The sequence below is a fragment of the Anaerotruncus sp. DFI.9.16 genome (assembly GCF_024461615.1).
Lineage (GTDB): Bacteria > Bacillota > Clostridia > Oscillospirales > Ruminococcaceae > Anaerotruncus > Anaerotruncus massiliensis.
Genome location: NZ_JANFZX010000015.1, coordinates 1 through 56,781, shown reverse-complemented (window position 1 = coordinate 56,781; position 56,781 = coordinate 1). Strand labels below are relative to the sequence as shown.

Genomic DNA, 56,781 nt, shown 5'->3' with positions numbered 1-56,781 from the left:
GCCGCAGGAGATGACCGAGGTCACCAGCTTGTCGCCCACCCGGATGGGGTGGCCCTGCGAGTCGTGTTTGATGTTTTTGCCCAGCGCGACCACCTCGCCGGTGCCCTCGTGCCCGAGGACGAGCGGGATGTAGCCGAAGGGGTCGCCCTTCCACTCGTGCACGTCGGTGCCGCACACGCCGCAGCCCTCGACCTTGACGAGGATCTCGTCGTCGCCCGGCTGGGGGATGGGGAACTCCTTGACCTCGAAATGCTTGGCCGCGGTCAGCATCGCGACGCGCGCCATGCCCGACGAGGGCGCGCCCGTCCCCATCTGGGAGAGGACCGAACGTACGATGGTTTCAATCTGGTTCGCATTGATGTCCATTACTATGTAACCTCCCGATCTGGAATTGGGCCGTCAGACGATCCGGAACGAGTCCACCATGGCGCAGCGCCTGCGCCGGCAGAAGCTCTTGGCCGAGGTCAGCCCTTCCCCGGTCGGACCCGCGATGGTAAAGGTGCAATGCCCCTCTCCGCCCACGCCGATGCCCGCGTAGGAGGGCGCGTTCTTGACGAAGATGGTCGTCTCGATCGCCCGCGCAAATTTCGTGAGGTGGTCGATGTTTTTGGAGTGCATGTGGGCGGTGTGCCGGAGCCCGTGCTCCGCCCTGACCGCCAGGTCGATCGCCGTGTCGATGTCCGGCACCCGCACGATCGGCAGAATCGGCATCATGAGCTCGATCTGCACGAACGGGTCGTCGAACTGCGCCTCACAGATGACGCAGCGGATCTCATCCCCGACCTCGATCCCGATCTCGTGGAGGATCTTTTTGGCGTCGCGGCCGACCCAGTTCTTGTTGATCGCCTTTTTGCCCTTCTTGTCCTCGACCAGCACCACCCCTTCAAGCTGCCGCATCTGCTCGCGGCTGATGAGATAGGCGCCGTTCTGGGACATGTAGTAGATCAGCTCGTCGGTGATGCTCTCAAAGGCGAATACCTCCTTCTCCGCGATGCAGGGGAGGTTGTTGTCAAAGGTGCAGCCGTCGATGATGTCCCTGCCCGCCTTCTGGATGTCGGCCGTGTCGTCGACGATGACGGGCGGATTGCCCGCGCCCGCGCCGATCGCCTTCTTGCCCGACGAGAGCACCGCGCGCACGACGCCCGGGCCGCCGGTGCAGCAGATCATGCGCACCTTGGGGGATTTCATCATGATGTCGGAGGTCTCCATCGTGGGCTTTCTCACCGCAACGGCGAGGTTCTCCGGCGCGCCCACCGAGCGCGCCGCCCGGTTGACGAGGTCCACCGCGTAAAGCGAGGTCATCAGCGCCCCGGGGTGGGGGTTGAAGACCACCGTGTTGCTGCCCGCGATCATGCCGATCGAGTTGCAGAGCACCGTCTCGCTCGGGTTGGTGGAGGGGGTCATCGCGCCGATCACGCCGAAGGGCGCGAGCTCGAGCAGCGTGAGCCCCTTGTCCCCCGTGATCGCCTCGGTCACGAGGTCCTCGGTGCCGGGGGTCTTCTGGGCCACATAGCGGTGCTTGAGGATCTTGTGCTCCACGCGGCCCATGCCCGTCTCCGACACGCCCAATTTGGCGAGCGTCTCGGCCTCCTCGAGAATCAGCCGGCGGATGGCGGAGATGATCTCCTCCTTCTCCTCCACCGACACGTCATAGAGCTTTTTCTGCGCCTTCCAGGCGGCGTCGATCGCATCGTTCATATCTTCGAACACGCCGAGATAGGTCTTCCCATCGATCACCATCCCGGAGGAAGCCTCGGAAACCGTCATGCCCGCGATCACCTGGCGGACGATTCCCTCGATCTCCTTTTCGCTGATGTTCATCTGCTGTATTCCTCCCTTATGCCTGCGCTGAAAACCTTCAGCGCGTAGTTCGCAAGGTTCGTATCCTGTTCCGCCGTGCCCCCGCTGACGCCGAAGCCACCGACCAGTCGGTTCCCCTCCACCAGCGGCACGCCGCCGCCGAAGATGACGATCCGCCCGCCGTTCGTGTGCTGGAGGCCGTAGAGGGAGCCGCCCGGCTTGCAGAGCCCGGCGAGCTTCTCGGTGGACATGCGCATCGCCGCGCTCGTGAACGCCTTGTCCCTGGCGATCTCAACGCTCGCGAGCAGCGCTCCGTCGTCCCGGAGCAGCGCCGTGGGGCTGCCCCCCTCGTCGCACACCGCGGCGGTCACCCGCAGGTTTTCCCGCCGCGCCTCGGCGAGCACCCGCCGGCAGAGCTCCAGCGCCCTCTCGAGGAACCCGCCGCCGAAGTCCGCCGGCGGGGCCGCCGGTCCGGGCCCCTGCGCGTCGGCCATGCGGGCCATCGCGTAGAGCAGGTCGGAAAGGCGGTTGAGGTAGCGCATCGCGTCGGGCGTGACGCCGCCCGTCTGCTTGGCGGAGGCCATCTCCCGCTCCGCCCGGCGCGCGATTGCCCGGGAAACCCCGAGCGCCGCGGCGCCCGCGCTCTCCCGGGAGCCGACCGGCGCGCCCGCGCCCGCCGACTCCATCATCAGGTCGATGGATTCCTCCATTCCCCTGACGCGGGCGGCGTCGGCAAATTTTTCGCCGCCCGAGAGCTCGGCGGAGAGGGCCGCCACGTCCCGCCGCAGCGTCCCCGCGACCTCGGCAAGCCCCGCCGGGAGCTTCCCGGCCGCCTCCCCGAGCGACGCGTCCAGTTCCTCCAGCGCCCCGAGCAGGGAAAACACGGGGGAATTTTTGGGGATCATCCGGCGGTTTCCCGTACTGGAGAACCCGGTGTCCCCGGTCCTTGTGTAGATCCTCATCGGTGATCCCCCTCTCCGGAGGCTATGTAACGCCCCGCGATTTTTTATTTGCCGAGAGAGGCCAGCACCTTCTGGGTGATCTCACGGATCATCGCCTCGTTGGAGGCGGGGTTCGCGGTTGGGGCCGATTTGGCCGCGCAGGAGGCCTTCTGCTCCGGGGTCAGGCAGCGGCATTTGTCGGTGCCGCGGTTGGCGCAGCGGGAGCAGCCGGGGTGCCGTCCGGGCAGCTTCATCTGCTTGCGGATTTCAATCAGCCGCTCGATCTGCTCGCAGGTCAGCTCCTGAGCGCCGCCGAGCTGCTTTGCGTAGAGGCTCACCTTCGCCCAATATTCGAGCGTCTCCATGCGGAAGTACGCCTGGGTCAGGTCGACGCCCACCGACAGCGCGCCGTGGTTTTCCAGCAGCACCGCGTCGTGGTCCTTGAGCGCGTCGGAGATCGCCTCGGGGATCTCCATCGTGGAGGGGGTGCCGTACTTGGTCAGCGGCACCTCGCCGAGGAAGATGATGACCTCGGGCATGATCATGCTGTCGAGCGGCATGCCGCAGACGGCGTGCGCGGTCGCGACAGGCGGATGCGCGTGGACCACGGCGGTCACGTCGGGGCGCTCCTGATAGACGCGCAGGTGCATCTTGAACTCGGAGGAGGGCTTATACTTCGCGTTGGGCTCGAGCATGTTGCCCTGCCCGTCCACCTTGAGGATCATGTCGGGGGTCATGTAGCCCTTGGACACGCCGGTGGGGGTGCAGTAGAACTCGTTTTCGCTGATCTTGACGGAGAAGTTGCCGTCGTTGGCGGCGACAAATCCGTTCTGATAGATGCGGCGGCCGATGTCACAGAGCTGTTTTTTGATTTCGTATGCCGATGCCATAAATTTCGTCTCCTTTTTTACACTGTTTTGCAGAAGGTGGTTGCATTTCCTGTTCATTCCTGTTATCATCTTATCAAGATTAATCAAAACAAGCTATATTTGGCGGCGATATTGATCATTTCACCTCTATAACTTGATCTGCAATCCATTTTGATCACCTATGATCGACAGAAGGAGGAAATCCGATGCTCGCCTACGAACGCAAGCAGCAAATCCTCGACTATATGCGCGAACGGGGGCGGGTGGTCACCGTCGAGCAGCTGTGCGCCGCCGTCTTCGCCAGCGGCGCCACCGTCCGCCGCGACCTGCGCGAGCTGGAGGAGAGCAAGCTCATCCGGCGCACCCGCGGCGGGGCGATCCTCGTCGAGGGGAGCACGAGCGAGGACCCCCTCGCCTTCCGCGAAAACCAGAACGCGATGAAAAAGCAGATCATCGCCGACATGGCTTCCCGCCACATCTCCGACGGGATGACCCTCTTCCTCGATTCGTCGAGCACCGTCTTCGCGCTGGCGCGGACCCTCGACCGCTTCACCAACATCAAGGTGATCACCAACGGACTCAAGACCTCCCTGCTTCTCTCGGAGTTCAAAAACGTCAAGGTCTTCTGCACCGGCGGCACCCTGCGGGAGAATTCCAAGTCCCTCGTCGGCGAGACCGCCTGCGGCTACATCGACCGCTTCAACGCCGACATCGCCTTCATGTCCTGCCGGGGCTTCAGCATCGAGCGGGGGGTGTCGGAGGCGAGCGAGGAGGAGGCCGCCGTCAAGCGGCGCTACCTCGCCAACTGCAAAAAGGCGATTCTCCTCTGCGACCTCTCGAAGATGAACGTCGACTTTCTCTGCAAGCTCGCCGCCCTCTCCGACTACTACGAGGTGATCACCGAGCGCAAGGAGACCAACGACCTCTGCAACCAGTACACCCAGCTCCACCGGCCGAACTGACCATATCCATAAAAAAGGGCCCTCCCCGCCGGGGAGGGCCCTTTTTTATGCGTTATTCCTCGGTGACGACGCCCTTGCGCAGGATGATGTTGGCGTAGAGCGCCAGCTCGGAGGAGGTGACGACCGCGTAGGCCTCCTTCGCGCGCTCATAGAAGGCGAACCGCTCGATCATTTCGATCCTGTTGTTCACCGGCTCGTAGCGGTTGATGATCTCCCGGTACTCGTCCCAGATGACCGGCTTGCAGGGGTCGCCGGGGACGACCTCCATCAGCCCCACCTGGTACTCGCTGTAGGAATCGAGCGGCATGAGCCGCAAAACCGCGTCGAGGAGCTTCGGCACGCCGTTGCCGTCGCAGCGCACGAGGCGTTTGGCCATCGCGGCGTGCGGGAAATTGCCGTCGCCGATCACGATCGTGTCGCCGTGGCCCATCTCCATCAGGATTTTGAGCAGCTCGGGCGGCAGGACGCTGGGGATGCCCTTTAACATCGCAATTCCTCCTTCATCTTGCCGAACATTTTCGGCAGGATGAAGCCGCTGCGGCGGGGTTCCCCGCTCGCTGCGCTCGCTCAACGCGCGGTAGGAACCTGACGGTTCCCCCACACACGCCCCCTCCCTTTCGGTCAGGCGGGGAATTGCCGAATATGATGGCTTGTCATCTGTCAAGAGGGGGCGGCAGTCCGCCGCCCCCTCTTATCTGTTTTCTCAGCGGTAGAGCGGCCCGTACTGCTCACAGGCGCGGTAGTCCGCCGACTCGAGGTCCCGGGTGCCGTAGGAGGCCCAGGTGTGCGGGCGGTAGACCGCGTCGTCCTCCACGTTGTGGAGCGAGACGGGGATGCGCAGCATCGACGCCAGCGTGATGAGGTCCGCGCCGATGTGCCCGTAGACGAAGGCGCCGTGGTTCGCGCCCCAGTTGGCCATGACGCTGTAGACGTCCTTGAAAGCGCCCTTTCCGGTCAGGCGGGGGGCGAACCAGGTCGTCGGCCAGGTGCGGTCGGTGCGCAGGTCGATCTTTTCGTGCATGTCGTCGGGCAGCAGGGCGGTCCAGCCCTCGGCGAGCTGAAGCACGGGGCCGAGCCCGTCGACGAGGTTGAAGCGCACGAGGGTGACGGGCATCTCCGCGTGGGTCTTAAAGTGGGAGGAGAACCCGCCGCCGCGGAAGTACTCATAGTTGGCGCGGCACCAGTCGGTCGCACGGAGCATCGCTTCGATATCGGAATCGGTGACGTCGAACCACTGCTTCATGCAGCCGTTTCCGTTCTCGTCCTTCGAGACGCCGGTGGCGTCGAGCGCCGCCGCACCCGAGTTGATGAGGTGCAGGAAGCCGTTGGCGGCGACGCCCTCCGGGCGGCGTCCGCACACCCGCTCGACCGCCTCGGGGCTCCAGTAGGTGCGCACGTCGGCGAAGACGGGGGCGCGGTTGGTCAGCAGCGCCTCAAAGAGCATGGCGACGCCGTTGCAGGTGTCGTTCTCGGTGGCGAGCACGGTCGGGCACTTCTTGCCGTTCCAGTCGAAGGTGCTGTTGTTGATCGCCTCCATGAAGTCGCCGTTCGGGAGCCAGTCGGTCCACTGGCGCTGCCCCTGGAAGCCGCCCGCGATCGCGTTGCGGCCGAGCGACTCCTCGTGCCAGCCCATCTCGGCGAGCTTGGGATTGCCGTACAGGATGTCGTGGCAGACGAGCGTCTGCTTGACGATGAACTCCCAGTCCTTGTCGGCCGGGACGACCTTGGATTTCGTGATGACCTCCGGCAGGTTCTTGCCGGCGTTGCAGTCGAAGCCCTCCTTACAATTGGCCTTGACCCATTTGAGCGCCTTCTCATACTCGTCATGGTCGTAGATCTCCAGCGTGATGCGGCGGACGATCTCGGTCATGTCGACCCACTCGGCGCGGATGCCCAGATATTTCTGGAAGAAGTCGGCATTGCAGTTGGAGCCGGCGATGCCCATCGCGACGCCGCCGAGGTTGACGTACGCCTTGTCCCGCATGAGCCCCACCGCGACGGCGCAGCGCGCGAACCGCAGCAGCTTCTCCGATACGTCCGCCGGGATCGAGGTGTCGTCGGCGTCCTGCACGTCGTGGCCGTAGATCGAAAAGACGGGCAGATTCCGCTGCGCGTGGGCGGACATGGCCGCCGCGAGGTAGACCGCGCCGGGGCGCTCGGTGCCGTTGAAGCCCCAGACCGCCTTGATGGTCAGCGGGTCGAGGTCCATCGTCTCGCTGCCGTAGCACCAGCAGGGGGTGACCGACAGGGTCGCCACGACGTTTTCGGTGGAGAACTGCTCGGCCACCTTGGCCGCCTCCGCGCCGCCGCCGATCGTCGTGCAGCCGATGACGCACTGGACCGGGGTGCCGTCGGGATATGTAAGGTTCTTCGAGATCAGCTCCGCCGCCGCGTAAGCCATGCCCATCGTCTGGTTTTCGAGGCTCTCGCGGACGCCGCCCCACCTGCCGTCGATGACCGGCCGGATGCCAATTTTCGGATAACTCATGAAATGACCTCCTTCAGTTTGACTGTTGAACAAAATCCGGACGCACCGTCCGGATATTTTTATTGCCTGTGTCCAATTTTACACAATCGCCCCGCAAAAGTTAATTCGTTATTTTCCGGAAATTGGTCGTAATCCTATGAAAAAAGAGAGGGACGGCCCGCGCCGTCCCTTTCCCGGTCTCATCCCCCGGGCAGGATATACTGTTTAAAGCGCGCGTAGGCCGCCTCCCACGCAGGAACGTCCTCCGGCAGGTATTCGACCGGCTCGAAGGAGTTGGAGATGATCCTCCGCGCCTCCCACACGTCGCCGATGTCCCCCTGCGCCATTAGCTGCACCGCGATGTTGCCCAGCGCGGTCGCCTCGATTGGCCCGGCCACCACCCGGCAGCCGGTGGAGGAGGCCGCCATGCGGCAGAGGAGATTGTCCTTGGTGCCGCCGCCGACCATGTGGATGCTGTGGTAGTCCTTGCCCGTGCAGTCGCGGATCTGGTCGAAGGCGCAGCGGTACTTGAGCGCGAGGCTCTCGTAGATGCAGCGCATGATCTCGCCGACCGTCTGCGGCTCCCCCTGCCCCGTGCGCCTGCAGAAGGCGCGAATGCGGCGGGGGATGTTGCCCGGCGCGACGAATTCGGGCGCGTCGGGGTCGATGAAGTAGCGGAAGGGCTCGGAGGCCAGCGCGTGCTTTTCGAGATCGTTGTAGCTGTACTGCTCCCCCTCGCGGCGGTACTGGCGGCGGGTCTCCTGGATCATCCAGAGGCCGATGATGTTTTTGAGGAACCGCACCGTGTACCCGTAGCCGCCCTCGTTGGTGATGTTGTAACGCAGGCTCTTCTCCCCGATGACCGGTTCCCGAAGCTCGGTGCCGAAGAGGGACCAGGTGCCGCAGGAGATATAGATAAAATCCTCCTCCGTCGCGGGCGCGGCCACGACCGCGCAGGCGGTGTCGTGGCCCGTCACCGAGACCACCTTCACCGGTCCGACGCCCAGCTCCTCGCGGATGTCGTCCGACAGGACGCCCAGCGGGGTGCCCGGCTTCACGATATCGGGGAAGAGGTCCTCGGGGATCCCCAGCCGCCGCATGATCCCTTTGTTCCACTCGTGGGTGCGCGGGTCCATGAGCTGGGTGGTGGAGGCGATCGAATATTCCGACGCCTGCCCGCCCGTCAGCAGGTAGCCGAAGAGGTCGGGCATGAGCAGCGCGCGGCTTGCGCGCTCGAGCAGCTCGGGGCGCTTCTGCGCGAGGGAATAGAGCTGGAAGATCGTGTTGAGCTCCATGAACTGGTTGCCGGTCGCCCGGTAGAGCTCATCGCGGCCGATGATCCCGCAGACCTCCTCGATCATCCCGGCGGTGCGGGCGTCGCGGTAGTGGACGGGGTTCTGCATCAGGTCGCCGTGCCGGTCGAGCAGGCCGAAATCCACCCCCCAGGTGTCAATGCCGATGCTCTCGAAATCGCCCAGCGCCTTCGCCTTGGTGATGCCCTGCTTGATCTCGTGAAAGAGCGCGAGCACGTCCCAGTAGAAGGTTCCGCGCACCGTGACGGGGTTGTTGTCAAAGCGGTGAACCTCGGTGAGCGCGATGCGCTCCCCATCGAATTCCCCGAGCATGGCGCGGCCGCTCGACGCGCCGAAATCAAATGCCAGCAGTCTCTTTTTCATCTCATGACACCCTTTTCCTCTTGATTTATTCCACGCTCGTGAACGGGAACATCAGCTTCTGGTTCTCCTTTTTGTAGAGGTCCTCCTTCTTGATGATCACGCTGTCGGTGTTGACCACCTCGGGCACCGTCCTGCCCTGGAGGATCGAAACCGTGTTGGAGACGCTCAGGTACCCCATGTTGAAGGGGTTCTGGATGACGAACGCCTGGATCGTCCCCTGCTCCATGAACTGGATCTGCTTTTCCGAGCTGTCGCAGGCGATCAGCCCGACCTCCCCCTCCAGCCCGAGGTCCCGGATCGCGTTGGCCACGCCGAGCGCCGACGACTCGTTGAGCCCCACCATGCAGCGGATCTCCGGATGCGCGATGAGCATCTCCTTGGTGCGCTGCCGGGAGACGATCTCCGAGCCGTCGCAGTAGTCGAGCGCGGCCACCCGGTCCGCCCCGCCCGCGACGTTTTCGATGAGCCCGTCGCGGCGTTCCACCGCGGTGCGCGCCCCCTCGACATGGCCCATCACGCCGATCTTCTGCTCGGACGGGACCGCCTCGTCCACCAGCTCGGCGAGTTTGCGGCCCATCGCGACGTTGTCGGTGCCGACGAAGCACCGCCGCCCGTCGTAGTTGACGTCGCTGTCGACCGTCACGAGCAGGATGCCCGCGTCGGTCACCTCCTTGCAGACGGGGACCATCCGCTCATAGTCGCTCGCCGCCAGAATGATCGCGTCGGGGTGCTTGGCGATCGCCTCCCGCACCAGTTCGATCTGGCGATCGACGTCCTTTTCCATCGGCGGGGCGGTCACCTCGCAGTTGACGCCGTATTCCGCAGCGGCCGACTGCACCCCCTGCTCGACCACCCGCCAGAAGTCGGGCGGGTTGGCCAGCGCCTTGAAGATCACCTGAATGTTGTAGCGCGCGGCCGGCTCCTCCTCGGGGAGCAGCAGGCGGCCCTCGTGGACAAAGAAGAAGAGCAGCGCCCCAAAGCAGAAGAACAGCGCTGCCAGCAGCAGGAAATAGCGCCGTTTAAACATCATCTTCATCACCGCCTTCGATCACCGGCAGCCAGATTTCCACACGGGTGCCCTCGCCGGGCGCGGAGAAATAGTGCAGCCCGTATTCCTCCCCGAAGCAGAGGCGGATGCGGTTGTTGACGTTGATCACGCCGATCCCCCGGTCGGTGTCGGGGCGCGGGACGAAGAGCTGCTCCAGCTGCTCGGCCGTCATGCCCACGCCGCTGTCCGCGATCGTGATGGTCAGCCGATCCCCCGCAGTGCGCGCCGAGATGGCGATCTCGCCTCCCGCCTGGCTCATCTTGATGCCATGGTAGACGGCGTTTTCAACGATCGGCTGGAGGATGAGCTTGGGGGTCATCAGCCCGAGCAGCTCGGGCTGCACGTCGACCCGCCAGGAGAGCTTATCCTCGTAGCGCATCTTCTGGATGGTGAGGTAGCTTTTGATGTTCTCCACCTCGTTGAGCAGCGTGACGAGGTTTTCCCCCTTGCTGATGCTCGTGCGGAAGAGCCGCGCGAGCGCGGAGGTGACCTCCACGACCTCATCGTTCTTGCCGCCCGCCGACATCCAGATGATCGTGTCGAGGGTGTTGTAGAGGAAGTGCGGGTTGATCTGCGCCTGTAGGGCGCGGATTTCGCTTCTGCGCTTCTCCTCCTCGTCCCGCACCGTCTTTTCCATCAGGTCCTTGATGCGGGAGATCATGACGTTGAAGGTCTTGCTGAGGTGGCCGATCTCGTTGTTGAGCTCGATCTCCGAGCGCACGTCGAAGTTGCCCACCTCGACCTCGTGCATCGTGTTCTCGAGCATCTTGATCGGGTTGGTGATCGTCGTGGAGATGAGCACCGCGAAGGTCATCGCGAAGAGGATCGAGATCCCCGCGAGGCGGAAATAGAAGTCGATGATGCTGCTCTTGTCCTTGATCAGCTCATCCACGTTCACCACCCCCACCGCGCTCCAGCCGGTCAGCTCGGAGTAGTTGCGGGTGTAGATGCGGTTGTTCACATCGTCCCGCAGGTAGGTGTCCCGCATCTTGAGGATCTCCTCGACGAGCTCGCTCTTGATGCCCGAGTAAAGGAGCTGCTGCTGGGGATGGTAGATGATGTTCTTGTGCCGGTCAATCAGGTAGATGTAGCCGTTCTTGCCCAGCTGGGCGTTTTCGCAGATCGCCTCGATTGACCGGTAGTTGAGGTCGATCACCATGACGCCCGTGACCTCCCCCGTCTCGGGGTCGAGCACCGACTTGGAGATCGAGATGACCCACTTGTACTCCCCCGACACGAGGTTCTGCACGTGGGAGGGGGAGACGACGATCTCGTCCTTGTAGGACATCGGCTTCAGGTACCAGTCGGTGACGTTGAACTCGGAGTTCTCGTTGACCTCCTTTTCGACGTCGCTGAGCACGACGTCCTTATACTTGGAGATCACCGCGATGTTGGTGATGTCGCTGCGGGTGTTCGCCACAATGTTCATGTGCGCGGCCGCGTTCGCGCGCAGCCGTTCCAGCTCCTTCTCCTCGATGTAGGAGAGGCGCTTGTCGTGGTGCCGGTTATAGAAGGCCATCACGTCCCGCACGTCCTTGTTCTCGACGACCACCTTCGCCATACTCTTCATGTTGTCTATGTACGAGTCGATGCTCGCGTTGATCTCCCCGAGCAGGCGCACGGTGTAGTTGATCGAGATGCTCTCGATGTCGTTCATCGTGTAGTAGTAGGAGACGAGCGACACGAGCAGCACGATGATCGAGATGAGCAGCATGAAGGGCAGGATCATCGTGCCGCGCACGCTGTACGGATTGAGCGCCTTCCTCAGTTTTTTCCAAACCTTCCGCACGTCTTCCCTCCCCCGGCTCAGGCCTGAGGCGCGGTGTCGCCGCGCCGGCTGAACTCCCGGTATTCCTTGGGCGTCATGCCCGTCACCCGCTTGAAGGTCACGCTGAAATAGTGCGGGTCGGAGAAGCCCACGTCCTCCGCGGCCTCATAGGTGCGCCGGTCGGTGAAGGCCAGGATCTGCTGGGCCTTCTCCATGCGCACCCGGGTCAGGTATTCCACAAAGGTCGCGCCGGTGCGCGACTTGAAGATCGCGCTGAAATAGCTCGTGCTGATCGCAAGGTGCTCGGTGATCATGTTGAGGGAGAGCCTCGGGTCGCCGTAGTGCTCGCGGATGTATTTTTCCGCCTTGCTCACCTGGGCGGCGGCGGTGTCGCTCTTGGTGAGGGCGAGAATTTTGAACGCCTTGTCGCACACCTCGTCGATCATCCGTTCCAGCCGCCCGAGCGTCGGGGCGGAATAGAAGTTGAACTGCTCCCACGTCTTTTCGAGCGACTCCACCTCGGCGCCGCCGATCAGCTCGTCGGTGAGCCCGATGAGGGTCATCATCAGCTTCTGGCTGTAGAGCACGCACCGCTCGAAGGGGACGTGGCCGGAGCGGAGCTGCCCGACCAGGTCGTGCACAGCGGCGCGGGCGCCCTCCCGGTCGAGGGTCTTGACGGCGGCCTCCAGCCGCCGCTCGCAGCTGAAATAGTCGATGTCCCGCGTCTCCCGGATGTCGACGTCCGCCACGCAGGTGACGCTCGACTCCCCGTAAAAGAACCGGTAGCCCAGCGCGGTCATCGCCTGCCCGTGGGAGAGGTGCAGCTCGTCGAGGTAGGCGACCGGGTCCCCGATGCCGCCCGAGACGGGCACCTGCAGCGCGGCGCCCGCCGTCTTGGAGATCGTCCGGCAGAGCCCGATGGCGGCCGCGTAGAGGCCGTCGCGCTCCCCGGAGCTGATGATCAGCTTGGTCAGGCCGTCGTTGCCCTGGAAGGCAAGCGTTCCGTGGCTGTTTTCCGACAGCTCCTGCGCGATGTTCGCCAGCCCGTAGCGCATCAGCTCGAGGTTGCCGCCGTCGTCCTCCGTCGCGGGCGCGCGCAGGTCCACGTCGAGCACCGCCGCGATGTGATAGCGCCCCGCGAAGTCCAGCTTGTGTGCGCGGCAGCTCTCCTCGATCCGCTTCGCGTCGAGGCGGCGGGTCATGAGCTGATTTAAGAAGTAGCTGGCGACGATCTGCATCGAGTCGTCGATGTTGCGCAGCCGGCGCTCGTCGAGCTCCCCCCTGAGCCGGTCGGTCAGCTCGTTGATGCTCGCCGGGGTGACCGGCTTGAGGACATAGTCGTAGACCTGCATCTTGATCGCCCGGTGGGCGTACTGGAAGTCGTCGTAGCCGGTGAGGATCACCACCACGGTGTTGGGCAGGTGCTCGTTGATATAGCGGGTGAGCTCGAGTCCGTCGACAAAGGGCATGCAGATGTCGGTGATCAGCACGTCGGGCACAAAGCCCCCCTCGAGCTTTTCAATCGCCTCCCGCCCGTCGCGGCAGCCGACCGGCGGGTCGAAGCCGTGCTCGGTCCAGCGGATCGTCCGGAGCATCGCGCCCAAAACCTCAAGTTCATCCTCCGCAAGCATGATTTTGTACATGTTGACGCCTGTGCCTTTCTGGAAATGTCGATTTCTGTTCATTTTCATGTTATCGGAAAACACACGGCCTTACAAGAGAATTTCCCCTGAAAAGTAAAAATTTGAACAATTTATGGAAAATTCTCTATGGGATTCCCCCGGAGAAGCCTCTATAATGAAAATCAGCGGGCAACATATGTCAAATTATATAATTTATTTATTCATTATTATTATTTTTTGTAGTATGTTGACAAATACAACCAATAGGGGTGATTCTGCTGTGAGTGAACATACCAGCCCGGAAAGCCCGGTCATCCTCCAGATGGTCGGAATCGACAAGCGTTTCCAGGGCGTCCACGCGCTGAAACAATGCCACCTCGAACTGCGGCGCGGGGAGATCCACGCGCTCGTCGGAGAAAACGGCGCCGGTAAGTCGACGCTGATGAAGGTGCTCACCGGCATCTACAAGGCGGACGAGGGCAAGATCATCTACAACGGCAAAGAGGTCCAGTTCAAAAACCCGAAGGAGGCCCAGGAGGCGGGCATCTCGATCGTCCACCAGGAGCTCAACCTGATGAACCACCTCACCGCCGCCCAGAACATCTTCATCGGGCGGGAGTGCAAGGGCTTCTTCCTCCACGACGACCAGATCAACGCCGCCACCCAGAAGCTCTTCGACCACCTCAAGCTGACGATCAGGCCCACCGACAAGGTCGGCTCCCTCACCGTCGGCAAGCAGCAGATGGTCGAGATCACCAAGGCGATCTCCTTCGATTCGTCGGTGCTCATCCTGGATGAGCCGTCGGCGGCCCTCACCGAGGCGGAGATCACCGAGCTCTTCAAGACGATGAACGACCTGCGGAACCGCGGGGTCACGATGGTCTACATCTCCCACCGCATGGACGAGATCATGGAGATCACCGACCGCATCACCGTCATGCGCGACGGCGAGTATATCACCACCCTCAACACGAAGGACACCAACCTCGATGAGATCATCAACGCGATGGTCGGGCGCACCATCTACGAGGAGCCCAAGACGGTGAGCAACGTCCCCCCCGACGCGCCGGTCGTGCTCGAGGTGGAAAACCTCGTCTCCAAGGACGTCAAGGGCGTCTCCTTTCAGCTACATAAGGGCGAGATCCTCGGCTTTGCCGGTCTGATGGGCGCCGGGCGCACCGAGACGGCGCGCCTCATCTTCGGGGCCGACCCCCGCGACGGGGGCGTCATCCGCAAGAACGGCACGGAACTCCACATCAAAACCCCCGAGGACGCAGTCAAGGCCGGCATCGGCTACCTCTCGGAGGACCGCAAGCGGTTCGGGCTCGCGGTGGGGCTGTCCGTCGCGGACAACACCGTGCTCGCGAACCTCGAGGAATTCTCCCGCGCCGGCTTCGTCGACGACCGCAAGATCCGCGAGGCCACGCAGGAGTACGTCGGCAGGATTAACATCAAGACGCCGTCTGTTTCCCAGCTCATCCGCAACCTCTCGGGCGGGAACCAGCAGAAGGTCATCATCGCCAAGTGGCTGGTCAAAAACTGCGACATCCTGATCTTCGACGAGCCCACGCGCGGCATCGACGTCGGCGCCAAGAGCGAAATCTACAAGCTCATGAACGAGCTGGCGCACGAGGGCAAATCGATCATCATGATCTCCTCCGAGCTGCAGGAGGTCCTGCGCATGAGCGACCGGGTCGTGTGCATGTGCGAGGGCAGGCTCACCAAGATCCTGGATATCCAGGACGCCTCGCAGGAGGTCATCATGAAATACGCCACTATGAGAAATTAACGGAGGTCGTTGGTTATGGGGAACACAGCTAAAAAACTCAACATTCAGAAACTTCTCGCCCCCGCGGCGCTGGTCATCCTGTATATCTTCTTCTGCTTCTTCGGCAAGAACTTCTTTTCCGCCGGCACCCTCGTCAGCATCCTCGACAGCACCTACTACGTCGGGATGATGGCGTTCGGCATCACCTTCGTCATCATTACGGGCGGCATCGACCTGTCGATCGGCACCAACATGATGATGTCCGCCCTCATCGCGGGCTACCTCTACACCAAGGGCGTCAACATCTGGCTCTGCCTGGTGGTCATCGTGATCATCGCCACCTTCGTGGGCTTCATCAACGGCACGCTCGTCTCCCGCCTCAAGCTCCCCCCCTTCATCGCCACGCTCGGCATGATGATGATGACCCAGGGCTTCGGCTCGATCATCACCAAGGTGCAGACCCAGCGCTTCCCCTCCGGCTTCGACGCGGACGGCGGCTACAAGGCGGTCTTCTACAAGACCCCCGGCGGCTTCCCCTCCGGCATCGTCTATATGCTCGTCTTCTTCCTCATCGCGATGCTTCTGCTCAACAAGACCCGCTTCGGCCGCTACACCTACGCGATCGGCTCCAACGAGGAATCCGTCCGGCTGTCGGGCGTCAACGTCATCAAATGGAAGACCCTCGTCTACACCGTCTGCGGCTTCTTCTGCGGCCTTTCCGCGATCGTCTATGCGGCTACATACACCACCATCATCCCCGGCACCGGCAACGGCCTTGAAATGAACGCCATCGCGGCGGTCATCATCGGCGGCACCTCGATGTCCGGCGGCATCGGCACCATGTCCGGCACCCTGATCGGCGCGCTGCTCATGAGCGTGCTCAAGACCGGCCTCATGTCGATGGGCCTGCAGGGCCACTTCCAGACCTTCTTCACCGGCCTCGTGGTCATCCTCGCGGTGCTGCTCGACATCTACCGCAACAAGAAGGCTTCCGCCGCGAAATAACCCGTCGCTCCTGCGGGAGGACTCCCGTGTTAAAATAGCCACCATTTGTTAAGGAGGAAAACAAAATGAAAAAATTCCTGGCAATCGTGCTCGCGGGCCTGATGCTGATCTCCATTTCCGCCTGCGGCTCCAAGCCGGCCGCCGAGCCGACCCCGGCCCCGGCAGCCCCCGCCGACACCGCGGAACCCGCCCCTGACGCGGCCGCGCCCGCTCCCGCCGACAACGGCGAAAAGCCCTACATCGCGGTCGTCTCCAAGGGCTTCCAGCACCAGTTCTGGCAGGTCGTCAAAAAGGGCGCCGATCAGGCGGCCGCCGACCTCGGCGTTGAAATCACCTTCGACGGCCCGCCGACCGAGTCGGATATCGCCATCCAGGTCGACATGCTCAAATCCGCGATGGACAAAAAGCCCGCCGCCGTCTGCCTCGCCGCGCTCGACACCGAGTCGGTGAAGGAGCAGCTCCAGGCCTGCAAGGACAACGGGATCCCCGTCGTCGGCTTTGACTCGGGCGTTCCGAACGCTCCCGAGGGCTCCATCTATGCGACCGCTTCCACCGACAACTCCGCCGCCGCCGCGATCGCTGCCGAGCAGCTGTACGCTGACGCCGGCTTCCAGGCGAAGCTCGCCGCCGCCACCCCCGAGGCGCCGATCAACGTGGCCGTCCTCTCCCAGGACGCGACCTCCGATTCGATCATCTCCCGTACCTCCGGCTTCATCAACAAGCTCGTTGAGCTCGTCGGCGACGACTCCGTCAAGGTTGTCGGCCACGACAAGTATGCCAAGGACGCCGCCTCCCCGAAGGTGATTGTCAACGTCAACGTCCCGGCCACCACCTCCGCCGCCGACCAGAAGACCGGCGCCGAGGCGCTGCTCGGCCTCGACAACCTCGTCGCGATCTACGGCTCCAATGAAAACGCCGCCGGCGGCATCCTCGCCGCTTCCAACGACGGCAACGACTTCAACAAGGACAACGGCAAGTTCAAGGACATCATCGCCATCGGCTTTGACGCCGGCAAGACCCAGCGCGTCGCCGTCGAGAACGGCTGGTTCCTCGGCTCCGTGACCCAGGACCCCTACCAGATCGGCTACAAGGCCGTCTCCCTGGCGGTTGACGCCATCAACGGCAAACCCGCCGCGAGCCCGATCGTCGACACCGGCGCCAAGTGGTACAACGCCGAGGCGCTCCAGGATCCTTCGATCTCCGAGCTCGTCTACGAATAACGCCCAATTCACATTCATTTCTTTCTCCTATTCTCGTCAGACCGGCTCCCCGCCCTGCGCGGGGGGCCGGTTTTCTCTTGTTCCCCGCCGCCACGGTATCCTTTGGGTACCTACGTTACCGGAAAGTGCTTACTTTACTTTGCGCGGGCGGTGTATTATGATGAAAGCGTCGAAAGAACGCGCCTCCCGGCGCGGGAATAGAATGAAAGGCGGGCCGATTTATGGACGCGCAATCCTATCTGAAGATGTTCCGGACGGTAAAGATCGCCTCCGCCGCGACGGTGGACGCCGACGGGAACCCGCAGTCTCGCATCATCAACGTTATGCTCTGCGAACCCGAGGGGCTCTATATCGTAACCTCGCGGGGAAAGCCGTTTTACCGGCAGCTTGCCGAAACCGGGAAGATCGCCCTCTCGGCGATGGCGCCCGACTGCCAGTCGCTCAAGCTGAGCGGCCGCGTGCGGAAGGTCGAGCAGAAATGGGTCGACCGGGTGTTCGAGCAGAACCCCGGCATGAACGAGGTCTACCCGGGCGAGAGCCGTTACGCGCTCGACGCCTTCCTCATCTATGAGGGCTCTGGCGAATGGTTCGACCTGCTCCACTACCCCATCCGCCGCGAGACCTTCTCCTTCGGCGGCGCGCCGGAGGAGCACTGCGGCTTTGAAATCACCGGCAGCTGCATCGGCTGCGGCGCCTGCGCCGACGCCTGCCCCCAGAAATGCATTTCGGAGGGCACGCCGTACAAAATAGCATGGGAGCACTGCCTGCAGTGCGGGCTCTGCTCCGAGACCTGCCCGGTGGGGGCGATTCGCCGGCTGCACCGGTAGGACTCAGATAAAGGGGAACACACATGTCACAAATACTGCGCCTCTATGGCGAACGGCGGGAGTTCTTCGCCGAGCTGCTTGTGCAGCACCTGCGCATCTCTGCGACCGCGATCGTCATCGCGGCGGCGGCCGGGCTGCTGCTGGGCGTCTATATCAGCGGACACCGGCGGGCCGCGCCCTTCGTCATCGGGGTCACCAACGTCGTATACACGATCCCGTCGATCTCCCTGCTGGGCTTTTTGATCCCGTTTTCCGGCATCGGGGACACGACCGCGATCATCGCGCTCACCGTCTACGCCCTGCTGCCGATGGTACGCAACACCTACACCGGCATCACCTCGATCGACCCCGAGATCATCGAGGCGGCGCGCGGCATGGGCAGCACCGACCTCCAGATCATGGTGCGCGTCAAGCTGCCGCTGGCGATGACCGTCATCGTCGCGGGGCTGCGCAACATGGTTGTCATGACCGTCTCCCTCTCGGGCATCGCCGCCTTCATCGGCGCGGGGGGACTGGGCGTCGCGGTCTACCGCGGCATCACCACCAACAACATCAGCCTCACCGTGGCGGGAAGCCTGCTGATCGCCGCCGTGGCGCTGCTGTGCGATTTCCTGCTCGGCAGGCTGGAGCACTATCTCAAAAAGAAATGGAGACTGGAACAATGAAACATCAAATCCGTAAGGTTCTCAGCGTTCTGCTGGCCGTCCTGCTCTTCGCGGGCGTCTTTTCCGGCTGCGGCAAAAAGGATTCCGGCGTCGTCAAGATCGCCACCAAGCCGATGACCGAGCAGTTCATCCTCTCGGAAATGCTCGCGCAACTCATCGAGCAGGACACCGGGCTCACCGTCGAGATCACCAAGGGGATCGGCGGCGGCACCACCAACATCCACCCCGCGCTCCTCAAGGGCGACTTCGACCTCTATCCCGAATACACCGGGACCGCCTGGGCGTTCGTCGTCAAGCGGGAGGACGTCCCCGACGACGACACCCTCTACGCGGGCCTGCAGGAGGCGTACCAGAAGCTCGGCCTCAAATGGACGGGGCTCTACGGCTTCAACAACACCTTCGCGCTCGCGGTGCGGCGCGATGTGGCGGAGCAGTACGGCATCAAGACCTACTCCGACATCGCGAAGGTCTCCCCGGAACTCGTCTTCGGCGCGAACCCCGACTTCTTCGAGAAGGCGGACGGCTTCCCCCACCTTGCCGAGGCCTACGGCATGAACTTCAAATCCACCTCCGACATCGACATCGGCCTCAAATACAAGGCGCTTGAAAACGGCGATATTGACGTGACCAACGCCTTCACCACCGACGCGCAGCTCAGCGTCGCGGACATCACGCTGCCCACCGACGACAAGCACCTCTTCACCAACTACTACTGCGGCACCGTCGTGCGGATGGATACCCTTGAAAAGCACCCCGAGCTCGAGCCGGTGCTCGAGAAGATGAACGGCCTCATCACCGACGCCGAGATGGCCTCGATGAACTACCAGGTCGAGGTGGAAAACCGCGATGAAAAGGAAGTCGCGAAGGAATTCCTGACCTCCAAGGGGCTGCTCAAATGAGCGGTGACCCGATCATCCGTTTCGACCATGTCGGCAAGAGCTACGGCGTCAACGACGTGCTCACCGACGTGAGTCTCTCGATCGCGCGCGGCGAGTTCGTCACCGTGATCGGCAGCTCGGGCTGCGGCAAGACGACCCTTTTAAAGCTCATCAACGGCCTGCTCTCCCCCGACACGGGCGCCGTCTATGTGGAGGGGCGGGACGTCTCGACCGTCGACCAGATCGTCCTGCGCCGCAACATCGGCTACGCGATCCAGGGGGTGGGGCTCTTCCCCCACATGGACGTGTGGCACAACATCGCCTACGTCCCCACCCTGCTCAACAAGCAGAACAAGGAGAAGACCCGCCGCGCGGTGAAGAAATGGATGGAGGTCGTGCGCCTCGATCCCGAGCTTGCCAGACGCTATCCCGCCGAACTCTCGGGCGGGCAGAAGCAGCGGGTCGGCATCGCGCGGGCGCTCGCCGCCTCCCCAGACATCCTGCTGATGGATGAGCCGTTCGGCGCGGTGGACGACATCACCCGCAAGGCGCTGCAGGACGAGATTCTGCGCATCCACCGGGAGCAGGGCGTCACGATCGTCTTCATCACCCACGACATCGGCGAGGCACTCAAGCTGGGGAGCCGCGTGCTCGTCATGGACCACGGCGGCATCGTGCAGGACGGCCCGCCCGACGAGCTGCGCAACCGTCCCGCCACCGCCTTCGTGCGGGAGCTGGTCGGGGGCTGACGATCCATTGCCATCTATACGGGAAGGCTGCAGGCAGATGCCTGCGGCCTTCCTTTTTTGCGCGCCGGACCTGTAAAATTTGGATGCGCCGCGGGTAAAATGTTCAGGATTTTTTCTCGATCCGCACACAAGAACGTCGATCGAACGGGTCAGCCGCCTGATCTCCCCTCATGTGCAGACGGACGCGACCGCCCTCTACAGCTAAAGGGAAAACTCGCCTGAACGCGGCCCCGAAGCCGCAAGCCCACGCAAAAAAGGCGCCCGGCGGTCAATCCGCCGGGCGCCTTTCCGCATCCGCTTTTAGGGGCGCGCCGTCAAAACTTGCTGATGTTCACCCCGTTGACCTCGACGCCGTCGTTGGCGCGGATCAGGATATACCGCGCGCCGTCGATCACCCGCGTCTCGACCAGATCGCTGCGCCCGGGGCTCACATGGATTGTCACGTCGGGGGTGCGGACCTCGATCCGTTTCACGTCGACGAGATTTTGCGGGCTGACGTCCGCGTCGGCGCCGAACCCGGCGTCGAACTTCTCCTCAAATTCCGCCGCCTGCGGCTCCGCGACGCCGCACGATTCGAGCACCCGCCGCACCGTCTGCTTGGACACCACCAGCGGTGCTTCGGCCTTGTTCGCCTTGTGCTCCTCGACCATCTCGTACAGCCGGTCGTGGACCGCCCGCACGACGCCGTAGCTGCATTCGCCCGCCAGCGTCTCCCCAAGGATCGACTGGAAGGTCTCCTTCTGTTCGGCGGCGGGCATCGGCGCCTCACGGCGAAAGACCGCGTCCACGAACTCCCCGTGGCTTTCCGCGATGTCGCGCGAGTAGTAGAGCGCGCCGTAGATGTTGGCGCTGCGGTCGTCGAACGCGGGGAACAGGAACCCGAGCTCGGGTGCGCCGACGATCCAGTCGGTCCGGCAGCTGCGGAAGGCGTTCTCGTTGACGTAATAACCCAGCGCGGGCTTCGTCTCCTTGATCGGGCAGACGGCGCACAGGATGTAGGAGTATACCTCCGAGGAGGCGTCGTCCTGCCGTTCCCCGTCCTTCGAGCGGTAGGGCACGTCGTATTTGTCCGCCGCCAGCAGGATCAGGTAGCCGCCCTCCAGCGTAAGCGACTGGATCACCCGCTGGAAAAAGGCCTGCACGGCCTCCTCGTCCTTCAGCGCGGAATCCCGCAGCGCCATCAGCAGCCGGTGCTCCTCGCTGTCGACGACCTGCTGCGTCGTAAAGGGGATGTCGACCAAATTCTTCCCGACCGTCCCCGAGAGGGCCCGGCGGAGGATTGTCAGCAGCTTTTCGGACTCCTCCTGCGGCATCACCGCGAGCGACTGGTCGATGCCGGTGACGATCTCCCGCTTGTCGTTGACGTAGCATCCCCGGATGTGGGTGATGTTCGACTTGTCGGGACGGAACCGGCGGCGGATTTCTGCAATTTCTTTTTCGTTCATAACTTCCTCTAGTCCTCTATGTATTCCGGCGGCCTTTGCACAGCCGCGCCGCCCGCTTATTATAGCACAAAGCGCGCGAAAAGACAGCACGAAAAAAGGCCGGCGCGCGGCGCCGGCCTTTCCTATGGTTCCGATCCTATTGTTCCAGGCGGGTGCGCAGCCGTTCGGCGACCTGCGAGCGGGTGGCGGTGCCCGTCCTGCCGATCTGCTGGATGGTGATCGAGGAGACGCAGTTCCCCAGCGCCGCCGCCTCGGGAGCGGAGAAGCCAAGGCAGAAGCCAAGCACGATGCCCGCGTTGGTCGCGTCGCCCGCGCCGACGATATCCACCGGCCCCTCCACATGGAAGGCGGGCACCGCGGTGACCGCCCCGTTTGCGAAGACGAGCGAGCCCTTGTCCCCCATCGTGACGAAGGCGGGACGGCCGGTGCGCGCCGAAAGCTCCCGGCCGCACTCCTCCAGGAAGGCCTGCCCGGGTTCCCCGCTAAAGCCGGGGGCGCAGATGTGCAGCAGCTCGAGATGGTTGCACTTGACGATCACGTGGCGGTACTCCCCCGCGAACGCGCGGGAATCGGCGTAAAAGAGCTTTTCCGGGTTCGCCTCCGCCATCGCGCAGACGGCGGCCCGCACCCGGTCGGTCAGCGCGCCGAGTCCGCGCTCGACGAACTGGTCGGTGATGATCACCGCGTCCGCGCCCGCGAGGGCCTCCCCCAGCCTGCTGACGAGCGCGTCCTCATAGGCCCGCGGAAGCGGTGTCAGGCTGCGGAAATCCAGCCGCCCCGTTTCGCTGTAGCCGCCGTCGGGGTTCTTCTGCATCGGCTTGGTGTAGGTGCAGGTGCAGCGGCCGGGCGTCTCAAGCATGAAGCGGGTGTCCGCGCCGGTCTCCCGGAGCGCGCGCTCCAGCTCCCAGCCCTCCCCATCGCTTCCGAGCATCCCGACGCAGCGCACCCCAACGCCGAGCGCGCGCAGATTGTTGGTGATCGTACCGCCCACCCCCGCGAAGATCGCCTTGCGGTCGAACTGGCGGGCGACAAGCCCCGTCTCGACCGAGAGCTCGTCGTTGGCGGGATCGGTATAGAGGTATTTGTCGAGGCAGTAGTCGCCGAACACCACGACGGTGCAGGCGGGCTCCCGTTCAATCGCCCCGATCATCCGGCGATAGTCGATCATGGCGCTCCCTCACTTTCCCGCGCTGTCGAGCTCCAGGATCATCCGCGCCAGCGCGGGAACCGTCCTCTGGTGCTCTCCCCGGATGTAATGGCTCACGCCGCCGTCCGCCACCGTGCGGGCGAGGATCGTCTTCCACGGGCGGAAATAGTAGCGCGGGTCGCTCTTGGGCGGCGCGGCTGAAAAGTCCCCGTTTTCGATCTCCAGCAGGTCGAAGACCGCGGTCGTGAAATGGGCGATCTGCCGCCCCTCCTGCCGCGCGACGTTGCGAGCCATCGCGAGCGCCTTGAGGTAGACCTCCGGCCCCGCGACCGCCGAGCCAAAATTGAGGAACACCCCGTGCTCCAGCTTCGTCACGCTCTGCGCATAGATGAGGAAATCGTTGTAGGACGCCTCCCCCATCGCCGCGCCGTCGCAGTTGGGGTGCTCGTGGATGATGTCGTTGCCCACGCCGATATGCACCGTGCAGGGCACGCCGAGGTGGTACCCCATGCCCAGCACGCTCTTTTCGCGGTTGGGGAGCTTCTCCTCCCAGATGTAGCGGCCAACGGCCTCGCCCCAGCCGAGTCCGTCCCGAACGCCCTCTTTGATGATGTCGTTGAGCCGTCCCGTCTCGGTCCACAGGCCGAACTGGCCCATGCTGATGTATTTGGCCACGCTCTCGCAGGTCCTGCCGATGAGCGCGAGCTCATAGTCGTGGATCGAGCCCGCGCCGTTGGTGGCGAAGTGGGTCACCAGCCCGCGCTTCATCAATTCGATCATGTGCAGGCCGTTGCCGGTGCGGATGACGTGGGCGCCGTACATCATCAGCACCGTCGCGTCGTGCTCCCGGCGGGCCGCCACGACGTCGCGCGCGATGGCGGGCAGCTCGGGATGCGAAAAGGGCGGGACGGGGTCGTCCAGCGACTTCACAACACTGATGTCCACGTCGTGCACCCGCTGCTCGAGCGGGAAGATCTCCAGCCTGGAGCGGTCAAACTTCTCAAACGGCATTTAAATTCCCTCCCTGATCGCGTGTACGATTTGCCGGTACCCGGCAAAATCCGGAATGATCGCGTCCGCGCCCGCCGAAAGCAGGCGGCGGCGCTTCCATTCGTTAATCCCCTTCCGGCACACCTCGTCCGTGGCGACGCCGAAGGTGTAGCCCCCGAGCTGCGCGACCAGCTCGATCTCGACATACCCGTCCCCAAAGGAGACGAGCTGCTCCGGACGCAGGGTGCCGTCGGCAAAGAGCCCGCGCAGCACCTGCTCCTTGGAGCACTCGGTCATCTCGTCGCGCGCGCCGTGGATGGCGTCGAAGCAGCCGTCCAGCCCGAGCAGGCGCGCCTCATGGAGCACGTCGGCCTCGTCGGTGCCGCTCGCGAGGTGGCAGGCGATCCCCGCCTCCCGCAGCGCGCCGACCAGCTCCCTCACGCCCGGCACGAGCAGCTCGGACGGGTCGATCGTCCCGTTTTCCAGCCCCTCGCGCCGGTCCCGGATGTGGACGCCCAGCCGCCGCAGGTATTCCGCCTTGTATTCCAGCGGATCCCGGTGGGGGCCGCCCCGCTTCTGGACCTCCTCGTCCAGCCGGATGCACTGGAAGATTGTCTGCTTGCCGGTGAGCGCGTCGACAAAGTCGGCGGCCACCTCGCAAAGCGTCTCGGGCGATTCCCCGGTCCCTGTCGCGCCGAGCACCTCGGCGAAATAAGGGACCATGATCTCCCGCCAGCCCTCCCGGATGAGGCTCACCGTTCCGTCAAAGTCGAAGAGCGCAGTGGTGATCCCCGCCTTCGGGTCGGGGTAGCGGACGTACTCCACCCCCCAGCGGTCGGGCAGGACCTGCTGAATGACGCTCGAGAGGGCGTGCACATAGAGCATATGTAAATCCTCGATCTGTTCCATCGAGTCGGTGGGCGCGATGAGCAGCAGGTCGCAGCGGCCCGCGAGCTTCCCGCCGTCCCGGCCGGAAAAGCCGATGGTGACGACGCCCATCTCCCGGGCGGTGTCCACCAGACGCACGATGTTGGGGGAGTTCCCGCTGCCGCTGTAGACGAGCAGCACGTCCCCCCGGTGCGCCTTGGTGCGCAGCTGGATGGAGAAGATCTCCTCATAGGAGAAGTCGTTGCCCAGGCAGGTCATGACCGTGCAGGAATCCGCGAGGCACTCGGTTTTGAAGCCCTCGCGGTTGTGGACGCGGCAGCCCTTAAGCAGGTCGTTGCAGATGTGCGAGGCGGTCGCCGCGCTGCCGCCGTTGCCCGCCGTGTAGATCGTCGCGCCGCGCTCCTTGGCCTCGATGAGCATCCGCGCGATTTGCGCGAGCAGGTCGAAGTCTGTGCGCATCGCGCGCGTCGCGACGTCCCCGGTGTATTCCAGCAGGGCCGAGGAGATGGTTTTTCCGTCAAAATCCATATCAAATCGCCTCCCGATGATGATGTGTCAGGTTTGTGCGAGCTTTCCTATTGCAATTATATCATGATGTGATATAATTGCAATAGGGTCAGGCAAAAAAATTTATCATATCGTGATATTTACAGAAAGGGGGCTTCTCCTTGCAGCGCACCGTGAACCATGACGACATGCGCAGCGCCAATATGGAAAGCGTCTTTGACTGCATCCGCGCCCACGCGCCCGTCACCAAGCGGCAGATCCAGTCCCTCACCGGGCTGAGCTGGGGCAGCGTCTCCAACCTCTGCTCCATCCTGCTCGAGCGGGGCGTCCTCCGCGAGCTGCCCGTCCGGACGGAGGGCGCGGGACGCAACCCCTCCGGCTTCGACATCAACCTGAAGGACAACCTCATCATCGGGCTGGACGTCAACCTCTCCGGCCTCACCGGCGTGGTCTGCGACCTGCGCAGCCGGGTGCTCGCCCGCGTCTGGCGGCCCACCGAGGGACGGAAGGGGGAGGACATCCTCCGCCTCATGAAGGAGGCCGCCGCCGAGCTGCTCGGGCAGACCGCCGCGGGCACGGTCAAGGGCCTCGCGATCGCCTTTCCCGGGCAGGTCGACGCCGAGCGGGGCGTCTCCCTCTGGACCCACCAGTTCGGGAGCCTCTCGGAGGTCAACATGCGGGAAATCTTCCAGCGGGCGTTCGGGCTGGAGGTCCTGCTTGAGCACGACCCCAACTGCATGGCGGTCTGCGAGCACTGGATGGGCGCGGCGCAGGACGTGGAGGACTTCCTCTTCGTGCGCCTCTCCTACGGCATCGGTATGGGCATCCTCACGGGCGGCGCGGTCTACCGCGGCCACAGCGGCGCGTCGGGCGAGATCGGCCACATGACCATGCTGCCCGACGGGGAGCCCTGCTGCTGCGGCAACCGCGGCTGCCTCGAAACGGTCGCGTCGGTCGACGCCATCCTGCGCCGCTGCCGCGAGCTGGCGGCGGACGGGCGGGCGCCGCTGCTCGCTTCGATCGCGGCGGACGGCCCAATCACCCTCGAGGCCGCCGCGCGGGCGGCGCGGCAGGGGGAACGGGCGGTCGCGGAGGTCTTTTCCCGCGCGGCGGACTACGCGGGCATCGCCGTCGCCAACGTCGTGAACATCATCGACCCGGCCGCGGTGGTCATCGGGGGGGAGCTGGCCGCCTACCCGGACCTGTGCATCGAACGGCTGCGCGAGACGGTCGGAAGCCGCGCGTGGAGCGGCCCGGTCGATCTGCGCGTCTCCTCGCTCGGCGGCGATTCCGCCGCGATCGGGGCGGCCGCCATGTTTATCCGGCGGGTCTTTTTCCGCATCTCCGAAGAACAGGCCGCATTGGGGGGATTGTAAATGTATATCGGCGCGATTGACATCGGCGGAAGCAAAACGATCGCAGGGCTCGTCAACGAAAACGGAGAGCTGCTCATTGAAAAGCAGATCGTCACCGAAAAATCGGACTGCGCGGCGCATTTCAACCGCTGCGCCGCCCTGCTGCTCGAGGCCGCGGCGGAATACGGCGTCCCCGCCCAAGCGCTCGAGGGGGTGGGCGTGAGCCTGCCCGGCATGGTCGACCACAGCCACAGCGTCCTGCTGCTCGCGCCCGGCGCGGGATGGCGGGACTTCCCCGCGGCCGAATTCCTGCGGGAGGCGCTGGGCATCCGCGCGCTCTGGTGCGAAAACGACGTCAACAACTGTGCCCGCGCCGAACTCCGGTTCGCCGGCGCGCCCGAAAACTTCCTCTGGATCACCGTCAGCACCGGGATCGGCGGCGCGGTTGTCGCGGACGGGCGGGTGCTGCTGGGCTGCAACAGCCTCGCCGGGGAGCTCGGGCACTGTAAGGTCGAGTTCGAGCACCCCCTCCCCTGTCCCTGCGGCAGCCGCGGCTGCCTCGAGGCGCACGCCTCGGGCGCCGCCCTCTCCCGCCGGTTCGCCCGCCTGCTGGCGGAGGACCCCCAGGCCGCCGCCCTCGCGCGGGAACGGGGCGCGTCCCCCGACGCGGCGGGCTGCGCCGCGCTCGCGCAGGCCGGGTTTTCGCCCGCGCGGGCGCTCTTCGACCGGGCGGGCGGCTACCTCGGACAGGCGCTCGCCCCCGTCGTGAGCATGCTCAACCCCGAGCGGGTCTATTTCGGCGGAGGCGTCGCCCGCTCGCTCGGCCTGCTGCTTCCGCGGATGCGGTCGGCGCTCGGCGCGCGCGCCGCCGAGTCCTGCGCGGGCGTTGAAATCCGCGCGACCGGCCTCGGCTACGAGGCCTCCCTGCTCGGCGCGGCCGCGCTCTTTCTCGAGCAGGCGCGGTAGCGCCCGCACGGCAGCACAAAAAAACAGCCGCGAAAGCGGCTGTTTTTTTCTGGTCATTCATCCTCGAACGGATGGAAGACCGGGCGGCGCGCCCGGTAGGTGTAAAATCCCGGAAAGCCGCAGCTCTTCGCAAGCGCGGCGGCCTCCGCAAAGCCCTGCCCGAGCTTTTCGGGGCTGTGTGCGTCCGAGCCGAAGGTGAGCAGCCGCCCGCCCTTTTGCGCGTAGAGCCGCACGATCTCTTCACAGGGCATCAGCTGGCCGAGGGAGCCGAGGGTGGAACCGTTCAGCTCCAGCGCGATCCCCCGCTCGACGAGGATCTGGAGGATCTCCCCGATCACCCGGAGGTTGTGCTCCACCTCCCGTTCGGTAAAGGGCGCGCCGATATACCGCTTGACGAGGTCGAAATGCGCGGCCACGTCGATCTCCGCCCGCCCGGCCATGTCGCGCAGCTCGGAAAAATATCTCTCGCACGCCCGGTCGGGCCCCTCGTCCCGCACAAGGGCGCGCAGCTTGCCGTTATCCACGTTGTGCACCGAGCCGACGACCGCGTCGACCGGCCCGCGCGCAAAGAGTTCCCGGTAGCGTTCGGCGTACCGGTGGGGCTCGCAGAGCTCGATCCCTTTATAAACGCGCAGCCTCCCGGCGAACGCGCCGCGGCAGGCCGCGTAATCCGCGTCGTAGCGCGCCCGGTCGAGGTAGCCGTAGGTCGGCACCAGCGGGTTCACGCTGAAATGCTCGGTGAAGCAGATTTCCTCCATCCCCGCCGCGCACGCGGCTTCGCACTGCGCCTCCATCGGCGCGGCGGAATCGAACGAGTGCAGCGAATGGAGGTGGCTGTCCGCACGGTACATCCGCGGCGCCTCCTCAGGAGGCGTCCGGCCCGACGGCCGAGAAGAACGCCTGCTGGATGAAGAGGGAGGCCGCCCCGATGGCGGCGGACGACCGCCCGAGGTGGGAGACGCGGATGTCGATGCTGCGGCGGTTCCACACCCGTCTGTCGATGACCTCCCGCAGGTGGCGGTAGAAGGGCTCCTTCACGTCGGGCATCTCCCCGCCGAGGATGACCGCCTGCGGGTCGAGCAGGTTGATGGCGGCGGATACCGCGAGGCCCGCGTAATCGGCGGCGCGGTAGAAGAAGTCGTAGACGGCCCCGTCCCCCGCGGCCGCGGCCTTCTCCGCCGTCTCGAGCGTGAGGGGCTCCCCCCGCGCGAGGAGTTCCGCGAGCCGGGGGGCGTCCCCCATGCGCGCGGCCTGCTCGCACCGGCTCAGCACCGCCTCCGACGAGGCGTAGATTTCCAGGCAGCCGTTGTTGCCGCAGTAGCAGGGCCCGCCGTCCGGGTCCATCGTGATGTGCCCGATCTCGCCCGTGGCGCCCGAGAACCCGTGGTAGATTTCGCCGCCGAGGATGATGCCCATGCCGATGCCGCGGGAGAGGCGGACATAGAGCAGGTTGGTCAGCCCCTGCCCCGCGCCGAAGAGCTGCTCCGACAGCGCGCAGCAGTTCGGGTCGTGCTCGATCACGACCGGCAGACCGAACTCCCCCTTCAAGATGCCGCAGATGTCGAGCGGCTCGAGGCTGCAGAACTGCCGGGCGAGCACCGAGACGCCGCGCTCAGTGTCGACATGCCCCGGGAAGGCGACGCCGATCCCCTTGATGACCGACCGGTCGCTGACCTCCGCCATCAGCAGGCGGATGATCCCCTTCATCTGCTCGAGCAGCTCGGAGATGTGGTTGCTGACCAGCTCCTGGTGGATCTTGGTCTTGACGCGGCTTTTGAGGTCGATGATCACGCCGGTCATGCCGATGACGTTGGTGTCGATGCCGATGATGAGGTTGTTTTCCAGATTGATGTCGAACGCCGTGGCCGAACGGCGCGACCCGGTGTCCACCCGCCCGGTTTCGCTGATGATCCCCCGTTCGAGCAGGTCGGCGGAAAAGGTGGAGACCGCCCCCCAGCTCAGCCCCGTCTCCTCCTGGATCCTGCGCTTGGAGATGGGGCCGTGCTTGCGGATGCAGTTAAAGACGCTGAGCATGTTCGTGCTGCGCATCAAATCGTGCCTGACGGTTTCCGTCATGTTATCATCCCTTATCATTCAAATTCACGCTGCCGCCGCGAAGCAAGGGGAACAGTCAAATTATAACACGCGCCCGGCTGAAAACCTAGTCCCATTTTGTTTCCAGAAAAAAGGCCGGCAGGCGGAAATATCCAGTGAGATATCTTCGCCGTACCGGTATAGATCAGATCAGTATGTATCGCAGAGGAATGAATCTGTTATTTGCGCCGGAGGTTTTTCCGGATGTCAAAGCCGACCGCCGCGATAATGATGATGCCCTTGATAATCTGCTGCCAGTACGGGTTGACGCCGATGAAGGTGAGTCCGTAGTTGATGATGCCGAAGATCAGCACGCCGACGACCATGCCCGGCACGGTGCCGATGCCGCCGGTGTTGGAGACGCCGCCCACGACGCAGGAGGCGATCGCGTCGAACTCATAGTTGAGGCCGTAGGCGGAGGTCGCGCCGCCCGTCCGCGCGCACTCGAGGAAACCCGCGAGCCCGTAGAGCAGTCCGGCGATGCCGTAGACGCCGATCAGCGTGGCCGTCACCTTGATGCCCGAGACGTTGGCCGCCTCGGCGTTGCCGCCCACCGCGTAGACGTTGCGCCCGAAGCGCAGCTTTTTGAGGATGAACCACACCGCGAGCGTGACCGCCAGCGCGATGAGGATGATGACCGGCACCTTGCCGCCCAGCAGCCCGGAGCCCATGTAGGTGATGCTCTTTTTGACGCCGCCGATCGGCTGGGAGGAGTTGGGCGGCAGGTCGAAGTAGAGGAGGTTCACGCCCCAGGCGATGACCTGCGTGCCCAGCGTCACGATGAAGGGCGGGATGGCGAACTTCGCGATCACGGTGCCGTTGAAGAGGCCGAGCAGCATGCAGACGGCCAGCGCGACCAGAAACGGAACGATGATCGGGATGTCCGGCATGTTGGGATAGAACCGGCGGCTGTAGTCGATCGTCTGTCCGAGCGAGGCGGTCAGCACCGCCGCGAGCCCGAGGATGCGTCCGGCCGATAGGTCGACGCCGCCCGAGATGAGCACGAACATCATGCCGCAGGCCATGATCAGCTTGGTCGCGTTCTGGAGCAGGACGTCGCGCAGGACGTTGAAGGAGAAGAATTTCGGATTGATGCAGATGATGACGACCACCAGCACCACCAGACAGAGGGTAATCGCGTTGTCGCCGAGGAAGCGAATCAGTTTTTTGGAAGTTTTGTTCGTTGCATCCATATTCCGGCCTCTTTTCTAAACCATAAATTTGGTGGCAAGGCGCATGATCTCCTCTTCATTGATCGCGTCGCCCTCAAGTTCACCGGCCTTTTTGCCCTCGCACATCACCATGACCCGGTCGGCCATGCCGATCAGCTCGGGCATTTCGCTCGAAATCATCACGACGCATTTGCCCTGCGCCGCGAGGTCGGCCATAATCGTGTAGATCTCGTATTTCGCGCCCACGTCGATGCCGCGCGTGGGTTCGTCGAGCAGCAGGACCTCCGGCTCGGTCAGCAGCCACCGGGCAAAGAGCACCTTCTGCTGGTTGCCGCCCGACAGGCTGTTCATCGGGGTGCGGATGCTCGGCGTCTTGATCGACAGGCGTTCGATGCTCTCCTCGGCCAACTCGTTGCAGCGCCGGCCGTTGATCAGGCCGAGGAAGCGCGCCAGGCGCTTGTAGACGGCGATGTAGGTGTTTTCGCCCACGCCCAGCACCGGGAAGATGCCCGAGCCCTTGCGGTCCTCGGTGAGCAGGGCGATGCCGTTGTCCATCGCGTCGGTCGAGTTGTGAACCCGAACCTCCTTCCCGTCGAGGTAGAGCTTGCCCGCCCTGAGCGCGCGCAGGCCGAAGATCGCCTCGACCAGCTCGGTGCGCTGCGCGCCCACCAGGCCGCCCAGCCCGAGGATTTCTCCGCGGCGCAGCTCGAAGCTCACGTCCTGGAAGCTGCGGTCGTGGATCGACGAGAACCCCTCGACGCGCATGTAAACCTCACCGGGCTTGTTCGTCTTGGGCGGGAAGCGGTTGCTCATGTCCCGCCCGACCATCTTGGAGATGATCATATCCGTCGTGAGGTCGGCGGCGTTCCAGGTACCGATCATCGTACCGTCGCGCATGATACTGACCTCATCGGAAATTTTCTTGATTTCCTCCATCTTATGGGAGATGTAGATGATTGCGACTCCCTTGGAGCGCAGGTCGTTTATGATCGTAAACAGGTGGTCGACCTCGTCGGAAGTCAGCGAGGAGGTCGGTTCGTCCATGATGATTACCTTTGCGTTAAAGGAAACCGCCTTTGCGATTTCAATCGACTGGATCTGCGATACGGAGAGCGTCTTGACGAGCGCCTTCGGGTCGAGGTGGAGGTTGAGCCGCTCGAGCAGGTCCCGGGTGTCGTTGTACATCTTTTTATAATCGACAACGATCCCTTTGATCGGGAACCGCCCCAGCCAGATGTTCTCCATGACGCTCAGGTGGGGCTCCGGGTGGAGCTCCTGGTGGATCATTGCGATCCCGTGTTCGATCGCGTCAAGCGCGCCTGAGAAATTGACCGGCTGCCCGTCCAGGATCACGTCGCCCTCGTCGCGGACGTAGATGCCGAACAGGCATTTCATCAGGGTGGATTTTCCCGCGCCGTTTTCGCCCATCAGGGCGTGCACGGTGGCGGGACGCACCTTGAGGGTGACCTTGTCAAGCGCCAGAACGCCGGGGAATCGTTTGGTGATGTTGTTCATTTCCAGGATGTAGCCGTTTTCACTCATCTCGCTGAGTTCCCCCTTTAGGAGCGCGGGGGACGGGAACCCGTCCCCCGCGCGTGCTGGTTGCCTGGCGCGGATCAGCTGAACTGGTCCACGTTCTCCTTGCTCACCGCGACGTACGGAATCCAGACGTACTGGCCGTCCATCTCGTATCCGAGGTTCTCGGAGGTCGGGGTTTCGCCCTTGGCGAGCAGGTCGCAGAGCTGGACCACCGCGAAGCCCTGGTTTTTCGCGTCGTTCAGGGAGGTGGCGAGCATGGTGCCTTCGATGATGGCTTCCTTGCCGGGCTCGGTCGCGTCGACGCCGAAGACGGGCATATACTTGTCGCCGGTGAAGTAGCCCTGCGCCTTGAGCGCTTCGATCGCGCCGAGCGCCATGTCGTCGTTGTTGCAGAAGACCGCCTCGATGTTGTCATGCGCCGCGAGGAAGGTGGCCATCTTGTCCTGGCCCTTGACGCGGTCCCACATCGCGGTGTCCTTCGCGACCTCTTCCACCTGGAGGCCCGCGTCGGTCATCGCCTTGACGCAGTACTCGGAACGCAGCTCGGCGTCCTGATGTCCGGGCTCGCCCATGATGATGACGTACTGAACGATGCCGTCGCCGTTCTTATCGGCTTCCGGATGGCTGTTCCAGTAATCGACCATCGCCTTGCCCTGCATGAGGCCGGATTCCTCCGCCTTCGCGCCGACATAGTAGACCTTATCCCACATTGCCATGGCCTCTTCAAACGGCTCGGTGTTGAAGAAGACGACCGGGATGTTGGCGTTCTTGGCCTTCTCGATCACGACGTCGGCCGCGGAACGCTCCTGCATGTTGATCGCCAGGGCGTTGTACTCCTTGGTGATGTACATGTCGATGTTGTTGTTCTGGGTGGTCTGATCGGCTTTGGAATCGGTAAAGTCGATCGTGACGCCGAGCTCGTCGCCCTTGATCTTCATGTTGTTGCGCTGCTCGGTGAGGTAGGTGTCGTCATATTTGCGGATGGACGCGCCGATGGTGATCTGTGCGGGAGCCGCCGCGGGCTCTTCGGCCGGGGCTTCCTCGGACGGGGCCGCGTCGGCGGCGGGGGCCGTCTCGGACGGAGCCGCCGCAGGCTCGGAACCGCACGCGCCCAGCGACAGGACGATCATGACAACGAGTAGCGCGGAAAGGATCTTTTTCATTCTTTTACCTCCAAATTCTCTCGTTTCTGTGTATTTCTGGCGTCTTCCGGCGCCGGATTACCAATTGGGGGACTGTAAGTAGTCCGCGTAGGGGACCGGCTCGATCTTCTTCATGCCGAGCCAGCCCATCGCCTCGAGCAGCTCCTTTGAATAATCTCCCCGCACGATCGGGAAATGGTGGGAGAACCGCCGCACCAGCAGCGTGTTGACCAGGTCAAGCGCGCCGATGGGGGTCCCGTTGAGGGAGAGCCCGCCCAGCCAGCCGCGCGAGCCGTAGAAGCTCGGCTTCGTGTCCCCGAGGAAGCTGCCGTTCGCGACGAGCAGCTCGTCGGCCTCCCCCGAGATGCGCGCGATGGTCACCTCGCCGGGGTCGAAGACCATGTCCCGCGTCACGCCGCAGCAGTTGGGCTCTTTCGCGCCCTCCTCGTGCGCCATGCCGTGGTAGTTGACGCTGAGCCGGTAGCCGTTCTGCCGGCAGAACCGGCTGGCGGCAGGGCCGCAGTGCCACATGAGCACCGTGTCGTCCGCCCGGTCGAAGGCGCCCATGTCCATGAGCATCCCCACGTCGTCGGACAGGTATTTGAGCAGCAGCATGCTGATCGCGCTCGTGAGATCCCCCTCACAGGCGGTGGGAATCCCCTTGTCGTTGAGCCCGCCCACGACCGCGCAGACGCTGTATTGGAACTCGTCCTGGAACTTCGGCCAGCAGCTGACCGCGATCGCGTCGTAGCCGTACTCCTTAATAAAGTCGTCGTAGGCCAGCGAGAAGCGGGCGTTCGTTTCGAGGGTCTCGTCCGCCCGGCGGTTGAGCACCCCGCCCGCCTCGGCGGCGATGCGCTCCATCTCGGCGGCCACCTGCGCGGCGGAGTAGGCGACCGCGCGGTCGCGCACCTCGGAATACTCGTGCAGCCGGTTGATGCGGATGCCGTCGAAGCGGCGGATGAGCGTACGCTCGTCGTCGTAGAGGTCGTCGAAGCCGGGGGCGATGCCGCCGATCAGCGCGACCTTGGAGGCCTTGAGGTTCTTGATCGCGCGCAGCGCGCGCACGGTGACCGCGAGGCGGCCGCGGAAGAGCGGGTCCTCCACGTCTCCGAAGAACCATTTGATCGGGATGTTGTAATCCTTGAGGTAGTGGCCGATGATGCCGGAATACATGTTGATGGTGCAGAAGGAATTGAAGGGCAGCACCCCCCGATCGGCATGCTCGGGGATCGCCCACAGGCCGAGCGCCGCCCGGGCGCGGGCGAAGATCGGGGCGAGCGCGCCCGCCGAAAAGCTGGTGCACTGCAGCAGAATGAAATCCACGCCCTCCCCCTCGAGGGCCTTCACGGCGGCGTAGCCGTCGTCCGGCGTGATGACGGTGCCGGGATGGACATAGAGCTCGAAGCCCAGCTGCCCGGACAGCGCCCGCAGCTTTTGGGCGCTCGCCTCATAGACGCTTTTTTTGTCGCCCGGGAAGCTGAGCTGGGACGAACTGACCAGGCCGACCTTCAGCGATTGCATACGGATCATTCCCCTTTCCACGGCCTGCGCGGCCGGCAAACATCCGATATCACATCGTGATGTAAACTTTTCCTAAATGATATCACGACAAAATATCTTTCGCAATCTTTTTGCGCCAATTTCATTAATATTCACTATAAATTTCTTGTTTTATATGCAATTTGATGGTCAAATTATTTTTTGTTTACATTTGTTGTTGACATAAATATCTTATCGTGATACATTAAAGCCACCTACCAAACAGGAGGAGGGATTGGGATATGTACTGGGCCGGCGTCGATATCGGAGGCACCAAAATCGCCGCCTCCATCGCTGCGGATGACGCCGTCATCCTCGGCACCGTCCGCCGCGCGACCCCTCCCGGCGCGGACTTCTCCCCCGTGTTTGAAGCCGCCGCCGCCATGGTCGGTGAGCTGCTCGCGGCGCGCGGCGCCACGCTGAAGGAGCTCTCCGGCATCGGGATCAGCTGCCCCGGCCCGCTCGATCTCGCGGCGGGCAGCATCGTGCAGGTCGCGACCACCGGCTGGCGGGAGGTGCCCGTGCGGCGGCTGTTTGAGGAGCGGTTCGGCGTGCCCGTGCGGCTCGAAAACGACGCGAACGCCGCCGCCTACGCCGAGGCAAGGGCGGGCGCGGGCCGCGGCTGCGGCACGGTGGTCTACCTGACCGTCAGCACCGGCATCGGCGGCGGGATCTGCGCGGGAGGCCGCCTGCTGGAGGGCGCGCACGGCTTCGCAGGCGAGCTCGGCCACGTCACCGTCGACCCCGACGGCCCGCCCTGCCCCTGCGGGGGCCGCGGGTGCGTCCAGCTCTACGCCTCCGGAAGCTCGATCGCCCGGAGGGCGCGGGAGCTGGCAGCCAAGGCCGGACCCGGCGGTTTTCTCGCCGGGAAGAAGGAGGTCACCGCCTACGACGTCGAGTGCGGCGTGCGGGCGGGCGACCAACTCTGCGCCGGCGTCTGGGACGCCGCGATGCGCAAGCTGGGGATCGCGGTGGGCATCCTCAACCAGGTGCTCGACCCCGACCTGTTCGTCTTCGGCGGCGGGGTCTCCAACGCCTGGGATCTGATGGAGGGGCCGGTCCTCGCGTCCGCGCGGCGATACTGCTACACCGACACGGCGCACCACATCCGGCTCGCGCGGGCGCAGCTCGGCGGGCTGGTCGGCACCACCGGGGCGATCCTGCTGGCGCGCGACCTGCTGTAAACGGAACGTTATGAACCGACGTCATAGAATTGGAGGTCATCCAGATGCAAAAACCGGGACTCAGGGAATTCATGCAGGGCATTTACAAGCTCGAAGAGGCGCAGAACCTGCGCTGCACCATGCTGGGGATCGGGCCGATGTCCGAAAACCTCATTGAGGCGTGCTTCCTGCTCGCGAAGAAGAAGGACTTCCCCGTGATGTTCATCGCCAGCCGCAACCAGGTGGACGCGGACGAATTCGGCGGCGGGTACGTCTGCTCGTGGAACCAGGACACCTTCCGGCGGGACATCGCCAAGATCGCCGGGCGCTGCCGGTACGACGGGCTCTATTACCTCTGCCGCGACCACGGCGGCCCGTGGCAGCGGGACAAGGAGCGCAGCGACAAGCTGCCGGTGGCCGAGGCGATGGAGCTGGGCAAGCGCTCCTATCTGTACGACCTCAAGGCGGGCTTCGACCTGCTGCACATCGACCCCACCAAGATCCCCGACGTGGGCGACGTGGTCCCGATGGACATGGTGCTCGACCTCACGATCGAGCTGATCGAATACTGCGAGGCGCAGCGCAAGGCGCTCGGCCTCCCGCCCGTGGCCTACGAGGTGGGCACCGAGGAGACCAACGGCGGGCTCACCGGCGTGGAGTCCTACAACCAGTTCATCAACAAGCTCGTCGAGCGGCTGAACGCCAAGGGCCTGCCGCTGCCGGTGTACATCGTCGGCCAGACCGGCACCCTCACCCGCCTGACTGAGAACGTCGGCCACTTCAACGCCGACCAGGCGGTCGCCCTCTCCAAAGCCGCCCGGGTGCACGGGGTCGGCCTCAAGGAGCACAACGGCGACTACCTCTCCGACTTCATCCTCGAGCTGCACCCCGCGCTCGGCATCACCGCCACCAACGTCGCGCCCGAATACGGCGTGGTCGAGACCCAGACGCTCCTGCGGCTGGCAAGGATCGAGCGGTGGCTCTGCGACCGAAAGATGCTCTCCGGCCCCTCCCGGTTCCCCGAGGTGTTCACCCGCGCCTCGATCGCCAGCCAGCGCTGGCGCAAATGGATGGTCGGCGACGCGCGCGGCTACACCGTCGACCAGGTGCTGGCGGACGAGGCGCTCTCCGCCGAGGTGGTCGAAATCTGCGGCCATTACACCTTCAACGATCCGGAAGTCAAGGCGGAGATCGCCAAAATGTACGCGGGCCTCGAAGCCGCAGGGCTGGACCCCCACCGGATCGTCGTGAACGCGGTCATGAAATCGATCGAGCGCTACGTCGACGCCTTCAACCTCGAGGGTATCACCTCCAAGGTGGCGGCGGTCCTGTAAATCTGAACACCTGTTTCTCCCCTTCGTGCCCCCGGCCGTGCAAATCCCGGCCGGGGGCGATTTACGTTTCCCACCGCCCCGGGGATGGCAAAAAGCCGCGGAGGCGGGGCATCTGCCCCGCCTCCGCGGCCTTTTGTAGGGTCCTTCTCTCTTCACGCGGTCATTCGGACACCCTGATCAACGTCTTGATGACCTCCTGCGCGTTGTTCGCGGTATACCGGAACGCGGCGTCGCTCTCCTCGAAGGGGAACTCGCGCGGCCGGATTCCCGAAAGGTCGATCTTTCCGCTCGCGACCGCCTCGATCAGCATTGGATAGAGGTTGCGGTAGCGGAAGACGGGGCGGATGTCCACCTCCTTGCGGGAAATCTCCAAAAAGCTGTAGGACACGTCGGCGGTGATGTTGCCCACCAGCGTGATGACGCCGCCCCGCCTGACGTATTTCCACGTGTCGACCATCGTGTGGGGGCTGCCCGCCGTCTCGAACACGACGTCGCAGCCCGCGCCGCCCGTCAGCTCCATCACGGCCGCCTCCAGGTCCTGCTCCCTGGGGTTGACGACGACGTCCGCGCCGAACGCCTTCGCGCTCTCCAGACGGCTTTCGATGAGGTCGGAGACGACGATGCGGGTCGCGCCCAGCGCCTTGCAGGCGAGCAGGGTCATGATCCCGATGGTGCCCGAGCCGAGGATGCAGACGCTCTGCCCCATCGTGACGCCGCCGCGTTTGGCGGCGTGCATCCCGACGGCGAGCGGCTCGAGCATCGCGCCCTCCTGCATGGTCATCGAGTCGAGGAGCCGAAAGCACAGGTCGGCGGGGTGGGCGAGGTAGCTTTGCAGCGCGCCGTCGAAGGGGGGCGCCGCCATGAAGCGCACATCGGGGCAGAGGTTGTAGAGCCCCTCGCGGCAGAGCTCGCACCTGCCGCAGGGGACGCCCGGCTCGAGCGCGACGCGGTCGCCGACCTTGAGGGTCGTGACCCCCTCGCCCAGCTCGGCGACGTAGCCGGAGCACTCGTGCCCCAGGATGAACGGGAAGGGCGCGACCTTCTTGCCGATGCTCCCGTGGGTGTAAAAATGCATATCCGAGCCGCAGATGCCGCAGTACTCCGTTTTGACAACGACCTCGCCCGGGCCGGCCTTCGGCATCGGGGCGTCCGCCATCTCGATCTTCTGGATCGCGGTCAGCTGCGCGACGCGGTTCTGAATCTGTTCCATGCTCATAAATCCCCCTTTTCGGCGATCGGTACCGTCTTCAAACGGAGATCACCACCATTTGATCTGCGAGGTGACGTATTCGCGCAGGCGGACAAATTCCGGCGAGGCGATGTCGCGCGGGCGCGGCAGGTCGATCTTCAGCTCTTCCTTCACCGTCGTGGGCTTCTGGGAGAGGATGAGGCACTTGTTGGAGAGGTAGACCGCCTCCTCGACGTTGTGGGTGATGAAAATGACCGTCGAGCCGGTGGCCTGCCACAGCTTGATGACCTCGTCCTCGAGGTAGTAGCGCATCTTGATGTCCATCTGACCGTAGGGCTCATCCATCAGCAGCAGGTCGGGGTGCATCGCGAAGCTGCGCCCGATGACGATGCGCTGCACCGTCGAGGCGGACAGCTCGTGCGGGTAGGAGTTGCGCACCTTGTCCAGGCCGAGCAGGCCGAGGATCTCCTCGGTGCGCTCCCGGATGAGCTGCTCGGGATATTTTTTCAGCTCCAGCCCGTAGCGGATGTTCTTTTCGACCGTCAGCCAGGGCAGGTGCGACGGGTTCTGGAAGACGAAGCTGAGGTTGTGCTTTTTGGGGTCCGCCGGTTCCCCGTCCACGAGGATCTCCCCCTCGGTGAGGGAGAAGAGCCGGACGAGGCATTTCAAAAAGGTCGTTTTCCCACAGCCGGTGGGGCCGACGATGCAGACGAAGTCGCCCTTCTGGATATCGAAGGAGACGTTGTCGAGCACCTTCAGGTCCCCGAAGCACTTTGTGAGGTTTCTGACCCGGACTTTCACGTTGTCGTTTTCGCTCATCTGTTCTGCCTCCTCCCGCTTACAGCACCAGGTCCGTGTTGGCAACGATCTCGTTGCGCAGCTTCAGGAACGCCGGATCGGTATAGTTCCTCGGCCTGGGCAGGTCGGGCACGTATTCCTTCTTCACGCCGGTGGGGTGCCCGCCCAGCAGGATGATGCGGTCGCCGAGGTAGATGGCCTCCTCCACGTTGTTGGTGACGAAGATGACCGTGCGGCGGTCCTTCTCCCAGATGCGCAGGATCTCATCCTCCATCGAGTAGCGCGTCTGCGCGTCGAGCGCGCCGAACGGCTCGTCGAGCAGCATGATGTCCGATTCGCTGGCGTACGCCCGGGCGATGCCCACGCGCTGCTGCATGCCGCCCGAAAGCTGCTTGGGCAGGGAGTTTTCAAACCCCTGCAGCCCGACGAGCTCGATGTATTTCTGCGCGGCCGCCTGCCGCTCCGCCTTGGATTTGCCCTTGAACTTCTGGTTGATCTCCACGTTCCCCATGACCGTTTTCCAGGGGAAGAGGGCGTACCGTTGGAAGACTACCCCCAGGTCGCCCATCGGCGGGCGGCCGTTCACGAAGGTGATCTCCCCCCCGGTGGGGGCGTCCAGCCCCGCCAGGATGTTCAGGAGCACCGTCTTGCCGCACTGGCCGGGGCCGAGCAGGACGAGGAACTCGTTCTCCTTGACGGTGATGTTGATGTCCTTGAGCACCTCTTTGGTCTCGCTCTTCAGGTAGAAGGTCTTTGCGAGGTCCTTGATGATTATTGTGTCTTTGAGAACTGCCACGGGCAAAGCACTCCTTCCATTTTCGTCAGGAACAGCGAGAGCAGCGCGCTCACGATGCCGATTGCCAACATGCACACCACGATGAGGGCGGTGTCGCCGATCTCCTGCCCGCGCACGATCAGGAAGCCGACGCCCTGCCGGGCCGCGATCATCTCGGCGGCCACCACGCACATCCAGCCGCTTGAAAGCGCCGTCCGGATGCCCGCGAGGATCGCGGGGATGGTCGCGGGCATGGCCACGTCGACGAGCAGCTGACGCCTGTTCGCGCCGAGCACCTTGCCGGCGCTGATGAGCAGCGGGTCGATCGCCCGGATGCCCGCGCTGGTGTTCAGCACGATCGAGGTGAAGGCGCCGATGAAGACGATGACGATCTTGGCCGTTTCGCCGATGCCGAACCAGATGATGATCATCGGGATCCACGCGATCGGCGGGATGGGGCGGATCATCTCAAAGAGCGGGCCGAAGAAGGCGTTGAACTTTTCGCTCCAGCCGAGCCCCACGCCGAGCGCGATGCCGATGACCACCGCGAAGAGGAAGGCGATGAGCACCCGCCGCAGGCTGACCCAGATATGTACCGGGAGGGTCGCTTTGGAGATGGGGTTTTGCATAATGTCGATAAACCGCGAGAAGGTCGCCGTCGGGGTGGGAAGCATCGTCCCTTCCGCGTGGGAGAGGACGACCCACACGACCACGAAGAGCGCCAGGGAGGAGACCGAAAGCAGCCCGTAAAGGACCTTTTTCACTTTATCGTTCATCACTTATACCTCCAGGGAGCGACTTTCTTCTCAAACAGGCTCAGCACCCAGCCCATCAGCGCGCCCACCAGGCCGATCGTCAGCATGCCGACGATGATGATGTCCGGACGGATCAGGTTGCGGCCGATCTGGATCATGTAGCCCAGCCCCTTGGTGGACGCCAGCATCTCCGCGGCCACCAGCGTGGACCAGGAGGCCGCCAGCGAGACGCGCACGCCGGTGAAGACCATGTTCATCGACGAGGGGATGCAGATCGTCCGGAAGATCTGCCACCGGCTCGCCCCGAAGGTCTGCGCCACGTCGATGAGGGTGGGGTCGGTCAGCTTGATGCCCAGGTAGGAATTGACCACGCAGGGAACGAACGCCGAGATGAAGATGATGAACACCTTCGCCTTGAAGCCGATGCCCAGCGTGAGGATGACGATCGGGATCCACGCGATCGGCGGGATCGGGCGGACCACCTCGAACAGCGGGGTGAAGAAGGAATCCATGCCCTTGTAGTAGCCCATGAAGAGCCCCAGCGGGATGCCGATCACCACCGCCAGCACGAACCCCGCGAGGGAGAGCTTGATGCTGGAGAAGAAGTGAGCGAAGAGCGTGGCTCCGTCCGGCTTGGTGTTGGTCAGCTTGTAAAGAAAGGTTTGGACCGCTGTCGACGGTGCGCAGAGGTTCCGCTCGGAGATGACGCCCACGTGGACAAGCAGCTCCCAGGTGCCGAAAAAGAGCACCAGCCCCAAAATGCTCAGGAGAATCAGATTTCGCTTTTTGTTTTTTGCTTTGTCCATATACTCACCCAATCCAACAAATCGTTTGTGTCGTTCTCATTGGAAGAGGGGGCTCGCGCCCCCTCTTCCCGACGGCCGGCGTTACGAATCAGTTCAGGGTTTTGCCGTAACGGGCGGCCAGTTCCTCGATGAAGCTGCTGTCGATGAAGCCGTTGTCGATCAGCTTCTGCTTGTCGGCCTCCTCGATCGTGCCGGTGTAGACGAAGAAGTCCATCAGGTTCTCCATCGCGATGTCCGCCTTGCGGCTGCCGACCTCGCCCTTGTACCACTCGATTTCGTCGTCCAGCGTCTGGAGCGGGCGCTTCTCGGCGCATTTATAGGAGGTCTCGTAGTCCTGTTCGACGCCGTTTTCAATGCCGATGTCCATCAGGGCCTGCGCGTAGGCATCGAGGTCCTTCGCGTACTTTTCGGACTCCTGGAAGTAGATGTCGAGGTATTCGAGGATCTCGTCGTGCTTTTCGGCCATCGCCTTTTCGGAGGCCACGATGACGGTGGGCATCGCCTCGCCGGTCGCCTCGCCGGAGGAGATGCAGGTCCAGCCTTCCTTCTCCGCGTCAAAGCCCTGCGGGTCCCACAGGCAGACGATGTCCGCCTCGCCCGCCTTGAAGGCGGTAAAGCCCTGCGCGACGCCCATGTCGATGATGTTGACGTCCTCGGTGGTGAGCCCCATCGTCTTGAGGGTTGCGATCAGCGTGAAGTGCGCGGAGGTGGAGGTCGGGCAGAGGATCGTCTTGCCCCTCCAGGTGTCGGCGTTGCCCTTGATGTCCGGGTAGCCGTCAACCTCGCCGGAGACCTGCGCCACGTCGCTGTCCGGACGCGCCCAGATGGTGACCGCCTTGTCGTCGGGCGAGCCGAAGCCGATGACGTGCACGCCGTAGGCCACGCCGCCGGTGATGGACGGCGGGGAACCCATGGTGCCGACGTCCCACTCGTCCGCGCCCAGCGCCTCGTTCTGCGCGGCGCCGCCGGTGAACATGATCATTTCAAAGCCCATGCCGGTCTGCTCGTAGAGGCCGTCCTGCTCCGCCAGCCAGGCGGGGAGGGTGTGGCTGTAGGGCTGTCCGCTCGCCGTGATCTTGGCGAGCCCGCCGCCCGAGGCGCCGCCCGCCGCGGAGCTGCTGCCGTCCGGGGCGCTGGGGGTGTTGCTGGAGCCGCAGCCCGCAACGGAGAGAACCATTGCGGCCGCCAGAACGGCCGTGATCAGCTTTTTCAGGTTTTTCATAAGTATCCTCCCTTTTTTGAACTGTTCGGTTATTTCATTTGCAACCTGCAAAAGGAATCCGGATTTGGGGCCTTGAACGCAATTAATTAATATGATTAATATTTATGTATTTATTATATTCGCCGTTTGTTTTGCCGTCAATTGACAATTCTTTTAATAATTTCGTTTATCTATTAGATAATCTGCTTATTTTTTGCCTTTTTGTCTTGCATTTATGTGGGTAGTAGGATATAATTCTCATAGTATTAATTAGTCATGTTTATTATTGGTATGGAAAAGAGGTAGCCAGCATGCCAGCACCCATGACCTTCCCCGCCGGCCTGTCCGGGAAAACGGCCGTTGTGACAGGCGCCGGCGGGGTCATGTGCAGCCACTTTTCACGCGTCCTCGCCCGGGCGGGCGCGAGGGTCGCCCTGCTTGACATTGACGGGCGGGCCGCCGAGGAGGCCGCCCGCGCCGTCCGCGCGGACGGATTTGAGGCGCGGGCCTACCGCGCCGACGTGCTCGACCGGGAAAGCCTCGAGGAGGTCCACCGCCGGGTCCTCGACGACCTTGGGCCCTGCGACCTTCTCATCAACGGCGCGGGGGGCAACAACCCCAGAGGCAACACCGACGACGAATTCTTTTCCTCCCGCGCGGCGGAGGGCGTCCGGGATTTTTACCGTCTCGACCTTGACGGCTTCAAATTCGTCTTCGATTTGAATTTTATCGGCACCCTCCTGCCCATCCAGGTCTTTTCCGCGGACATGCCGGGCCGACCGGGCTGCTCGATCCTGAACGTCTCCTCGATGAACGCGATCAAGCCGCTGACCAAGCTGCCCGCCTACAGCGCCGCAAAGGCCGCCGTCTCCAACTTCACTGAGTGGCTCGCCACCTATTTCGCGAAGGAGGGCATCCGTGTGAACGCCCTCGCGCCCGGCTTCTTCATCACCAACCAGAACCGGCCCAACCTGCTGGACGCGGAGGGCGGCTTTACCGACCGCGCGCGCAAAATTCTCGCGGGCACCCCGATGGGGCGGTTCGGCGAGATCGACGAGCTCTCCGGGGCGCTCCTTTTCCTGCTCTCCCCGCAGGCGGCGTCCTTCATCACCGGCGTGGTTTTGCCGGTTGACGGTGGATTTAACGCCTACTGTGGAGTATAATGCTTTTGAGGGGAACTCCGCGGGCACACGCCCGCGACCACCATTTCTGTACCGAAACGAGTTGAAGGGCTATGTTACCAACCGGCGTCAACATGACCAACGTCAAACAGATCAACCGATCCGCGGTGCTGCAGCTTTTACTGCGCAACGGGGGGATGTCCCGCACCGACCTCGCGGAGAAGCTGAACCTGACCACTGCGACGCTGACGTCCATCTGCAACGATTTCATCCAGAAGGGCCTGCTGATCCAGTCGGACGGCGGCAAATCCCAGAGCCCCGGCCGCAAGAAATGCCCCCTGGACATCAACGGCACCTATAAATATGCCATCGCGGTGAGCCTGCACTACAACGGGCACATCATCGCGATCACCGACCTGCGCGGGCAGGCGGTCGCCTGGACCTCCTTCTCGGTCGAGGCCCCCTACGACGCGGAGCATTTTTTCAAAAAGCTCGCCGACGCCTGCATCCGCCTGCTGTGGGAAAACAACATCCCCTGCGAACGGGTGCTCGGGGCGTGCGTCTGCATCGTCGGCTCGGTCGACCAGGAGGCGGGGGTCAGCCTCAACCCCTTCAGCATCTTCGGGGAGGGGCAGGTCCCCATCCGGCAGCTCCTGGAAAAGGAACTGCCCTTCCCCATCTGCGTGGAGAACAACGTCTGCGCCTTCCTCAACGCCGAAATCCTGCTCGGCTGCGCGACCGATTCCAATGTCATCGCGCTCAAATGGGGCCCCGGCGTCGGGTCGGCCTCCTCGATCGGCGGCGTGATCTGCAAGGACCACACCTTCCACTCCTCCGAGATCGGGCACACCTACTTTTACCGAAACGACGGCCGGACCTGCAAATGCGGGCGCAGAGGCTGCCTCGAGACGGGCGTGAATCTCTCCCGCATCGAGGAGAAGATCCTCGAGCTGCTGCCCGACGAGCCCGCGCTCCAGCAGGTGCGGGAGGCGCACGGCGCGCCGCACGTCACGAACATCATCTCCTACCTCTCCGCCGACTGCCCCGCCCTGCGCGGCTTCTTCGAGTCCTGCGTGCACGATCTGGCCATCGGCGTGAACAACGCGATTCAGGTCTTCTCCCCCGACCGGGTCATCCTCTACGGCGTGCTCTTCGAGGTGCCCGGCGCGGCCGACCGCTTCATCGACGAGGTCGTGCGGCTCAATCCCTTCATCGGGCGGGAGCTCTTCCAGCGCAGCGCCCTCTCCTGGAAGACAGATTACATCGGCCCCGCCGCGACCGCCATCAAGACCTACCTGATCGACACGGGCGGCGAGGCGTAGCCTCCCACCCCCCAAAAAAACGGATCAAACCGCCCCGGCCTTACGGCCGGGGCGGTTTTTCGCATCAGGAAGGGCGGCGCCGGCAAACCTGCCGACGCCGCCCGGAGGGCCCTGTCATCCGACGGGGATCAGATCATATAGCCGCGCACGAGGCAGACCAGATCGTCGTATCCGGCGAGGAAGGTCTTGATCGTGTCGTGAAAGCCGCCGTAGCGGACGAACTCCTCCGGCTTCATGCCGTCCTCGTCGTAGGACTTGCGGAACTCGCCGAGCTTTTCGAGGGCGGCGAGGTACTCCGCGGGGACCGGCTCGCCGATGCGGTCCTCCACGGGCATGTCGCAGCCGCCGTTGAGGCGCTGCTGCCACTTGTAGTTGATCGTCTGGCAGAGGTCGCCGCCCACCAGCTCGGACCAGTGGTAGACGTTGCGGTTGGCGGCGCTCAGCAGCCGGGTGGTGTAGCCGCGCTCCTTGTAGATGGCGTACGCCTTCTTGATGACGGCGACGCCCGCCCACTCGAGCGCCTCGGGGATGACGGTGATGCCCTCGGCGGCGGTCGCGGCCTTCATCCAGTCGTCGGTGCGGCCGATCATGATGGTGCAGACGGGCGCCATTTCATCGCAGGGCAGGCCCTCGGCCTTCCGGCGCGCGAGGCCGCGCTCGACGGCCTCCGCCACGGCGACCGCCTGCGCCACGGTGAAGCTCACCGTCGCGTTGATCGACACGCCGCGGTAGGTGGCCTCCTCCATCGCCTCGATGCCGGCGGCGGAGGCGGGCAGCTTGACCTGCATATTCCTGCCGAGCGTGTTGAGCATGACGGCCTGCTCGACCATCTTGTCCCTGCTGCGGTAGTATTTCGCGTTCACCTGGATCGAGAGGCGGCCCTTCCTGCCCTTGAATTTTTCAAAGACGGGCAGCAGCTTTTTGCTGCGCTCCCGGCCCACCTCGTAGAGGAGCAGCCAGGTGATCTCGTCCTCGGTGGCCGAGGGGTTCTCCGCGATCAGTCGGCGGATGCGGGGCTCCCAGTAGGGGAGCTCCTCCTTGACCACCGCGCCCACGATGATCGGGTTGCTCGTCGCGCCCACGATGCCGCGCTCGAGGCCGTAGTCCAGCTCCTCCTCCCCGCAGGAGTCCATCCAGATGTCGGTGTCGGGAAAGCGGACCGCCGTCTCGTGCAGCACGCCTTTATAGTCGCTCATGTCGTTTCCTCCTGTCAATGGATGTGTGTCGTCATTCCTTCACGGTGCTGTCCCACGCGTCGCGGAAGACGCCGAGGCCGTAGGAGGTGAAGGGGTGCTCAAAGGAGTCCTTATAGACCTGAAGCCCGCAGGTGACGATGTCCGCGCCCGCGCAGGCGTAGTCGACGATCTGCTTGCCGCTGCGCACGGCGGCGACGATGATCTCGGTCTTATAGTCGTAGTTGCGGTAGATTTCCACGATCCTGGAGATGTACTCGAGCGCGTCCTCGCCGTTATTCTCCTTCCAGCCCACAAAGGGGGAGACGAACTTTGCGCCCAGCTTGGCCGCCTGGATCGCCTGGGAGGGGCTGAACACGAGGGTCACGTTGGTGCGCACGCCCTGCTCCTCGAGCTTTTTGGCGGCGATGACTCCCTGCTCGCAGCAGGGGATCTTGATGGCGTAGTTCTTCGAGTAGGAGGCGACCTCCTTGGCGGCCGCCACGATCTCTTCCCATTGGTCGAGATGAGGGTTGATCTCGAAGGAGACGGGGAAATCCGTCCCCTCGAGGCCGGTCTCCCGCAGCCACGCCGCGATGTCCCGCACGCACTGCATGAACGGCTTGCCGCTCAGCTTGATGTGCTTGGGGTTGGTGGTCACGCCGTCGATGCAGTAGTGCTCGTAGGCGAATTTGATCTCGTCGAGTTTTGCGCTGTCCAGAAAGTATTTCATGCCGCTCTCTCCTTATTTGTAAATGGTTTCTTCCAGATTCGCCACCTTGACGCGCGCGTTTTTGAGAAATTCCCTGCGCCACTCCTCGAGGTTGTCGGTGAAGCCGGTGTCGAGGAATTTGTCCACCATGGCCACGCCCAGTTCGGGCGCGACGATCCAGCCGCCCATCGTCATGACGTTGGCGTCGTTGATCGCCCGGCATTTCTCCGCCGCGTAGACGCTCTCGCACGCCACGGCGTAGACGCCCCGGTATTTGTTGGCCACCACGGCCATGCCCGCGCCCGTCCCGCAGATCAGGATGCCGCGCGAAAATTCGCCCGACTGGACCCGCTCGGCGACGACCGGCGCCACCTCGAAATAGGGGATGCCCGCTTCGAGCGACCGGGTGCCGCAGTCCTCCACCTCGACGCCCCGTTCAAGCAGGTGGGCCTTGACCGCCTCCTTGAGGGAAAAGCCCGATTTGTCCGAACCGATGATGATCTTTTGCACGATAACTCCTCCTTCGCGCGGGGCCTTCCCCGCGCCGTTTATCCCTTTTTCGTCGCGACGGCGGATCTGGCCGCCGCCGCGATGTCTTTCGCCGTGAGGCCGTACTTCTCCTTGAGAAACTCGGTGAGCCCCACCTCGCCGAAGTGGTCCCGCACCCCGACCCGGCGCAGCGGCACGGGGCGGTTCTCCGACAGGCACTCGGCGACCGCGCCGCCCAGGCCGTTTAAAATCGAGTGGTTCTCCGCGCTCACGACCGCGCCCGTCTTTCCGGCGCTGGCGATCAGCAGCGCCTCGTCGAACGGCTTGACGGTGTGGAAGTTGAGCACCTCCGCGTCGATGCCGTCCGCCCTTAGAAGCTCCGCGGCGTCGAGCGCCTCGGCGGTCATGATGCCGCTGGCCGCGATGGTGACGTCGCGGCCCTCGCGCAGGACGATCCCCTTGCCGAGGGTGCAGGCGCAGCCCTCCTCGAAAATTTTCACCGCGTTGCGGCGCAGGAGGCGGATGTAGACCGGCCCCGCGCACTCCACGATCTGCGGGAAGGCGGCGCGCAGCTGGGCGCTGTCGGTCGGCTCGAAGATCGTCATGCCGGGGATGTTGCGCATGATCGCCACATCCTCCATGCTCATGTGGGTGCCGCCGTTGAGCTCGGCGGTCACGCCCGGGTCGCTGCCCATGATCTTGACGCCGAGCCCCGCGTAGGCCACCGACAGCGTCACCTGGTCGCACACCCGGCGGGTGGAGAAGGGGGTGAAGGTGTGGGTGAAGGGGATCTTCCCCATCGCCGCCATGCCGGCGGCCGTGCCGATCATGCCCGCCTCGGCGATCCCCACGTTGATTGTCCGCTCGGGGAACCGCTCTTTGAAGCGGCCGGTGCCGGCCGCCTTGCTCAAATCGGCCTCCAGGATGACGACGCGCTCGTCCCGTTCGGCCGCCGCGATGAGCTCATCCACATAGGTCTCCCTCAGCCATCTGTTTTCCAGTTCCATCATGCGTCCTCCTCGTCCAGCAGCGCCACCGCTTTCTGCCACATTTCCCCGGTGATGTTCATGTTGTGGGAGGCGACCTGGTTCTCGCAGAAATAGCCGCCCTTGCCCTTGACGGTGTCCAGAAGGATCATCGACGGGCGGTCGGTGATCTTCTGCGCGTTGTCGATCGCGTGGGCGATGGCCGCGACGTCGTGGCCGTCCACCGACTGCACATGCCAGCCGAACGCCTCCCACTTTTTGTCGAGCGGGTAGAGGCCGTTGACCTCTTCGATGTACCCGTCAAGCTGCATTTTGTTGTAGTCGGTGAAGGCGATCAGGTTGCCGAGCCTGCGGCTGCCCGCCAGCATCGCGGCCTCCCAGATCTGCCCCTCCTGGCTCTCCCCGTCGCCGATGATCGTATAGACACGGACGGGGCTGCGGTCCAGCTTTCCCGCCACCGCCATGCCCACGGCGGCCGAGAACCCCTGCCCGAGGCTTCCCGTCGTCATGTCGACGCCCGGCGTGCGGTTCATATCGCAGTGGCTCGGGAGGTTGGTGTTCGGGCGGTTGAGGGTGTCCAGCCAGTCGAGCCCGAAATAACCCCTGAGCGCCAGCGTCGCGTAGAGCGCCGGGCCGCCGTGCCCCTTGGAGAGGACGAAGCGGTCGCGGTCGGGCTTCTTCGGATCCGCCGGGTCGATGTTCATCACGTCGAAATAGAGCACCGCGAGGACCTCGGGCAGCGAGAGGCTGCCCCCGATGTGGCCCACGCCGAGCTTCCCGATCGACGTCAGCGTGTATTTGCGGATTTCATGCGCCTTTTTCCGCAGCATGGCGGCTTTTTTCTCATTCAAGGCTTTCGGCCCCTTTCTTATAGGATCGAGCGCAGCAGCGCTTCGACGGTCTCCTGGTTCATTTCCGCCGGCGTGAGCTGGATGATCGCCGCCGTCAGCCCGACTTCGGCGATGTGCGGGATGTCCGCCTCCCGCACGCCGAGCTCCCGAAGCCGCACCGGCATCTTCATGCTCCGCATCAGCGCCTCCACCCCGTCCGCGAGCGCGTCCGCGTCCGCGTAGCCAAGGTACCCGGCGAGCACCCGCAGCTTTTCGGCCGCGCCCTGCTTCGCCGCCCGGATGAAGGCCGGCAGGGTGATCGAGCAGGCCGTGCCGTGGCTGGCGTGAAACTCGGTGGTCAGCGGGAAGCTGACCGCGTGGATGCCCGTCGTCCGGGTCTGGCTGAACGCCACGCCCGCCACCAGCGCCGCCGTGATCATCGCGCCGCGCGCCGCGGTGTCGTCCGGATGGTCGTAGGCGGCCTTGATGTTCTCGAGAATCGTCTTGAGCGCGCCCATCGCCAGAAAGTCGCACATCGGCTGGCTCTCCTTGTTCCAGTAGGCCTCGATCGCGTGGCAGAAGGCGTCCATGCCGGTGGAGGCGGTCACCGCCGGAGGCAGCGAATAGGTCATCTCCGGGTCGATGAGCGCCTCGTCCGCCCAGAACTCGTCGGTGACGAAGGGCATCTTGACCCCCGCGCGCGGGTTGGTGTAGACGCCGACGTTGGTGACCTCGCTGCCGGTGCCCGCGGTGGTCGGGATGAGGATCAGCTTCACCGCGCGGGGACCGAACCGTTTGGTGCCGCCCGCGTAGTAGTCGTAGATGCTGCCGCCATTGGTCACGAGGCAGGCCACGACCTTCGCCACGTCCATCGCGCTGCCGCCGCCCACGCCGATGACCGTCTCGGCGCGCGCGGCGCGCGCGGCCTCGGCGCACGCGTCCACGCTCACGGTGGAGGGGTTGGGCTCGATGCCGCTGAAGTAGGAAACGGTCTTGCCCTCGAGCGCGCCGCCGAGCTTTTCGGCAACGCCGCTTTGGTAGAGAAAGGGATCGCAGACGATCATGACCCTCTCCCCCCGGATCCGCCCGGTCATGTTATGCGCGATGCCGCCGCCGTAGTGCACGGCGACCGGCATGTGGAAGCGGAAATTCTTTGTGTTCATAGTCAACGCCCTCCTGGTCTTGATATGGTTTACATGGAGGCGGCCAGATGCCCCTCCTCCTTCTTACGCTGTTCAAACAGGACGCCCATCGCGCCGGCCAGCACCACCGCGACGCCCAAAAGCTGCTTCCCCGTGAGGGTCTCCCCGAAGAGCAGGAAGCTGATGACGGTGGAGACGATCGGCATGAAGAGCAGAAACACCTTGACGAGCCAGACGGGGAAACGCGCGAGGTCGTAGTAGTAGACGATGTAGACGCCCGTCTGCCCGAGCCCCGCGACGACGAGCCCGAGGGTGATCCCGGGGTCGGTCCCAAAGAGGCGGAGCTGCCCGATCGTGCCCATCATGCAGGCGGTGACGGTGAAGAGGATCATCGTCACAAAATTGTTGTAGTAGGCGATCACATCGTTGGAGACGGGATTTTTCCCGCTGCGCTGCACGCTCTTGATGAGGAACGCGTTGATCGAGACGAAGAGCGCGCTCAGGATGAAGAAGATGTCCCCCTTTCCGCCGAGGGAGGCGTGCAGGAAGTCGAAGTCCATCACGAGCAGCACGCCGAAGAGCATCACAAAGGTGTCGACCCACTCCCGGCCGGTGAACTTCTGCTTATAGATGATGACGCTGATGAGGTTGACGAAGAGGATGTCCGTCTTGAGCAGGGCGGTGCCCGCGCCCGCCGGGGAGAGGGAGAGGCCGACGAACGCCGTGAGGTCGAGCAGGAAGCCCATCAGCCCGATCAGCAACAGCCGGACGGCCACGCCCTTCACCCTCAAAAGGGAGGGCAGCTCCCGCTTCCAGAGCATGACGGCGGTCAGCAGCACCATTGTCAGCAGGCGGATGACGATCCCGACCGTAAAGACGGACATCTGCTCCACCGACTTGTGGCTGGCCACATAATAGATCCCCCAGATGAGCGCCAGCAGAAGCAGCGGCGCCGCCTGTTTTGGTTTCATCGCGATTCCCCCCATCCGCCTCCCCGTCATCATGCCGCGGAACCGGGCCGCGGACGCTGGGGGGACGCTCCAGAATTATTTAATTAATCAATTTAATAATATCTGTTTTTATTATACCGATTTCCGCCCCTGTGTAAAGTGGTTTTCTGCCATATTTTCGTATTTTTGTCTGTATAACACAAATCAAGCATGCTATTTTGGCGTTTTCGCCCATGATCTTCCAAGCCTTTTATTAGTTAATCATTCTTTTTAAAGTCCTTTACCCTCCTCCCATTTTCCTGCCAGCAGACTGTCAGCGGCCCGCCCGCCGCGCGCGTTTTTTCCCGCCGGGCGGCGCCGGCACCTTTTTTCCCCGCCGGGCATAGTCTGAAACAGGAAAAAAGGCACCAAAACCACCGACAGGAGGAATTCTATGCCCATCATCTATCTGAGCCCGTCCACGCAGGACTGGAATCACTTTGTCAACGGCGGCACCGAGGAATACTATATGAACCTCATCGCGGACGCGATGGAGCCCTACCTGCTCTCCTCCGGCATCCGCTGGGTGCGCAACACCCCCGACATGACCGCTGCGTCGTCGATCGCGCAATCCAACCACGGCAACTACGACCTGCACCTCGCGCTGCACTCCAACGCCGCGCCCGAGGGGGAGGCCGGGCTGCGTCAGGGCTCGGAGGTCTACTACTACCCGACGAGCGCCGCCGGGAAACGGGCGGCCGACATCATCGCGGAGAACCTCAAGGAGATCTACCCCTACCCCTGGCTGGTCAAGACGGTCCCGACCACCAGGCTCGGCGAGGTCGCCAAGACGCGCGCGCCCGGCGTGCTGATCGAGTTCGCCTACCACGACAACCTCGAGGACGCCGAATGGATCAAGGCCAACATCGCCGAGATCGCCGCCAACGTCGCCTATTCGCTGACCGATTACTTCGGCATTCCCTTCGTCCTGCCGCAGGCGCCGCGCCGGGGCACCGTCGTCGTCCGGTCGGGCTGGCTCAACATCCGCCAGTTTCCCTCCACCGAATCACAGTCGATCGCGCGCGCCTGGAACGGCGATCCCATCATCGTCAACGGCCAGTGGAACAACTGGTACGTCGTCAACTTCCGGGGCACGGTCGGTTACGCCGATTCCCGCTACATCCGCATCCCGCGCTGAAGGAGGGGAAGCATGAACGAACAGTATCCGTTTGAACTCGCCCCGCTCCCCTACGCCTACGACGCGCTTGAACCGTACATCGACAGCCGCACCGTGTCGGTCCACCACGACCGCCACCAGGCGGGCTATGTCAAAAAGCTCAACGAAGCCCTCCGGGAGTTCCCCGAATTCCACAGCTGGTCCCTCGAGCAGCTCATCCTCGGCTGCGACCGGCTTCCCGAGCGGATCCGCACCGACGTGCTGCGCAACGCGGGCGGCGTCTGGTCGCACGAGTTTTATTTCGACTGCATGACCCCCAAGCCCGCCTCCGTCTGTCCCTGCGGCGCGCTCGCCAAGGCGGTGGACGCCGCCTTCGGCTCCTGCGAGCGGCTGCGCGACGTGATGACCCAGTCGGCGCTTACCCGGTTCGGCTCGGGCTGGGCGTGGCTCGCCTGCGACGGGGACGGGCGGCTGCGCGTCCTCTCCACCGGGAACCAGGACACCCCTCTGCCCCTCGGGCTGCGGCCGGTCCTCTGCGTCGACGTGTGGGAGCACGCCTACTACCTCAAGTACCTCAACCTGCGGGCCGATTATCTCGAAGCCTGGTGGAAGCTCGTCGACTGGCAGTTCGCCGGGGAAAATTACGAGGCCTGCGGGTGTGGAAAAATTTTCGTCGAAAACACTTGACTTTAGCGATTTTACCTGCTAAAATAAGATTCAGCATTTTACATCAACGCGTCAATGCGTTGATGCACGAAAGGCAGCGACCGGAGACAAGTAGGTCCTTCCGATCCCCCACAGAAAGCGGCCGGATGATGAGAGGCGCGGGGAGGGGCGGTACCGAATACCCTCCGCGAGCCGCGCACCGAACGGGAAACCCAGTAGGCTGCGCCGGGAGCGCCCGTTAACGCGCGGGGTGCCGGGAAGCCGGGCACCCGCAGAGGCGCCGCCCGCGAGGCCGGCGCAAACCGAGGTGGTAACACGGGAACACGTCCCGTCCTCCGGAAGTTCCGGAGGACGGGATTTTTTGTTCCTTCGGGACCGCGGAAGGCGGGACGGCAATGAGGAGGACATCGTTATGTTTGAAAAAATCCTGATGATCGCACTGTTTTTTGCCGTCACGGTCGGCATCGGCGTCTACTGCCGCCGCCACGCGGGCAACGTCGGCGACTTCGTGCTCGGCGGGCGCAACGTGGGGCCGTGGGTCACCGCGTTCGCCTACGGCACCTCCTACTTTTCGTCGGTGGTGTTCGTCGGCTACGCGGGGCAGTTCGGCTGGAATTTCGGTGTCGCCTCCACCTGGATCGGCATCGGCAACGCCCTCATCGGCAGCCTGCTCGCCTGGGTGGTGCTCGGGCGGCGCACCCGCGTCATGACCAAGCACTTCGAGTCGGCCACCATGCCCGATTTCTTCGCCAAGCGGTACTGCTGCCCCGCCCTGCGCACCGTCGCGTCGGTCATCATCTTCGTCTTTCTCGTGCCCTACTCCGCCTCGGTCTACAAGGGCCTGTCCGGCCTCTTCTCAATGGCGTTCGGCATCGACTTCACCTGGTGCGTGCTCGGCATCGCCCTGCTCACCGGCATCTATGTCGTGGTCGGCGGCTATATGGCCGCCGCGCTCAACGACCTCGTGCAGGGGATCATCATGCTCGGCGGCATCTGCCTCGTCGTCGTCTTCATCCTGAACGGCCAGGGCGGCTTCTCCTCCGCCTTCGCCCGGCTCTCCGTCATCCCGAGCGAGACGGCCCCCGCCTTAAACGGCGCGTTCGTCTCCTTCTTCGGGCCCGACCCGCTCGCCCTGCTCGGCGTCGTCATCCTGACGAGCCTCGGCACGATGGGCCTGCCCCAGATGGTCCACAAGTTCTACACGATCAAGAACGAGAAATCGATCCACGCCGGGACGATCATCTCCACCCTCTTCGCGCTTGTTATCGCGGGGGGCAGCTACTTCATGGGCGCGTTCGGGCGGCTCTACTACACCGTTCCCGAGGGGGGCAAGCCGGTCTTCGACAACATCGTCCCCCAGATGCTCGCCTCCTCCCTGCCCGACCTGCTGATCGGCGTCGTCATGATCCTCGTCCTCTCCGCGTCGATGTCGACCCTCTCCTCCCTCGTCATCACCTCCTCCTCCACCTTCACCCTCGATTTCCTCAAGGGCGTCTTCATGAAGGACATGACCCACAAGGTCCAGCTCCGCTGGATCCGGCTGCTCTGCATCTTCTTCGTCGCGCTGTCGGTCGTGCTCGCCCTCAACCCCAACAACCTCATCACCTCCCTCATGTCCCTCTCGTGGGGCGCGTTGGCGGGCGCCTTCCTCGGGCCCTTCATCCTCGGGCTCTTCTGGCGGGGCGCGACCACCGCGAGCGTGTGGGTGAGCTTTGCGGTCGGCATCGGCATCTGCGTGTGGAACTTCTTCTTCCCCTTCACCGCGCCGACCTCGGCGGGCGCGATCGCGATCGTCGCCTCCCTCGTCATCACCCCGCTCGTCAGCCTCGTCACCCCCAAGCTGTCGCAGCCGCACCTCGACGTGACCTTCTCCTGCTACGACGAGAAGGTCGCCGCCCCGCACAAGTTCGTGCTCAACCCGATCTCCGAATAGAACGCGAAAGCCCCCTCCCGCCGCTGCGGGAGGGGGCTTTCCTTCCTCTTCGCGGGAGGGGCGGGCCGCTTTCTTTTTTCCCCGAAATTTTGTGAGATGGGGTTGACAAAATCGACCGGCGCGGCTATAATAATATTCAGTAATCATTATCATTATTAAAAATAACCGGTAAGGATTGGAGCCTATGAAATATTCCAGACAGCGGGAGCTTATCCGCCAGGCTGTGATGGAGCACCCCGTGCACCCGACGGCGGACGCCGTCTACGCGATGGTGCGCGAGCGGGAGCCGAACATCAGCCTCGGCACCGTCTACCGCAATCTCAACCAGCTTGCCCAGCAGGGGGAGCTCCTCAAGATCTGCCTGCCCGGCGCGTCCGACCGCTTTGACGCGCGCACCGACGCGCACCACCACCTGCTCTGCGACCGCTGCGGCCGGCTCTACGACATCGAGCTCGGCGACCTGAGCGGCCTCGAGGCCCGCATCCGCGGCATCACCGACTTTACCGTGACCGGCTACCAGGTCTACATCACGGGGATCTGCCAAAACTGTGCCGAAAAGCACTGACAAATAAATTCAAGAAAGAGGTATGTGACATGAAAGATCTGAAGGGCACCAAGACCGAAGCCAACCTTGCCGCGGCGTTTGCGGGCGAAAGCCAGGCGCGCAACAAGTACACCTACTACGCCTCCAAAGCGAAGAAAGAGGGCTTTGTCCAGATTTCCAACCTGTTCTTAGAGACCGCCGCCAACGAGAAGGAGCACGCCGAGATCTGGTTCAAGCTGCTCCATGACGGCATCCCCGACACGGCCGCCTGCCTGAAGGACGCCGCCGCGGGCGAAAACTACGAGTGGACCGACATGTACGCCACCTTCGCCAAGGAAGCCAAGGAAGAGGGCTTTGACAAGATCGCATTCCTCTTTGAGTCGGTCGCCAAGATCGAGAAGGAGCATGAAGAGCGTTACCTCGCTCTGCTCAAGAACGTCGACACCAAGCAGGTGTTCGAGAAGACCGGAATCGTCATCTGGCAGTGCTCCAACTGCGGCCACATCCATGTGGGCGAGAAGGCCCCGCTGGTCTGCCCGGTCTGCGACCATCCGCAGGCGTACTTCCAGCTCCAGTGCAAGAACTACTGATTTTGTTTCCTCCCCAATTTTGAATACGCCTTCCAAATTTTCACGATACTTGCCCGGAACGGTTACGCCGTCCGGCAGGCCAAGGAGAAGCGCGG

The 56,781-nt window shown here is 63.7% G+C and carries 52 protein-coding genes (1 of these 52 only partly in view); 19 read left to right on the top strand and 33 right to left on the bottom strand.

The genetic code is table 11. The features are described from left to right. The 4 genes in view from NE609_RS08205 to NE609_RS08190 are tightly spaced (at most 44 nt apart) and all read right to left on the bottom strand, a layout consistent with a single transcriptional unit that may run on beyond the window. On the bottom strand, positions 1-366 hold the 5' portion of the coding sequence (locus NE609_RS08205; RefSeq protein WP_256152261.1) for a zinc-binding dehydrogenase. It extends 816 nt beyond the left edge of the window; only the first 366 of its 1,182 coding nucleotides appear in the window; the start codon lies at positions 364-366; the stop codon falls past the left edge of the window. Positions 367-399: 33 nt separating this feature from the next. Then, on the bottom strand, positions 400-1,821 hold the full coding sequence (locus tag NE609_RS08200; RefSeq protein WP_256152260.1) for an aldehyde dehydrogenase family protein: 1,422 nt from the start codon (positions 1,819-1,821) through the stop codon (positions 400-402). Then, a complete protein-coding gene (locus NE609_RS08195; protein ID WP_256152259.1) occupies positions 1,818-2,762 on the bottom strand; it encodes a heme-binding protein in 945 nt (314 codons plus the stop codon). The genes NE609_RS08200 and NE609_RS08195 overlap by 4 nt, the downstream gene beginning before the upstream one ends. Before the next feature lie 44 nt (positions 2,763-2,806). Next, positions 2,807-3,631, bottom strand: a complete 825-nt coding sequence (locus tag NE609_RS08190) for a class II aldolase/adducin family protein (protein WP_101553245.1) — start codon at positions 3,629-3,631, stop codon at positions 2,807-2,809. 185 nt (positions 3,632-3,816) lie between these two features. On the opposite strand from NE609_RS08190, the gene NE609_RS08185 reads away from it, so the two are divergent. After that, on the top strand, positions 3,817-4,572 hold the full coding sequence (locus NE609_RS08185) for a DeoR/GlpR family DNA-binding transcription regulator (protein WP_121586816.1): 756 nt from the start codon (positions 3,817-3,819) through the stop codon (positions 4,570-4,572). Between the two features lie 52 nt (positions 4,573-4,624). Here NE609_RS08185 and NE609_RS08180 read toward each other — a convergent pair whose 3' ends face one another. From NE609_RS08180 to NE609_RS08155, 6 genes are all read right to left on the bottom strand, one after another. Further along, on the bottom strand, positions 4,625-5,059 hold the full coding sequence (locus NE609_RS08180; RefSeq protein ID WP_101551622.1) for an RbsD/FucU family protein: 435 nt from the start codon (positions 5,057-5,059) through the stop codon (positions 4,625-4,627). 216 nt (positions 5,060-5,275) lie between these two features. Beyond that, the gene (locus NE609_RS08175; RefSeq protein WP_256152258.1) at positions 5,276-7,060 is read right to left on the bottom strand and encodes an L-fucose isomerase; all 1,785 of its coding nucleotides are present in this window, start codon (positions 7,058-7,060) and stop codon (positions 5,276-5,278) included. 179 nt (positions 7,061-7,239) lie between these two features. Then, on the bottom strand, positions 7,240-8,715 hold the full coding sequence (locus NE609_RS08170; protein ID WP_121586818.1) for a rhamnulokinase family protein: 1,476 nt from the start codon (positions 8,713-8,715) through the stop codon (positions 7,240-7,242). A gap of 25 nt (positions 8,716-8,740) precedes the next feature. Beyond that, complete coding sequence (locus NE609_RS08165) at positions 8,741-9,745, bottom strand: substrate-binding domain-containing protein (RefSeq protein WP_158595625.1); 1,005 nt, start codon at positions 9,743-9,745, stop codon at positions 8,741-8,743. After that, the gene (locus NE609_RS08160) at positions 9,735-11,552 is read right to left on the bottom strand and encodes a sensor histidine kinase (RefSeq protein WP_256152257.1); all 1,818 of its coding nucleotides are present in this window, start codon (positions 11,550-11,552) and stop codon (positions 9,735-9,737) included. The genes NE609_RS08165 and NE609_RS08160 overlap by 11 nt, the downstream gene beginning before the upstream one ends. Before the next feature lie 17 nt (positions 11,553-11,569). Beyond that, positions 11,570-13,174: a helix-turn-helix domain-containing protein gene (locus tag NE609_RS08155; RefSeq protein WP_158595626.1), complete on the bottom strand. Its 1,605-nt coding sequence runs from the start codon at positions 13,172-13,174 to the stop codon at positions 11,570-11,572. A 301-nt stretch (positions 13,175-13,475) separates the two neighbouring features. On the opposite strand from NE609_RS08155, the gene NE609_RS08150 reads away from it, so the two are divergent. The 7 genes from NE609_RS08150 (at position 13,476) to NE609_RS08120 (ending at position 20,265) form a co-directional block, all read left to right on the top strand. Then, positions 13,476-14,942, top strand: a complete 1,467-nt coding sequence (locus tag NE609_RS08150) for a sugar ABC transporter ATP-binding protein (protein WP_121586831.1) — start codon at positions 13,476-13,478, stop codon at positions 14,940-14,942. 15 nt (positions 14,943-14,957) lie between these two features. Further along, a complete protein-coding gene (locus NE609_RS08145) occupies positions 14,958-15,926 on the top strand; it encodes an ABC transporter permease (protein WP_101551634.1) in 969 nt (322 codons plus the stop codon). Between the two features lie 65 nt (positions 15,927-15,991). Further along, the gene (locus tag NE609_RS08140; protein ID WP_121586821.1) at positions 15,992-17,146 is read left to right on the top strand and encodes an ABC transporter substrate-binding protein; all 1,155 of its coding nucleotides are present in this window, start codon (positions 15,992-15,994) and stop codon (positions 17,144-17,146) included. Positions 17,147-17,367: 221 nt separating this feature from the next. Next, on the top strand, positions 17,368-17,973 hold the full coding sequence (locus tag NE609_RS08135; RefSeq protein WP_256152256.1) for a 4Fe-4S binding protein: 606 nt from the start codon (positions 17,368-17,370) through the stop codon (positions 17,971-17,973). 23 nt (positions 17,974-17,996) lie between these two features. Further along, positions 17,997-18,638: an ABC transporter permease gene (locus NE609_RS08130; RefSeq protein ID WP_101551640.1), complete on the top strand. Its 642-nt coding sequence runs from the start codon at positions 17,997-17,999 to the stop codon at positions 18,636-18,638. Then, on the top strand, positions 18,635-19,537 hold the full coding sequence (locus tag NE609_RS08125; protein ID WP_256152255.1) for a glycine betaine ABC transporter substrate-binding protein: 903 nt from the start codon (positions 18,635-18,637) through the stop codon (positions 19,535-19,537). The genes NE609_RS08130 and NE609_RS08125 overlap by 4 nt, the downstream gene beginning before the upstream one ends. Beyond that, positions 19,534-20,265, top strand: coding sequence for an ABC transporter ATP-binding protein (locus NE609_RS08120; protein ID WP_256152254.1), 732 nt, complete (start codon positions 19,534-19,536; stop codon positions 20,263-20,265). Before NE609_RS08125 ends, NE609_RS08120 begins: the two co-directional genes overlap by 4 nt. A 314-nt stretch (positions 20,266-20,579) precedes the next feature. On the opposite strand, the gene NE609_RS08115 is transcribed toward NE609_RS08120, so the two are convergent. The 4 genes from NE609_RS08115 to NE609_RS08100 form a co-directional block, all read right to left on the bottom strand. Then, positions 20,580-21,710 (bottom strand): DUF4317 domain-containing protein, encoded by a 1,131-nt coding sequence (locus NE609_RS08115; protein WP_101551651.1) that lies wholly within the window; start codon positions 21,708-21,710, stop codon positions 20,580-20,582. Between the two features lie 136 nt (positions 21,711-21,846). After that, positions 21,847-22,878 carry a bifunctional heptose 7-phosphate kinase/heptose 1-phosphate adenyltransferase gene (locus tag NE609_RS08110; RefSeq protein ID WP_121586824.1) on the bottom strand — a complete coding sequence of 344 codons (1,032 nt, stop codon included), beginning with the start codon at positions 22,876-22,878 and terminating at the stop codon, positions 21,847-21,849. Positions 22,879-22,887: 9 nt separating this feature from the next. Further along, on the bottom strand, positions 22,888-23,868 hold the full coding sequence (locus NE609_RS08105; protein WP_256152253.1) for a hypothetical protein: 981 nt from the start codon (positions 23,866-23,868) through the stop codon (positions 22,888-22,890). Beyond that, positions 23,869-25,263 carry an SIS domain-containing protein gene (locus NE609_RS08100; RefSeq protein WP_256152252.1) on the bottom strand — a complete coding sequence of 465 codons (1,395 nt, stop codon included), beginning with the start codon at positions 25,261-25,263 and terminating at the stop codon, positions 23,869-23,871. It lies immediately after the preceding gene. A 140-nt stretch (positions 25,264-25,403) separates the two neighbouring features. Between NE609_RS08100 and NE609_RS08095 the strand changes: the two genes are divergently transcribed. Both NE609_RS08095 and NE609_RS08090 read left to right on the top strand, forming a co-directional pair. Next, entirely contained in the window at positions 25,404-26,618 is a 1,215-nt protein-coding gene (locus tag NE609_RS08095; protein ID WP_101551659.1) for an ROK family protein, read from the top strand. After that, entirely contained in the window at positions 26,619-27,563 is a 945-nt protein-coding gene (locus tag NE609_RS08090) for an ROK family protein (protein ID WP_256152251.1), read from the top strand. A 53-nt stretch (positions 27,564-27,616) separates the two neighbouring features. Here NE609_RS08090 and NE609_RS08085 read toward each other — a convergent pair whose 3' ends face one another. The 6 genes from NE609_RS08085 to NE609_RS08060 form a co-directional block, all read right to left on the bottom strand. Next, positions 27,617-28,414, bottom strand: a complete 798-nt coding sequence (locus tag NE609_RS08085) for a histidinol-phosphatase HisJ family protein (RefSeq protein ID WP_101551662.1) — start codon at positions 28,412-28,414, stop codon at positions 27,617-27,619. Between the two features lie 13 nt (positions 28,415-28,427). After that, complete coding sequence (locus NE609_RS08080) at positions 28,428-29,639, bottom strand: ROK family transcriptional regulator (RefSeq protein WP_256152250.1); 1,212 nt, start codon at positions 29,637-29,639, stop codon at positions 28,428-28,430. Positions 29,640-29,836: 197 nt separating this feature from the next. Next, positions 29,837-30,850: a beta-methylgalactoside transporter gene (locus NE609_RS08075; protein WP_101551666.1), complete on the bottom strand. Its 1,014-nt coding sequence runs from the start codon at positions 30,848-30,850 to the stop codon at positions 29,837-29,839. A gap of 15 nt (positions 30,851-30,865) precedes the next feature. Continuing rightward, positions 30,866-32,371, bottom strand: a complete 1,506-nt coding sequence (locus NE609_RS08070; RefSeq protein WP_256152249.1) for a sugar ABC transporter ATP-binding protein — start codon at positions 32,369-32,371, stop codon at positions 30,866-30,868. Positions 32,372-32,445: 74 nt separating this feature from the next. Then, complete coding sequence (locus tag NE609_RS08065; protein ID WP_121586832.1) at positions 32,446-33,531, bottom strand: galactose ABC transporter substrate-binding protein; 1,086 nt, start codon at positions 33,529-33,531, stop codon at positions 32,446-32,448. 57 nt (positions 33,532-33,588) lie between these two features. Next, a complete protein-coding gene (locus tag NE609_RS08060; protein WP_256152248.1) occupies positions 33,589-35,034 on the bottom strand; it encodes an L-fucose/L-arabinose isomerase family protein in 1,446 nt (481 codons plus the stop codon). Between the two features lie 260 nt (positions 35,035-35,294). Between NE609_RS08060 and NE609_RS08055 the strand changes: the two genes are divergently transcribed. Then, positions 35,295-36,236, top strand: a complete 942-nt coding sequence (locus NE609_RS08055) for an ROK family protein (RefSeq protein ID WP_256152247.1) — start codon at positions 35,295-35,297, stop codon at positions 36,234-36,236. 44 nt (positions 36,237-36,280) lie between these two features. Further along, positions 36,281-37,549 carry a class II D-tagatose-bisphosphate aldolase non-catalytic subunit gene (locus NE609_RS08050; protein WP_256152246.1) on the top strand — a complete coding sequence of 423 codons (1,269 nt, stop codon included), beginning with the start codon at positions 36,281-36,283 and terminating at the stop codon, positions 37,547-37,549. 160 nt (positions 37,550-37,709) lie between these two features. On the opposite strand, the gene NE609_RS08045 is transcribed toward NE609_RS08050, so the two are convergent. The 6 genes from NE609_RS08045 to NE609_RS08020 all read right to left on the bottom strand — a co-directional run bounded on the left by NE609_RS08045 (position 37,710) and on the right by NE609_RS08020 (position 43,094). Beyond that, complete coding sequence (locus tag NE609_RS08045) at positions 37,710-38,759, bottom strand: NAD(P)-dependent alcohol dehydrogenase (protein WP_305144878.1); 1,050 nt, start codon at positions 38,757-38,759, stop codon at positions 37,710-37,712. Positions 38,760-38,807: 48 nt separating this feature from the next. After that, positions 38,808-39,557, bottom strand: a complete 750-nt coding sequence (locus NE609_RS08040; RefSeq protein ID WP_101551678.1) for an ABC transporter ATP-binding protein — start codon at positions 39,555-39,557, stop codon at positions 38,808-38,810. Between the two features lie 19 nt (positions 39,558-39,576). Further along, positions 39,577-40,332 (bottom strand): ABC transporter ATP-binding protein, encoded by a 756-nt coding sequence (locus NE609_RS08035; protein WP_101553248.1) that lies wholly within the window; start codon positions 40,330-40,332, stop codon positions 39,577-39,579. Further along, the gene (locus NE609_RS08030; RefSeq protein WP_121586837.1) at positions 40,308-41,087 is read right to left on the bottom strand and encodes an ABC transporter permease; all 780 of its coding nucleotides are present in this window, start codon (positions 41,085-41,087) and stop codon (positions 40,308-40,310) included. The genes NE609_RS08035 and NE609_RS08030 overlap by 25 nt, the downstream gene beginning before the upstream one ends. Further along, positions 41,087-41,872 carry an ABC transporter permease gene (locus tag NE609_RS08025; protein WP_101551682.1) on the bottom strand — a complete coding sequence of 262 codons (786 nt, stop codon included), beginning with the start codon at positions 41,870-41,872 and terminating at the stop codon, positions 41,087-41,089. The genes NE609_RS08030 and NE609_RS08025 overlap by 1 nt, the downstream gene beginning before the upstream one ends. An 88-nt stretch (positions 41,873-41,960) precedes the next feature. After that, on the bottom strand, positions 41,961-43,094 hold the full coding sequence (locus NE609_RS08020; RefSeq protein WP_256152245.1) for an ABC transporter substrate-binding protein: 1,134 nt from the start codon (positions 43,092-43,094) through the stop codon (positions 41,961-41,963). A gap of 290 nt (positions 43,095-43,384) precedes the next feature. Here NE609_RS08020 and NE609_RS08015 point away from each other — a divergent pair, with 290 nt between their 5' ends. Then, on the top strand, positions 43,385-44,236 hold the full coding sequence (locus NE609_RS08015) for an SDR family oxidoreductase (protein ID WP_256152244.1): 852 nt from the start codon (positions 43,385-43,387) through the stop codon (positions 44,234-44,236). A gap of 71 nt (positions 44,237-44,307) precedes the next feature. Next, the gene (locus NE609_RS08010) at positions 44,308-45,516 is read left to right on the top strand and encodes an ROK family transcriptional regulator (protein ID WP_256152243.1); all 1,209 of its coding nucleotides are present in this window, start codon (positions 44,308-44,310) and stop codon (positions 45,514-45,516) included. 128 nt (positions 45,517-45,644) lie between these two features. Here the strand turns inward: NE609_RS08010 and NE609_RS08005 are convergent, their stop codons facing one another. Genes NE609_RS08005 through NE609_RS07975 form a run of 7 tightly spaced genes read right to left on the bottom strand, consistent with a single transcriptional unit; the run spans position 45,645 to position 51,818 of the window. Beyond that, entirely contained in the window at positions 45,645-46,712 is a 1,068-nt protein-coding gene (locus NE609_RS08005) for a transaldolase family protein (RefSeq protein WP_121586841.1), read from the bottom strand. A gap of 31 nt (positions 46,713-46,743) precedes the next feature. After that, on the bottom strand, positions 46,744-47,421 hold the full coding sequence (locus tag NE609_RS08000; protein WP_256152242.1) for a transaldolase family protein: 678 nt from the start codon (positions 47,419-47,421) through the stop codon (positions 46,744-46,746). Positions 47,422-47,433: 12 nt separating this feature from the next. Continuing rightward, complete coding sequence (locus NE609_RS07995) at positions 47,434-47,910, bottom strand: RpiB/LacA/LacB family sugar-phosphate isomerase (RefSeq protein WP_121586843.1); 477 nt, start codon at positions 47,908-47,910, stop codon at positions 47,434-47,436. A 38-nt stretch (positions 47,911-47,948) separates the two neighbouring features. Continuing rightward, a complete protein-coding gene (locus NE609_RS07990; RefSeq protein WP_256152241.1) occupies positions 47,949-48,896 on the bottom strand; it encodes a transketolase family protein in 948 nt (315 codons plus the stop codon). Beyond that, a complete protein-coding gene (locus NE609_RS07985; protein ID WP_256152240.1) occupies positions 48,896-49,726 on the bottom strand; it encodes a transketolase in 831 nt (276 codons plus the stop codon). The genes NE609_RS07990 and NE609_RS07985 overlap by 1 nt, the downstream gene beginning before the upstream one ends. Before the next feature lie 17 nt (positions 49,727-49,743). Further along, on the bottom strand, positions 49,744-50,868 hold the full coding sequence (locus NE609_RS07980) for an iron-containing alcohol dehydrogenase family protein (protein WP_256152239.1): 1,125 nt from the start codon (positions 50,866-50,868) through the stop codon (positions 49,744-49,746). Positions 50,869-50,897: 29 nt separating this feature from the next. Next, entirely contained in the window at positions 50,898-51,818 is a 921-nt protein-coding gene (locus NE609_RS07975) for a DMT family transporter (protein WP_256152238.1), read from the bottom strand. 412 nt (positions 51,819-52,230) lie between these two features. Here NE609_RS07975 and NE609_RS07970 point away from each other — a divergent pair, with 412 nt between their 5' ends. The 5 genes from NE609_RS07970 to rbr all read left to right on the top strand — a co-directional run bounded on the left by NE609_RS07970 (position 52,231) and on the right by rbr (position 56,686). Then, positions 52,231-52,974 carry an N-acetylmuramoyl-L-alanine amidase gene (locus tag NE609_RS07970; protein WP_101551700.1) on the top strand — a complete coding sequence of 248 codons (744 nt, stop codon included), beginning with the start codon at positions 52,231-52,233 and terminating at the stop codon, positions 52,972-52,974. A gap of 12 nt (positions 52,975-52,986) precedes the next feature. Beyond that, the gene (locus NE609_RS07965) at positions 52,987-53,640 is read left to right on the top strand and encodes a superoxide dismutase (protein ID WP_256152237.1); all 654 of its coding nucleotides are present in this window, start codon (positions 52,987-52,989) and stop codon (positions 53,638-53,640) included. Positions 53,641-54,031: 391 nt separating this feature from the next. Further along, positions 54,032-55,552, top strand: coding sequence for a sodium:solute symporter (locus NE609_RS07960; RefSeq protein ID WP_121586848.1), 1,521 nt, complete (start codon positions 54,032-54,034; stop codon positions 55,550-55,552). A 184-nt stretch (positions 55,553-55,736) separates the two neighbouring features. Continuing rightward, positions 55,737-56,117, top strand: a complete 381-nt coding sequence (locus NE609_RS07955) for a transcriptional repressor (RefSeq protein WP_121586849.1) — start codon at positions 55,737-55,739, stop codon at positions 56,115-56,117. 29 nt (positions 56,118-56,146) lie between these two features. Further along, positions 56,147-56,686, top strand: coding sequence for a rubrerythrin (gene rbr / locus NE609_RS07950; protein WP_101551708.1), 540 nt, complete (start codon positions 56,147-56,149; stop codon positions 56,684-56,686). Positions 56,687-56,781 lie beyond the last annotated feature (95 nt).

Excerpts from the sequence above, each read along its gene's own strand:
- NE609_RS08200 (WP_256152260.1), bottom strand. The coding sequence starts at position 1,821 with ATGAACATCAGCGAAAAGGAGATCGAGGGAATCGTCCGCCAGGTGATC.
- NE609_RS08195 (WP_256152259.1), bottom strand. The coding sequence starts at position 2,762 with ATGAGGATCTACACAAGGACCGGGGACACCGGGTTCTCCAGTACGGGA.
- NE609_RS08190 (WP_101553245.1), bottom strand. The coding sequence starts at position 3,631 with ATGGCATCGGCATACGAAATCAAAAAACAGCTCTGTGACATCGGCCGC.
- NE609_RS08185 (WP_121586816.1), top strand. The coding sequence starts at position 3,817 with ATGCTCGCCTACGAACGCAAGCAGCAAATCCTCGACTATATGCGCGAA.
- NE609_RS08180 (WP_101551622.1), bottom strand. The coding sequence starts at position 5,059 with ATGTTAAAGGGCATCCCCAGCGTCCTGCCGCCCGAGCTGCTCAAAATC.
- NE609_RS08175 (WP_256152258.1), bottom strand. The coding sequence starts at position 7,060 with ATGAGTTATCCGAAAATTGGCATCCGGCCGGTCATCGACGGCAGGTGG.
- NE609_RS08170 (WP_121586818.1), bottom strand. The coding sequence starts at position 8,715 with ATGAAAAAGAGACTGCTGGCATTTGATTTCGGCGCGTCGAGCGGCCGC.
- NE609_RS08165 (WP_158595625.1), bottom strand. The coding sequence starts at position 9,745 with ATGATGTTTAAACGGCGCTATTTCCTGCTGCTGGCAGCGCTGTTCTTC.
- NE609_RS08155 (WP_158595626.1), bottom strand. The coding sequence starts at position 13,174 with ATGTACAAAATCATGCTTGCGGAGGATGAACTTGAGGTTTTGGGCGCG.
- NE609_RS08150 (WP_121586831.1), top strand. The coding sequence starts at position 13,476 with ATGGTCGGAATCGACAAGCGTTTCCAGGGCGTCCACGCGCTGAAACAA.
- NE609_RS08145 (WP_101551634.1), top strand. The coding sequence starts at position 14,958 with ATGGGGAACACAGCTAAAAAACTCAACATTCAGAAACTTCTCGCCCCC.
- NE609_RS08140 (WP_121586821.1), top strand. The coding sequence starts at position 15,992 with ATGAAAAAATTCCTGGCAATCGTGCTCGCGGGCCTGATGCTGATCTCC.
- NE609_RS08135 (WP_256152256.1), top strand. The coding sequence starts at position 17,368 with ATGGACGCGCAATCCTATCTGAAGATGTTCCGGACGGTAAAGATCGCC.
- NE609_RS08130 (WP_101551640.1), top strand. The coding sequence starts at position 17,997 with ATGTCACAAATACTGCGCCTCTATGGCGAACGGCGGGAGTTCTTCGCC.
- NE609_RS08125 (WP_256152255.1), top strand. The coding sequence starts at position 18,635 with ATGAAACATCAAATCCGTAAGGTTCTCAGCGTTCTGCTGGCCGTCCTG.
- NE609_RS08120 (WP_256152254.1), top strand. The coding sequence starts at position 19,534 with ATGAGCGGTGACCCGATCATCCGTTTCGACCATGTCGGCAAGAGCTAC.
- NE609_RS08115 (WP_101551651.1), bottom strand. The coding sequence starts at position 21,710 with ATGAACGAAAAAGAAATTGCAGAAATCCGCCGCCGGTTCCGTCCCGAC.
- NE609_RS08110 (WP_121586824.1), bottom strand. The coding sequence starts at position 22,878 with ATGATCGACTATCGCCGGATGATCGGGGCGATTGAACGGGAGCCCGCC.
- NE609_RS08105 (WP_256152253.1), bottom strand. The coding sequence starts at position 23,868 with ATGCCGTTTGAGAAGTTTGACCGCTCCAGGCTGGAGATCTTCCCGCTC.
- NE609_RS08100 (WP_256152252.1), bottom strand. The coding sequence starts at position 25,263 with ATGGATTTTGACGGAAAAACCATCTCCTCGGCCCTGCTGGAATACACC.
- NE609_RS08090 (WP_256152251.1), top strand. The coding sequence starts at position 26,619 with ATGTATATCGGCGCGATTGACATCGGCGGAAGCAAAACGATCGCAGGG.
- NE609_RS08085 (WP_101551662.1), bottom strand. The coding sequence starts at position 28,414 with ATGTACCGTGCGGACAGCCACCTCCATTCGCTGCACTCGTTCGATTCC.
- NE609_RS08080 (WP_256152250.1), bottom strand. The coding sequence starts at position 29,639 with ATGACGGAAACCGTCAGGCACGATTTGATGCGCAGCACGAACATGCTC.
- NE609_RS08075 (WP_101551666.1), bottom strand. The coding sequence starts at position 30,850 with ATGGATGCAACGAACAAAACTTCCAAAAAACTGATTCGCTTCCTCGGC.
- NE609_RS08070 (WP_256152249.1), bottom strand. The coding sequence starts at position 32,371 with ATGAGTGAAAACGGCTACATCCTGGAAATGAACAACATCACCAAACGA.
- NE609_RS08065 (WP_121586832.1), bottom strand. The coding sequence starts at position 33,531 with ATGAAAAAGATCCTTTCCGCGCTACTCGTTGTCATGATCGTCCTGTCG.
- NE609_RS08060 (WP_256152248.1), bottom strand. The coding sequence starts at position 35,034 with ATGCAATCGCTGAAGGTCGGCCTGGTCAGTTCGTCCCAGCTCAGCTTC.
- NE609_RS08055 (WP_256152247.1), top strand. The coding sequence starts at position 35,295 with ATGTACTGGGCCGGCGTCGATATCGGAGGCACCAAAATCGCCGCCTCC.
- NE609_RS08050 (WP_256152246.1), top strand. The coding sequence starts at position 36,281 with ATGCAAAAACCGGGACTCAGGGAATTCATGCAGGGCATTTACAAGCTC.
- NE609_RS08045 (WP_305144878.1), bottom strand. The coding sequence starts at position 38,759 with ATGGAACAGATTCAGAACCGCGTCGCGCAGCTGACCGCGATCCAGAAG.
- NE609_RS08040 (WP_101551678.1), bottom strand. The coding sequence starts at position 39,557 with ATGAGCGAAAACGACAACGTGAAAGTCCGGGTCAGAAACCTCACAAAG.
- NE609_RS08030 (WP_121586837.1), bottom strand. The coding sequence starts at position 41,087 with ATGAACGATAAAGTGAAAAAGGTCCTTTACGGGCTGCTTTCGGTCTCC.
- NE609_RS08025 (WP_101551682.1), bottom strand. The coding sequence starts at position 41,872 with ATGGACAAAGCAAAAAACAAAAAGCGAAATCTGATTCTCCTGAGCATT.
- NE609_RS08020 (WP_256152245.1), bottom strand. The coding sequence starts at position 43,094 with ATGAAAAACCTGAAAAAGCTGATCACGGCCGTTCTGGCGGCCGCAATG.
- NE609_RS08015 (WP_256152244.1), top strand. The coding sequence starts at position 43,385 with ATGCCAGCACCCATGACCTTCCCCGCCGGCCTGTCCGGGAAAACGGCC.
- NE609_RS08010 (WP_256152243.1), top strand. The coding sequence starts at position 44,308 with ATGTTACCAACCGGCGTCAACATGACCAACGTCAAACAGATCAACCGA.
- NE609_RS08005 (WP_121586841.1), bottom strand. The coding sequence starts at position 46,712 with ATGAGCGACTATAAAGGCGTGCTGCACGAGACGGCGGTCCGCTTTCCC.
- NE609_RS08000 (WP_256152242.1), bottom strand. The coding sequence starts at position 47,421 with ATGAAATACTTTCTGGACAGCGCAAAACTCGACGAGATCAAATTCGCC.
- NE609_RS07990 (WP_256152241.1), bottom strand. The coding sequence starts at position 48,896 with ATGGAACTGGAAAACAGATGGCTGAGGGAGACCTATGTGGATGAGCTC.
- NE609_RS07980 (WP_256152239.1), bottom strand. The coding sequence starts at position 50,868 with ATGAACACAAAGAATTTCCGCTTCCACATGCCGGTCGCCGTGCACTAC.
- NE609_RS07975 (WP_256152238.1), bottom strand. The coding sequence starts at position 51,818 with ATGAAACCAAAACAGGCGGCGCCGCTGCTTCTGCTGGCGCTCATCTGG.
- NE609_RS07970 (WP_101551700.1), top strand. The coding sequence starts at position 52,231 with ATGCCCATCATCTATCTGAGCCCGTCCACGCAGGACTGGAATCACTTT.
- NE609_RS07965 (WP_256152237.1), top strand. The coding sequence starts at position 52,987 with ATGAACGAACAGTATCCGTTTGAACTCGCCCCGCTCCCCTACGCCTAC.
- NE609_RS07960 (WP_121586848.1), top strand. The coding sequence starts at position 54,032 with ATGTTTGAAAAAATCCTGATGATCGCACTGTTTTTTGCCGTCACGGTC.
- NE609_RS07955 (WP_121586849.1), top strand. The coding sequence starts at position 55,737 with ATGAAATATTCCAGACAGCGGGAGCTTATCCGCCAGGCTGTGATGGAG.
- rbr (WP_101551708.1), top strand. The coding sequence starts at position 56,147 with ATGAAAGATCTGAAGGGCACCAAGACCGAAGCCAACCTTGCCGCGGCG.